The organism is Anoxybacillus sp. ST70, from assembly GCF_019553625.1.
GTDB lineage: Bacteria > Bacillota > Bacilli > Bacillales > Anoxybacillaceae > Anoxybacillus > Anoxybacillus gonensis.
This window is the reverse complement of record NZ_JAHZOF010000001.1, coordinates 573,402-616,724: the sequence shown is the minus strand read 5'-3', so window position 1 is coordinate 616,724 and position 43,323 is coordinate 573,402. Positions and strand designations below refer to the sequence as shown.

The following is a 43,323-nucleotide window of genomic DNA, read 5'->3' as shown; positions in this document are numbered from 1 at the left end:
ATCTATTCATGAGACATGAACCTCCTTGTGGATAGTTGTGGCACATCTATTTTAACCAAGGAATCGGGTTCATGTCTCCTTTTTTGTTTGGTTGTAAATTTATGTTAGCGAATTTGCTCATCTACAGACACATTTGGAATTTCTTCACGCGCTGCTCGTTCTCTTAAGGTGTAGATTGTCATTTCTATATGTTTGGATACGGCGTAACTTACTGCTAAATAAAATATCACGAAAGTAGGCAAAAAGGCGATTGATATGATGAAAAAAGAAACATGCTCGTTCAGATTGTTTTGAATAAACATACAATGAATCGTCAATACATACATAATTGATAAAGAAATGCCACTCACGCCATAATGGATGAACGTTTTGAAAGTTGATGTATGAGGAAAATCCGACGCTATGATAGCACTTCGGTATCCTAGACGAAAAAAATAATCTACATCGTATTGAATTACCTTTAGTAATGAACGATTGACGACATAAAAAAGAATGCTGTGAAACATGCCGTATAAACAGGCAGATAAAAGTAAATGCATGCTAGGTAGTGAAATGAAAAATAGTAGAACGAAAAAAAACGTAAAACAGAAAAAAACAAGATACATGACTTTTGTCGAGAATCGTTTTAAAGAGTAAACATATTGATAAATATGACCATCATTTTTTTTATTTTTTAGGGACTGCAGTTTTTGTTCTTTTTTTAAAAAAAATGCGAGAAAGAGAAGCACCGTAATAAACCATGCACTTGTGATGTGAAAAAATTTAGAATTATTTATGTATGCCAGCACGCATGCGATAAATGTGTAACAACACACTACTCCGATTATAATGGTCCGTTTTGCATGAGCATAAACGTCCATGAATCCACCGCCCTGTTATGATAACAAAAGATGAATAAAGGTTTATTCATGTCATATTATAGTTTCTTTTTAGGAATTTTTCAATAAAAAATCCAAAAAAAGAAACAAAAAATGAAGGGAATGGTAAATGTGGATGATGTAAAAGTAGTAATTAGTAAAAGAATTAAACAACGACTTAAGCAATTGAATTTAAAACAAAAAGATTTAGCCGAACAAACAGGACAGTCGAAAAGCACGATTAATAAAATAGTGAATGGAACGGTAACGCCAAGAGTAGATTTACTTATCCCAATTAGTAGAGTATTAGATGTTTCGATAGATTGGCTAGTAGCGAATGAGCGCAAAAACAGACATCAACATAAAAATAGAATAGAGGAGGAAATTATCGAGGCTCTACGTCAATTGGATGAAGCGAAACGAGTACATATTTATTTCATCGTTTCCTATATTTTAAAGGTGCTTGAAGAGAAAAAAAAGTAGATCAGCGACGTGCTGATCTACAAATTAAATTGTTGAATAAGTTGTTGTAATTTAGATGAAATGCTAGCTAGCTGTTTTGAAGATTCATCTAGTTGTTTTGAAATGCTTGTTTGTTCATCTACTGAATTTGTTGCTTGCTGAATGTCATGTTGCACATCTTTAGCGTTTTCAACAATATTTTCAATTGATGCTGTTACTTGTTCAACGCCTGCTGACATTTGTTCAGTTGCAGCAGATATTTCTTGAATTTCTTCCGATACGATATTTGTTTTTTGGACGATTCGTTCAAATGTTTGAGCCGTGTCCGTAATCACAATGCTTCCTTGTTTAATATCGTCCGCTCCTTGTTTTGTTACTTCTTCTACTTCTTTTACTTGGTGTTGAACGCGTCCAATCAGATCGCTCACTTGTTTTGCCGCATCGTCCGCTTGTTCAGCTAGCTTCCGTACTTCTTCTGCAACAACGGCGAATCCTCTTCCTGATTCTCCCGCACGGGCAGCTTCGATGGCAGCATTTAAAGCAAGCAAATTCGTTTGCGATGAAATTGTGCTAATTGTTGCCACGATATGTCCGATTTGTTCGGAGTAAGATGTCAGATCGCTGACTTGTTTAGAAATAAGAGAAAACGACTGTTCGATTTGATTCATTTGTTTCACTGTTTGTTCAAGGTGCTCTTTTCCTCGTTTTGCTTCATCTGACATTTCTTTTGCGGAATCCGCTACTTCAGACGTCGACTCTGCGAGTTTTTGAACGCCAATAGCCATTTCCTCCATCGCTTTCATGCTTTCTAGCAACGCTTCTGTTTGTGAAGTGGTGCGTTCCGTTATTTCGCTCATCACTTCATGTACGTATGCACTTGCTTCACTATTTTGTTCTGCGCTTGTTGCGATGCGCTCTGCTTCGTCTGTGAGCAGCTTGCTTTCATCAGTCAATGTTCCGATTTGTTCACGAAGTTTTTCAGTCATTGTTTTCATCGCGTTTGTCAACGTACCAATTTCATCATGGTAAGGTAATGCTTCAATTTGGACGTTCAACTGACCTTGAGCGATTTGTTCAGCTGTATAGGCAACTTGACGAACTGGCTGTAAAATACGACGTAAAGTAAATGTAATAAACGATGAGAGCAACAAAACAATAAACAAAATTCCTATTACTCCTTCTATTGCTAATGTTTTCACATGTTTAAACACTGTATCAGAAGGAACAGATAACACAAGTGCCCACGTTTTATTGAACTGCGAGAGTTCAATTGGAGCAAAAGCTCGCAACACATCGCTTTGAATGAGTTTAGAATAAATTTCATCGGAAAAATGTTCTTTGTTTTTTATACGTTGTAAAACCGTCTTTTTATCATCTAATGTAATAACTTTACCAATCGCCTTTTCTCCTAGACCACTCGCAATAATTTTTCCGTTATGATCAATAAAATTCAAATACCCACCTAAAGGCTTTTGTTTGCTGACGAGTTCTTGTAAAAAGGATACTTCAAAATCAACTCCGATAATTCCTAAAAATTCGTTTGTTTTTGGATCGAGAAGCGGTAAAATGAGGGAAGTGAGCAATACGTTTTCTCCATTGATTTCATAATTGTATGGTTCAAGCAAAAGAGGCTCTTTTGTATTTTTCGGGATCAAGTAATAGTCCCCAGCCCCCTCTTTATCATAGTCGCGGCTTGCTTCAACTATAATTGTTCCGTTGCTCCGAACAACATAAGGAACGAAACGTCCTGTTGGATCATGACCTTCTGTATTTGCGTAGTCTACGTCTTTTCTGTCAAATTGATTTGGTTCCCATAGCGTGTAAATTCCTAACAGTTGATCATTATCTGAAAGGAGCTTATGCATATGTTCCAACACTTGTTCGCGTGTTAAACGGTTTTCTTTAGCAAATAACATATATTGCCCAAACGTACGTGTAATCGTTTCTGCATTAGAGAAAAGTGACTCAATGTCATTTGCATAACTTTTCGTCTCTGAAACAGCATATTTTTTCGTTAATTGTTTTTCTTCTTCTAAAAATTGATTCAATAAAATAGAAATCGCAGCGAATGCAATGATAGAAACAGTTGCGGATAATAAAAAAGCTGTTCGGAAAATTAAACTGCGATCTTTCCACCTTTTCATCTTTCTGACCTCCTTGTATAGTTCGATAGTCCTGCCATACCATCATAAAAGAAATGGAGTGGTCTGACAAGGGAAAAAGAGACTATTTGGCCTCTTTTACAATTTCTTTATATACTTTCTCTTTATCGAAACCTTTTTCACCCATGCCGAATGTTTCGATGACGCGGTTGTTTTCGTCTAAAAAGTATGTGAGCGTCGTATGGATCAGCATGCCGTTTCCAGGATCGCGATATAAGAAGTCGAAGGCATCTGCTACTTTTTTCGTATCTTCTTCACTTCCTCGTAAAAAAATCCATCCTTCGTCATCGCTTTCCACTCCGAACATGTTCGCATACGTTTGCATCACTTGTTGTGTGTCGCGTGTTGGGTCAATGGTAATCGTAATAAATTCGACTTTGTTTTTAAATAGGCCGTCTTTTTCCAACCGTTCTTTTAGCTGTTTCATTTGAAATGACGTACTTGGACAAATGTCGGGACAGTTTGTGTACACGAACTCTAATAGGCGCACTTTCGGTTCCATGTTACGAAATGAATACGGTTTTCCCCATGCGGTTTCCATCGTCACGTCTTTTGGAAACTCCATTTTATCTTGTCGGTAAAAAGAAAAATAAAACATCCCAATGCCGATACAAATGGCAAGTAAGCTAAAAAAGCTAATGTATAGTTTTTTCAATGTGATCCCTCCCACTTTCATCATACATAATCAACGTGTCAATGAGGAGAATGGGACGTGACAATTATTTGAATTTTTTCGTTGTTCTAAATGGAGAATGAAAAACTAAACTAATAGTAACGATGGACAAGGGGGAAAGATCATGAGAAAAATTGCTTTTTGGACGTTGTTTTTGTATGGGATATATGCGCTGTTTTTCGCATTTTACTTATTTCAATGGACAGACTCTTCCATTCCAGCGCAATATAAAGGAACGAGTGCAGATCCGGCGACGTTTTTAACGAAAAAAGAACTCATGTTGACTGAACAGTTTTCCGAAGTGAAAAACTTTTTATTCTTTTTATCTATTCCGTATGAATGGGTCATTTATATATTTGTGCTACTGTTCGGCTTGTCGGCACGATTTCAGCAATGGGCGGAAGCGACGGTGAAACGGAAATGGATGCAAACAGCCATTTACGTATTTTGGCTATCGCTTCTTGTACAAGTTGTGACGTTTCCGCTTAGCTATATAAGCTATTCCGTTGCGAAAATGTATCACATTTCTACACAAACGTTTTCAAGCTGGATGCGCGATGAACTCATTGATTTTTGGGTAAATTACGCCATCATGGTCGTGATCGTTTATGTGTTATATGGGCTTATGAAAAAATTTGAAAAACGATGGTGGGTGTACGCATGGCTTTGTTCTATTCCGTTTACGCTTTTTTTAACGTTTATTCAACCTGTTTTTATCGATCCACTTTATAACGATTTTTATCCTTTAAAAAACAAACAGTTAGAAGCAAAAATTTTAGCGTTAGCAGAAAAAGCTAACATCCCTGCTGAACACGTATTTGAAGTAAATATGTCGGAAAAAACGAACGCGCTTAACGCGTACGTCACAGGCATCGGCAGCAACTCACGCATTGTGTTATGGGATACGACATTGGAGCGGTTAAGCGAAGATGAAATTTTATTTATTATGGCTCATGAGATGGCGCATTATGTGATGAAGCATATGTATTGGGGGATTGGTTTATATATTGTGGTGACATGGATCGGACTGTTGTTGACAAATCGATGGATGAAGCGGATAGTTGGGCGTTTTGGCACACTTTTCCGAATAAAAAAATGGAACGACCTTTCTTCCTTACCTGTTTTTTTACTTCTCATTTCGCTATTAAGTTTTGCAGCAAGTCCTGCGATGAATGCAATTTCCCGCTATGAAGAACATGCGGCAGACAAATATGCGATTGAGTTAACGAAAAATAAAGAGGCGGCCATCTCGACGTTTCAACAATTGACGCGTTCGAGTTTAAGTCAAGTACATCCACCGTATCTCGTCAAACTATTTCGTTACGGTCATCCAACGATTTTAGAACGAATTATTTTTTTAGAACAGCAGTAAACATATTTTTTTGAAAAAAATTCATAAAAATACTTTCTTTTCTGAAAATTGTGTTATATAATAAAGATGTCAAAAGGAAAATGTGTATTATAACAAAAGGGGTGAAACAAATCATAGCTCGTACATAGAGAAAAGAGCATTACAATCATTTGGGGGTCTTTTGTACGGAAACAGAGGGGTTACGATAAAAAATTAAGGGGGAGAAGGAAATGGCAACATTCGAAGAACGTGTGAAACAATTAGAAGAAAGTTGGCAATTAGATGAACGGTGGAAAGGGATTACGCGCCCGTATAGCGCAGCAGATGTCATTAAATTGCGCGGTTCGCTCGATATTGAATATACGCTTGCGCGTCGTGGGGCAGAGAAGCTTTGGCATTTATTAAATACAGAAGATTACGTTCATGCGCTCGGAGCATTAACAGGAAACCAAGCGGTACAACAAGCGAAAGCAGGCTTAAAAGCGATTTATTTAAGCGGATGGCAAGTTGCGGCGGATGCAAACTTAGCTGGGCATATGTATCCAGACCAAAGCTTATATCCGGCAAATAGCGTACCGCACGTTGTGAAACGCATTAACCAAGCGCTTCAACGCGCCGATCAAATTCAATATGTTGAAGGAAAAGAAGATGTTGATTATTTCTTGCCGATCGTAGCCGATGCGGAAGCTGGGTTTGGCGGCCAGTTGAACGTATTTGAATTAATGAAAGCGATGATTGAAGCAGGAGCAGCGGGCGTACACTTTGAAGACCAATTGTCTTCTGAGAAAAAATGCGGCCATTTAGGTGGAAAAGTGTTGCTTCCGACGCAAACAGCGATTCGCAACTTAATTGCGGCGCGACTTGCGGCAGATGTGATGGGAGTGCCGACAGTATTAATTGCGCGCACAGATGCAAACGCAGCGGATTTAATTACAAGCGACATCGATCCGCGCGACCAAGAGTTTATTACAGGCGAGCGGACACCAGAAGGGTTTTTCCGTACGCGTGCTGGATTAGATCAAGCAATTGCGCGCGGATTGGCGTATGCACCGTATGCTGATTTAATTTGGTGCGAGACGAGCGAACCGAACTTAGAAGAGGCGCGTCGTTTTGCGGAAGCGATTCATGAAAAATTCCCAGGTAAATTGCTTGCGTACAACTGCTCACCTTCATTCAACTGGAAGAAAAAGTTGGATGACGAAACGATTGCGAATTTCCAAGTGGAGCTCGGAAAAATGGGCTACAAGTTCCAGTTCGTTACATTGGCTGGCTTCCATGCCCTCAACTACAGCATGTTTATGTTAGCACACGGCTATCGCGATCGCGGCATGGCTGCTTACTCAGAGCTACAACAAGCAGAGTTTGAGGCAGAAAAATACGGTTACACAGCAACACGCCATCAACGTGAAGTCGGAACAGGATACTTTGATGAAGTATCGCTTGTCATTACAGGCGGTCAAGCATCAACTGTCGCCTTAAAAGGCTCAACAGAAGAAGAACAATTTACAAAAGCATAAAATGACATCCCCTCGAAAAAACGAGGGGATTTTTTCGTCTATTTATGGTATAATATTGTCGAAATGTGTATATAAGGGAGGGAGCAATATGCTTATCGTCGAGCATCTACATTTAACGCGCTATACGATGGGGCTTTTTCCGTTTTTTTATGACAAACATTTGTGGACGAAAGCGTTAGAGGAAGATGGAGAAGTAGTTGTGAAACAAAGTCCGATGGACATTATTGAACAAAGTTGTTTGTATTACGGCGCTAGTTTAAGAGGAAGGAAAGATGGATCAAAACATATTATTGGCACTTCGCATAAAGCACCCATTGCAGTCGAACCAACGAACGAAATTTTCTTTTTTCCAACGATCTCCCCAACGAATCCTCAATGTATATGGCTATCGCATTTACATATTCGTCATCATGAGCATGTTCAAGGTGGAAAAACGCGTATTACTTTTTCAAATGGGACGAGCGTAGGGATATGTATTTCCCATCATTCATTTGTGAACCAATTGCATCGCACAGCTCAGTTGCGGACAAAGATGAGCGAACGAATTGAAGCGCGCGAACGAAAAATGATGTATTTGTTATATTTGCGGGAAAGGGAATGGTCGTAATAGTTTTCTCTTTTCCTCTAAACTTGTACAATATAAACATGAGCACGTAGCAAAGGGGTTACTGTATGAGTTTAGAGGAATTAAAACAATGGTTTACGATCAAACATATGCTTCACATGTTAGCGGAATATCGTTCATTTGGCGTTATTCCGGGCATCATCTTGCCGATGGCAGAGGCGTTTTTACCGTTTTTGCCGCTTTTCGTTTTTGTCATGGCAAACGCAGCGGCATTCGGTCTTTGGAAAGGATTTTTCATCTCATGGATTGGAACGAGCGCAGGCTCACTGCTCGTCTTTTTTCTCGTTCGAAAAGTTGGAAGACAACGATTTTTCTCCTTTTTACATCGCCATCCGACCATTCGCCGCATGATGCATTGGATTGAGCGTCGCGGCTTTGGCCCGCTCTTTTTATTACTTTGTTTTCCGTTTACACCATCTGCGGCAGTAAATGTCGTGGCAGGATTATCAGGCATTGCGATGCAGCAATATATGCTTGCTGTGTTGCTCGGAAAAATGGTGATGGTGTTTACGATTAGTTTTATCGGCTATGACGTTGTCGCTTTAATTCGTCAACCGATGCGCACTGTATTTGTCGCGGCCGCTATTTTTCTTCTTTGGTACGTCGGAAAAAAAATCGAGCGACGTTTCGCATTGCACGATGGAAAATAAGAAAGGATGAATGATATGTCTGTACGCTTTATCATCGGGCGGTCGGGAAGCGGAAAAACGACGATGTGTTTAACGGAAATCATCGAACAACTTGTGCATGAACCCGATGGCGATCCGATTATATACCTTGTTCCTGAACAAATGACGTTTCAATCGGAATATGCTCTCATGAACGCAAACATGAAAGGAATGATTCGCGCACAAGTGTTTAGTTTCACGCGCCTCGCTTGGCGCGTCTTGCAAGAGACAGGCGGCATGAGCCGCCATCATTTAACGCAAACAGGCGTACATATGTTGCTAAGGAAAATTGTTGAACAACAAAAAGAACAGTTAAAGCTGTTTCGAAAAGCAGCCGACAAACGCGGCTTTATTGAACAACTTGAACAAATGTTGACGGAATATAAACGATATTGTGTGACGCCAGCCGCATTAAAACAAACGGAAGAAGAGCTGCGCCGTCATGCGACCGCAAACGAAATGGTGCTTGCTGATAAATTAAAAGATACAGCGATGATTTTTGAGCAATTTGAACAACAGATGGCTCATCATTATGTCGATTCAGAAGATTATTTGCGTTTGCTTGCGGAAAAAATTCGCCATTCTTCCTATATGAAACGTGCACGCATTTATATGGATGGATTTTATGAATTTACGCCGCAAGAATATATGGTGATTGAACAGTTGTTTATTCATTGCCCACATGTGACTGTTGCGCTTACGTTAGACGCTCCGTATGAACAACTACCAAACGATTTGCACGTATTTCGTAGCACGTGGCGAACGTATGCCCAACTGCGCGAAATGGCGCTACAAAATGGAGTGGCGATTGAAAAAGTAGAACAACTTCATGAAAACGTCCGCCACAAACATGAAGAACTTCGTCATCTTGAAGCACATTACGATGATCGTCCTGTATGTGTATGGCCAAAACAAACGGAAGCAATTGTCATTGGAGAAGCGACCACGCGCCGAGCAGAAATGGAAGGCATTGCTCGTGAAATCATTCGGCTTGTGCGAGATGAAGGATATCGCTATCGTGACATCGCTTTGCTCATTCGCAACGTTTCAGACTATCGTGATGTGTTAAAAACGGTATTTGCAGATTATCGCATTCCGTATTTTATTGATGAAAAAGAACCGATGCTTGATCATCCGTTCGTTGAATGTTTGCGCGCAAGCATCGAAGCGGTACGGACGAACTTTCGCTACGAAGCGGTATTTCGTGCTGTGAAAACCGACTTGTTTTTTTCGCTTGACGAGCCGATACATCAGATGCGCATGGCGATCGATCAACTTGAAAACTACGTGCTCGCTTCGGGCATACAAGGAGACAAATGGACAGAACATTGGACGTACCGCAAGTATAAAGGGCTCGAAGGGATCCATGCGCCACAAACAGATGAAGAAAAACGGTATGAGCAACAATTAAATGAATGGCGCAAGCTTGTCATTTCCCCGTTGTTGTTTTTACAAAAGCGATTAAAACAAGCAAAGACAGGGCGTGAACGATGCGAAGCGCTATATGCATACGCGGAACAACTTCACATTCCACAAAAGCTACAACGATGGCGCGATGAAGCGGAAGAGAGAGGCGACTTGACTGCTATGCGTCATCATGAGCAAGTATGGCAAGCATTTATTCATTTGCTTGATGAATATGTTGAAATATTAGGCGATGAATCCCTTTCGCTCGAAACGTTTTTCACCATTATTGAAACGGGATTAGAAAGTTTGCAGTTTTCTCTCGTGCCACCGGCAACCGATCAAGTGTTAATTGCTCATTTTGATCGTTCCCGCCTTTCCAACATTCGCTGTACGTTTCTTGCCGGAGTCAATGAAGGCATTATTCCGATGCGCAAAAACGATGATGGGATGTTGTCGGAAGTGGATCGGGAATTGTTGCATCATTATTCTGTACGCGTTGCCCCAGCAAGCCGCGATCGCTTGCTTGATGAGCCGTTTTTGCTTTATTTGGCGCTCGTTAGCCCGTCTGAACGTTTATATGTTACGTATGCGTTAGCGGACGAGCAAGAAAAAACGTTGTTGCCATCGATGTTTATGAAGCGGTTAACAGATATGTTTCCGCATGTGAAAAAAATGCAATGGGGAGCCGATCCGTTTTTCCTTCCGCTTCATGAACAATTGTCATATATGACAAACGATATTGCCACACTCGGTCCGTTAGTGCAGCAACTTGAAGCATGGAAGCGACAATACGCCATCGCTCCGATGTGGTGGGATGTATACAACACCTATGTGCAACATGAACAATGGAAAGAACGAATCGCGGTCGTTGTGCGTGCGTTATTTTATGAAAACCGCGCGAAACAGTTACGTAAGCAGTTGGCGAAAGAGCTATATGGGAAAAAAGTGAAGGCAAGCATTTCACGTATGGAGACATTTAACCGTTGTCCGTTCGCTCATTTTGCCGCGCACGGTTTAAAGTTAAAGGAACGAACGGTCTTTCAATTAAAGGCGCCAGATATGGGACAGTTGTTTCACGAAGCGTTAAAAGTGATTGCGAATCGCCTGCGAGAAGAACGGCTTCCATGGAGTGAATTATCAAAGCAACAATGTGAACAGTTGTCATATGAGGCGGTGGAGCAAATTGCTCCGTACATTCAACAAGAAGTGTTGTTAAGCACGCACCGTTATCGATATATGAAGAAAAAGTTACAGACGATTATGACGAAAGCCACCACCGTATTAAGCGAACATGCGAAAAGAAGCGGATTTGTACCGATTGGCGTTGAATTAGGGTTTGGTGAAGGGGAGTTGCTCCCGCCGCTTTCGTTTACATTATCGGACGGGACGGTGTTGCAGTTTGTCGGGCGCATTGACCGCGTCGATCAAGCAACGAGCGAACAAGGTGTACTTCTTCGCATTATTGATTATAAATCGAAACAAAAGACGCTTGATTTAACGGAAGTATATTACGGTTTAGCGTTACAAATGTTAGCGTATTTAGATGTCGTGCTTGAGTATGCGGAAAAGCTCGTTGGCACATCGGCGTTTCCAGCAGGGGTGTTGTACTTTCCGATTCATAACCCGACGATGAAACTGAATGAATGGCTTGAAGAGCACGAGCTAGAGAAAAAGTTTTTAGAACAGTTTAAAATGGGTGGCTACGTGTTAGCCGACAAACAAACGGTGCGGCTGATGGATGAACAAGTAGAGCCGGGGACGAGTTCTCTCGTTATTCCTGTTCGATTAAATAAAAATGGAACGTTTGCGCAACATTCGAAAGTGTTAACTGAGCAACAATTTACGATGTTGCGGCAACATGTCCGCCGTCTGATCGTCGATGTAGGTGAACAAATGGTTGACGGTGTGACGCATATTGCACCGTACAAACAAAAAAATAAAACCGCTTGTCAATATTGTGAGTTTCGCGATGTGTGCCAATTTGACGAAGGGGTCGATGCGGAACAATATCGCGTGTTCACACCGAAAAATATAGATGAATGGTTAAAGGGGTGATCGTGTGATTCCGCCAAAACCGCGAGAAAGCCAATGGACAGATGAACAATGGAAAGCGATTTATGCCACAGGTCAACATACGCTCGTTGCCGCCGCCGCAGGATCAGGAAAAACAGCGGTGCTTGTCGAGCGCATCATTCAAAAAATATTGCATAAAGAGCGGCCGATCGATGTCGATCGGTTGCTTGTCGTGACGTTTACGAACGCTGCGGCGGCAGAAATGCGCCAACGTATCGGAGAAGCGTTAGAGAGAGCGCTTGAAAATGAACCGCACTCGCTTCATTTACGCAGGCAGCTCAGTCTTTTGCAAAAAGCGTCCATTTCCACGATTCACTCGTTTTGTTTAGATGTCATTCGCAAATATTATTACATGATCGGCATTGATCCGGTGTTTCGCATCGCGGATGAAGGGGAAATGGCGCTGTTAAAAGAAGAAGTGTTAGAAACGTTATTTGAACAATATTATGCGGAAAACGATGAAGCATTTTTAGCTGTTGTTGACAAATATACGAGCGATCGGACAGATGCGGATTTACAAACGCTTATTCTACAGCTATATGAATTTTCTCGTTCCCATCCAAACCCGAACGAATGGTTACAACAAATCGTTCATATGTACGATGTCGAAGAAGGGGTGCGCGTCGACGATTTACCGTATGCCCATTACCTTTTTCAAGCGGTTGATTTGGCGCTTGAGGCGGCGGAACAACGTTTGGCGCAAGCGTTGCAAAAAACGAAAGAGCCAGGTGGACCGGATTATTTGTATGAGACGCTCGTTAGCGACCAACAAGTGATTGCGAAGCTGAAAGAGGCGCGTGCTGAATCGTGGCAAAAGCTACATGAAACGATCAAAAACGTATCGTTTGCGACGGCAAAAAGAAAGCCGAAAGATGGAGCATATGGCGAGCAATTAATTGATGAGGTAAAAAAGCTGCGCGAGCAAGTGAAAAAAGAAATAAGCAGCGTAACAGAAGAATTGTTTTCGTTTCAACCGGCGACATACGTGCGCCATTTGCGCGAGATGAAGCCGATGGTTGCCACGATCATACAAATGGTGCGCCGGTTTGCCGAGCAATTGCAAACGAAAAAAGACGAAAAAGGGATCGTTGACTTTTCAGACTTAGAACATTACTGTTTACACATTTTACGCGATCGTTCTGCGGAACATGAGTTCAAGCCGTCGGAAGCGGCTCTTTATTATCGAGCGCAATTTGTTGAAGTGCTCGTCGACGAATACCAAGATACAAATATGGTGCAAGAGTCTATTTTACGGCTCGTATGTAACGACGATGAAGCGACAGGCAATTTGTTTATGGTCGGCGATGTAAAGCAATCGATTTACGGCTTTCGTCTTGCGGAACCGTCGCTTTTTTTACAAAAATATGAGCGGTTTACGAAAGACGGCGAGGGTGGATTGCGCATTGATTTAGCGAAAAACTTTCGCAGCCGAGAAGAAATATTAGACGGAACGAACTTTATTTTCCGGCAACTCATGACGGAAACGGTCGGGGACATGCGCTATGACGATGATGCGGCGCTTCGCTTTGGCGCGCGTGATTATCCGGAAAAACAAGTGCCGGTCGAATGTGTGTGGATTAATGAAGCAAAAGAAGAAATCGATGAAGAGGAACAAGAAGATGTGACGGCCGTTCAGCTTGAAGCGCGGTGGATCGCGAAAAAAATCAAACAACTGCTTGCCGAGCCATTTTTCGTTTACGACCGTCGCTTAAAAGGAGAACGGCGTCTGATGTATCGCGACATCGTCATTTTATGTCGCTCGATGTCGGCTGCTTCAGCGATGTTAGAAGAATTTCGGAAGCAAAACGTTCCTGTCTATGCCGAGTTGTCGACAGGTTACTTTTCAGCGACCGAAGTGTCTATCATGTTATCGCTTTTGAAAGTGATTGATAATCCGTATCAAGACATTCCGCTGGCAGCGGTGCTTCGCTCACCCATTGTTGGATTGGACGAAAATGAGTTGGCGCGCATTCGTTTGGCGAAAAAAGACGGGGCATTTTATGAGGCGCTGCTTGCTTTTATCGAGCAGTCACAAGAGGATGAGCTTTATGCAAAAGTGAAACGTTGGCTTTCGTATTTATCGGAGTGGCGTACAGCGGCAAGACAAAAGCCGCTTGCTGATTTCATTTGGCAATTGTATCGTGACACAAACTTTTACGACTACGTCGGCGGAATGCCGGGAGGAAAACAGCGGCAAGCGAATTTGCGCGCGTTGTATGACCGCGCAAAACAATATGAAAAAACATCGTTTCGCGGCATTTTTCGTTTTTTACGTTTTATTGAGCGGCTAAAAGAGCGCGAAGACGATTTTGGAGCGGCCCGTTCGCTCACGGAACAAGAAGATGTGGTGCGCATGATGACGATTCATAAAAGTAAAGGGCTTGAGTTCCCGATCGTCTTTTTAGCAGGTGCCGCAAAACGATTTAATACGAAAGATTTGCGCGGCGACTACATATTAGATAAAGATTTCGGATTAGGGATGCGCTTTGTTCATCCGACGTGGCGCGCAAGTTATCCGACGATCGCGCAGCTAGCGATCAAGAAAAAAATGAAACTTCAAATGCTTGCGGAAGAAATGCGCATTTTATACGTTGCGCTGACGCGTGCAAAAGAAAAGTTATATATCGTATCGACGGTAAAGGATATCGAAGCGGAAAAGAAAAAATGGCAAGAAGTCACTTATACATCCACGTGGGAACTTCCTGCGTATGTCATTGAAAAAGCAAAAAGCTATGCGGATTGGCTCGGTTATGCCCTCATCCGTCATCCACAAAGCATTTGTCCGTCGAAAACGGTGCTTCCGCATACATCGCTATGGGAGATGCACGTTGTGTCAGCGCATTCACTTGAGCAAGAAGATGAGCAAGCGAATGAGCATCGTGACATCGTTGAAGCGATTCAACAACTGCAACCTGTGGCGATCAAAAGCGAATATGAAGAAGAAGTGAAGCGCCGCCTTTCTTGGAAGTATACGTATGCGAGCGCAACGACGTTAAGGGCGAAACAAAGTGTATCGGAATTAAAACGGCAGCGAGACATATACGGTGGACATGCAGAACAGCCGTTTCGAAAAGAAATCGTTGAACGGCCGCGCTTTTTACAAGCGAAAACGATGACGCCAGCCGAACGAGGAACGATTATGCATCTTGTGATGCAACATATTGACGTAACAAAAGAAGTGACCGTTCACGCAGTGCAGGAGCAAATCGCGCGCATGATAAACGGAGAATGGCTCACCGAAGAGCAAGCAAAAGCGGTTGATATAGAAAGCATCGTTGCCTTTTTTCACACTTCGGTCGGCAGGCGAATGCAACGGGCGAAGCGACTTGAACGGGAAGTGCCGTTTTATTTGGCGCAGGAGATGGAGGGGGAAACGGTGATCGTTCAAGGAGTCATTGATTGCATATTTGAAGATGAAGAAGGGCTCGTTTTAATTGACTATAAAACAGATCGCATATCGTGGATGAACGATCCTAAACAACAACTAAAGCGACGATACGAAGGACAATTGGCGTTATATCGTGAAGCGATTGAAGCGATTTGGAAAAAGAAAGTGACAGAAACGTACGTGTACGCTTTTGACGGTGCGCTACTTGTAGCGATGGGAGGGGATTAATTTGCGTATTTTGCATACAGCTGATTGGCATTTAGGGAAAACGCTTGAAGGGCGAAGCCGTTTACCCGAGCAAGAAGCGGTGATCGATGAAATAGTAGAAATTGTACAAAAAGAAAACATCGATGTCGTATTGCTTGCTGGCGATGCGTTTGATACAGTCAATCCACCTGCTGATGCGGAAAAGCTTTTTTATGAATCGCTTTCACGTTTGAGCGATCACGGAAAACGTCACGTTGTTGTCATTGCGGGAAACCACGATCATCCGGGGCGTTTAAGCGCGGCCGCTCCGATTGCAGCAAAACATGCGATTACGTTGTTAGGATTTCCAACGGATGTTGTGCAACGTTTGTATGTTCCAAAAACTAGTGAAACATTAATTGTTGCTGCCCTTCCGTATCCGTCAGAGTCGCGCTTGAACGAATTGCTTTCTGATGAATGTGATGAAACGTTGTTGCGCGCACGATATGATGAACGCATTCGCGCCATTTTTGCAAAAATGAATGCATCATTTCAAGAAGATGCCGTCAATATTGCAATGAGCCATTTATATGTTGCTGGAGGGGCAACGTGCGATTCCGAGCGCCCGATTGAGCTCGGCGGAGCGTATACGGTGTCGCCAACGAGCTTCCCTCAGCGCGCACAATATGTCGCACTCGGTCATTTGCACCGTCCTCAAGATGTGAAACATGCGGTCATGCCGGCGCGCTATTCCGGCTCACCGCTCGCCTACAGTTTTTCCGAAGCAGGATACAGCAAGTCGGTAACGATCGTTGACGTGCAGCCGCGCTGTGCTCCTGTCATTTCAGAATGTTGGCTTTCGAAAGGACGTCCGCTCGTGAAATGGAAAGCGACAGAAGGGTTAGCACAAGTGTATCGTTGGATCGAGGAAGGGCGCGACCGCGGGGCGTGGATTGATTTAGAAATTGATGTCGAGCAATCGTTAACGTTAGAGGAAACACATCGGTTGCGCAAATGTTATGACGGATTTGTTCATATTCGCCCGAATTACTTAAAAAAGGACGATGTTGTGCGTGAAGTGCGCACCGATGTCCCGATTGAAACGTTGTTTACGCGCTTTTATGAACGGCAAACAGGCGGAGGAAAGCCGTCGGAAGAGCTCGTTCAACTATTTTTGCAGCTCGTTGCTGAGGAGGATGAACGATGAAACCGATTCGTTTAACGATTGCAGGGTTGCATAGTTTTCGCCAGAAGGAAACGATTGATTTCGAACGGCTATGCGAAGGGGGATTGTTTGGCATTTTCGGTCCGACAGGAAGCGGAAAGTCGTCGATTTTAGATGCGATGACGCTCGCGTTATATGGAAATGTCGAACGCGCGGCAAATCAGACGAACGGAATTATGAACCATGCGGAAAATGAACTATTCGTTTCGTTTACATTTGAATTACAACATGCCGAAGGAGTAAAGCGATATACGGTTGAGCGCTCGTTTAAGCGCGCGGATGCGCTGCGCATTCGTTCTGTCGTCAGCCGCTTCATCGAAGAAGGAAACGAGCGCGTCGTCATCGCAGATAAGACGCGTCTTGTTGATGAACAAGTAAAACAACTGCTCGGTTTAGAAATGAAAGATTTTACAAGAGCTGTCGTTTTGCCGCAAGGAAAGTTTGCTGAATTTTTGTCGTTAAAAGGATCGGAGCGCCGTCAAATGTTGCAGCGGTTGTTTCATCTAGAACGGTATGGCGACGAATTAAATAAAAAACTAAAAAATAAATTGGCCGAAGCGTCTGCGAAGTTAGAGGCGATCAAAGGGGAGCAAGCTGGGCTTGGCGACGCTTCGAAAGAACAAGTCGAAAAACAAAAACAAGCGTTGACAGAAAGAAAAGAGGCGCTAGAGAGAGCGAAAAACGAGTTGCGTCACATGCATGAACGATATGAAAAAGAAAAACAATTATGGCAATGGCAATGCGAGAAAGAAAAAGTAGAACAACAGCTGAATGAATGGAGAAAGCAAGAAGAACGGATGAAACAGCTTGAGCAGACGTATGAACGAAGCAAAGAAGCTGAACGTCTTGCTCCGTATATTGAACAAGTAGAACGAAGCGAAAAAGAGGTTGCACATTGGCAACAAAAAGCAAGTGAACGATCTTTTCAATTACAGCAAGTGCGCACGATGTATGAACAAGCAAGCAAACAATATGAACAATGTCGTGCGAAAAAGAACGAAGAAGAGCCGAAAGCGTTGCAAAAGCAAGAGCAGCTGAAGCAAGCGCTACAAACGTTGGCGCTTATGCGGTCGCTTGAACAACAACAAGCAAAGCTACGCGCGAGTTTGCAAGAGATAGAGCAAAAAGAACAACAAGCGCGCCTTCAGGTTGACATATGCACGAAAGAATATACAACATGGAGTGCAAAACAAGCGGAATTAAAAAAACAATGGGAAGAGAAAAAAGTCGACGTGCATGTGAAAGAGCGTTTGGAACAAGCAGATGAAAAAAAGAAGCATATTCAATTGCAGTGGCAAGCGCTTGAAGAAATAGAAAAGGAAAAACAAGAAAAACAGAAAACATATGAAGCGATGAAACAAACATATGACCGAGAAATGAAACAAATGCAACAACTTGAAGCGCGTCTAGCTGAAGAGTTTCGCCATGTAGAATGGTTGTATCATCGCGTCTGTGAGCGGGAAAAGCAAGCGATGGTGCTTGTCTATCAATGGAAAGAAGAAAAAAAGCAAGTGGAAGCGGCACGATTACATGATTTAGCGGCTACGTTAGCCGAACGCTTGCGTGATGGGGAAGCTTGTCCGGTTTGTGGTTCGACGCATCATCCGAGTCGGGCAAAAAGAAAACAAGTGGCGCTCGATGAAGAAGCGCTCGAACGGATCGACCGTTCTATTCAAATCGGGGAACAGCTCGTTGCGGCGATACAGCAAATAAAAATGCAAGTCGAACAGCTGTCACAACTCATGTTACGCCACCCTTTGCCACAACGTGTCGATGCAGAAAAAGTGAAACGAGAAGTGGAAGAAGCACCGCTTTCTTCTTTAAAAGAAATCGAAACGGAAGGAAAGGCGCTGCAACAAGATTATATTGCATGCCGCGACCGGATGTATCGCTATATCGAGAAATGGAACGAACAAAAACAAAAAGAGCAACAATATGCATATCAAATGGAAACCGTTCGTCAACAAATCGCTGAATTAGAAGAAAAATGTGCGGAACGGCGCACGCGCATCGAACAAGAAAAAAAGATGTGGCATGAGACGTATCCCGATGTATCGTTTGAACAAGTCGATGACATCGTTCGCCACCTTCGTGAGCGCGAACGGGAAGCTCAACAGTTGCAACAGCGCATTGAAAAAAGCGTGACGGTACTAGATGATAAACGAGCTGAATTAGAGCGATGGAAAGAAACGTATCAAGAGGTCATAAAACAAAAAGCAGAATGGACAACTGAATGGAATATGCAACAGCAACAATATGAACAATATAAACAAACGCTGCCAGAAGGAATGGATGAGGAGTCCGTAAAACAACAGCTCATTCGTATAGAGGAAACGTTACAACGTGTCAAGCGTGAAGAAGAAGAGGCGTATGCCCGATGGATGTCATTACAACAACAACTGCATACGTTGCAAGCGGACAAACAAGCGGCAGATGTTGCTTTACAAGAAGGAATGAAGCGAAAACAAGAAGCGGAACGAATGTTGGCAGAACAATTTAAAACGACTGTTTTCAAAACGGTGGAAGATGTGCTTGACTGCTGCTTAGATGAACGAACGAAACAACAAATCGCTCATGACATTCAACAATATAAAGATGAACTGATGAAGTTGCAAAATGAATGGAAGCGACTAAATGAGGCGATGTGTGGCGTCGTCATGACGAAACAACAATGGGAAGAAACGATGCACACGTATGAACAAATGAAGCAACAAGTGGACGAACATATGCGGCAACTCGGTTCACTTGAAGCGATCGTTGCCGATTTAGAAGCGAAACATGCGCGCTTTGAACAATTGCAACAAGAGCGAATGCAACTAGAAAAGCTCGTCGGTCAGTACGAGGAGCTGCAAAAAGTGTTGCGCGGAAACAGCTTCGTTGAATTTATTGCGGAAGAACAGCTCGTTCATGTGACGCGCTATGCATCGGAACGGCTTGGCGAATTGACGAGACAGCGTTATGCGATTGAGCTAGATTCCGAAGGAGGTTTTGTCATTCGTGACGATGCAAACGGTGGTGTACGTCGTCCGGTGACAACGTTATCGGGAGGCGAAACGTTTTTAACATCCTTATCGTTAGCGTTAGCGCTATCGGCACAAATTCAGCTACGTGGGGAATATCCGTTGCAATTTTTCTTTTTAGATGAAGGATTCGGCACGCTTGACCAAGAGTTGTTAGATGTCGTCATGACCGCATTAGAACGATTGCGAGGAGAACATATGGCGATCGGGGTCATTAGCCACGTTCAAGAGTTGCATGCGCGCATGCCGAAACGGATCATTGTGAAACCAGCAGAACCGTCTGGAAAGGGAACGACGGTTCATCTTGAAGTGATGTAAAGGAGACGAGCGATGAAAGGGATGTGTGAACTGTGCGAGAGAGACGATGTCGTATTAACCGCTCATCATTTAACGCCGAAAGAGTATGGCGGAACAGAAACAGCCAAACTATGCCTTCCTTGCCATAAGCAAATTCATGCGCTATATACGAACGAAGAATTAGCGAGCCGGCTATATACGATTGAGCGGTTACAACATGACGAAAACATCGCGGCATTTATTCGATGGATTCGAAAACAGCCAGCCGATCGGTTGCCGAAAATAAAAAAGGCAAATCGGAAAAAGCGTTAAGCGTTGCCGACAACGTTTTGATCGAATGCATCCGCGTCGAGCGTATTTGTTAAGCTAATGCCGTTGTTGGCGATAATAAAATTGCCGGTGTTAAACGCTCCGGAACCGCCGAACGTTTTAGATGTGACTTTTGGTGACACATATAATGTATCCCCTACTTGCATGACGGCGCCGCTAGCGACGAGGTTAATTTTAATCGGACCGACGAGAGCGGGCATGTTGTTCTCTCCTTTCTGTCAGCTGACGAATATGTTTGACTCGTGATTCCGCTTCTATGTTTTTCGTTGAACCGATATGCACGACAGAGGTAGAAGAAACCCCGATGATGCGAATGGAATGAACAGCGATGAGCGGGCAATCGTGCAACGTATGGCGACAAACGTGTTCATGATCAACAGGTGGGAGCGGAATCGGTTTTGTAAAGATCGGAAAGGCGAGCGGAAATTCGTTGCTGTCGACATATTCAAATTGTCTTTGAACAGCAAGCGCTCGCCCAGAAAGACGAACGTGTTGGCTGTCTCCAATTTGCACGACGGAGCTAAAGGAGACGGCATTTGCTTTTAGTAAATGAACGACGGAAAGGCGGCTCATCGCTTTTCCTCATTTTTTTTATTGTTTTGTTTTTGTGGAAACGGACCGATAATTAACGATTCTGGCGGTGTGTCGAATGCGGAAGCTAATTGGATCGTTTCGCTATCGCCGATTAAGACGAGCGAGGCGCTCGCCACCCCCCCGATGGCGATATGACCGACCGATAGATGATGATTGACAACTGTCATATTCATTCGTTCGTCTCCTCTCGTGGTAAATGTTTTAAAAACGTTTCAATCGAATGTTCAATGTCTCGTTTTAAATAAGCGATAATGTTTTGTTGTAACTGTTCGTTTTCTTTTTCGTTTTCTCCATGCTGTCGTAAATAAAAATGAATGCGATCATCGATTTGACGTTCAATGTCTTGCAAAATAAATTGGCGGTATGTTGGATCGAGCGAACGGTTATACGTTTGTTCCATACGGGCGATAATATTTTCGCCTTCTTCTTGTAAATAAGCATGAACAGCTGCCTGAATGTTGCGGAAAATGGGTGTCGGTTGCGGAATGATCGTTGTGCTCTTTGGAACGGCAAAATCTTCAATTGTATCTTCATTGAATGTCGCAGGATTTAGCCCGATATTTAACGTTCCCTCTAACGTTTCCACTTTTAGTTGGTCAAAATGATATTCGATTTTTTCTATTGTTGTGCGCGGCTTTTTTTTTAATTCATCATATTGTTGTTGTAAATGATATACCGCTTTTTCGAGCGATTGCATTTTTTGTTGCTGCCATTTTAAGTACGCTTCTAGCTGTTTAAAGTAGTCTTGCCACATGTGTTTCGCCTCCTTCTTTGCCCACCTTGTTATTTATTAATGTATGGTCGGGCAAAAAGAAGTAGCACTGTTTTATACAGGAGATTGAAGGGGAACAAATGGCCCTTCTTCCCCTTGAATGTTTATTTTTGCTTCCGGAGCGGGTTCGGTAAATTGTCCCGTATTGCTTAATGTGGCGAGCGGTTGTACCTTTCCGGTCGTTCCGATTTGAAGGACAGATGAGTTCGTGAGCGAGCCGATTTTTAATTGATGAATGGAAATCGTTTGTTGAATATAAAAGTTCATTCTTCCACCCCGCTAGGCGTTTCCTGTAATATTGCTATCGGCAATATCGCGGTCATTCGTATTCGTGTTGCTATATTGGTTGTAAATATGCAAGCCGTCTCCTGTATTAAATGAACCAGCGCCAGCAAATGTTTTCGCTACGCTGTATGGAGAGATGGCAAATACATCGCCGATATGAAACACGCCGCCGCTTCCGATGCTGTTAATTTGGACTGCTCCAACAATGGCAGGCATCGGCTATCCCTTGCTTTTTACGTTGCTGTCAGATACATCTGGGTCGATGCTGTTCGTGAAGCTAACAAATGTGTTTGTTTGTAAAAAGTCCCCTGTATTTCCACCGCCAGCGCCCGAAAAAGACTTCGATGCGCTCTTTGGAGCAATTTGCAACGTATCACCGAAATTCACTGTCCCTTCGCTGCTGACGTTTGTAATTTTAATTGGTCCTGCGATATACGAAGGCATGCTCATCGTCCTTTCCTTCATTCTTTTCCTTGTTTAAATCATATGAAGAGAGAAAAAGAAATGTGCTTCGCTATGTATTAAAATATGATTAGTAGATAAACGGTAGTTTGCTTAAAATGCGACGAGCAATTCACTTTATTCTATGAGCTTTAGTCGCATTGCCACAGCAATTGCGCCAGCTCTTGAACTGACCTCTAGCTTTTCGAAACAAGATGAAAGGTGGCGCTCTACTGTACGTTTACTTATGCCAAGTTGCTCACTTATTTGCTTATTTGTGTAATCATTTGCAATCATTTGCAAGATGCATATTTCTATGTTGCTTAATTTTTGATTAAACGATTGGTGTTCAATTAGGAACAAAGCTTGTCCACTAGCTACTTGTTGCAAAATGGTTTTTAGTTTTGCTTGGAATATTTCGCTCGTTACGATAGCTGACGCCCCTGCTTCATGTGCCATAGAAGCAATAGCATGGTGATAACAAGGGCATATAAGTATGAAGTGAGCGAATGAGTATCGCTTTTTGATGTGTCTAATCCATTCAATAGTTTCTATATTAAGAAACGGAACATGTATGATGAGTATGTGAAACGAAATATGGTGTATGTGCATTTCTAAGTGATTGAATGTACAATCAACCACTTCTATGTTCTCTTCGTGTTCTAATAGTGATTTTAGACCGAGTAGATAGATGGGATCGTAGCTCGCGATTAATGTTCTGATGGAAGACATGGTATACGCTCCTTTCTGATACTAAATTCTACTTCTTGAAATTGGTATTTTCAATACTTTTTAGAAAAATGGCGGATTTTCGCCAAAAATTGACGTTAAATACGGATTTTCTATTTCTTTTTTTTTCTATAATCGGAAATGGGAGTTGGATTTGCTTTCTAGTTTTGTAGAAAAAGATACAGAAAGGAATGTGTGAGTGTGTTAGCATTAATCAAGAAAATTGCTCAATACCTAGTTAAAAATTGGGATAAGTTAGCAGAATGGATCAAGAAGGCTATCGTATCAATCGCAGGGAGCGCAATTGTGGATGCGATCATTCGGGGAGTGGAAGCAGTTGTCTCCTATTTGTCTAACTTGCCGTCATCAGTTATTGAATACATCGCAAAACTTTTAGGACTGTAAAATTTGTAATCGCTAAATCAATACCAGGTCAGAAAAACCTAGTGGCAAGTCCACTCCCCTTCTCCTGATTATACAAGAAAGAGAAGGTGAGTGCAATGAATATCGGATATGGGCTAATTGTAGAAAACTTCACAAAAGAAATTAAAAATGTAAAAATATTCGAAAATGCAAGATTATCTATTGAAAGTGGGAAAGTTGTTCATCTGGATGGAGAGAATGGAGTCGGAAAAACAACTTTTTTAAGATGTGTAGCTGGATACGAATCGTTTGAAGAAGGTAATATTTTGATTTTGGGTCACGATCTTAAAAAAATGAAAAGAGAATTATTGCGTAGACTCATTTATTTTGTACCTAGCAATGACTTCTCTTTCTGTGATTTACTGACTCCAAGAGAGTATTTTTTATTTGTAAGAAACTTTTTTAAGAAAGATCATTGTTTTGTTAAGGAGAGGGAATTGATCGAGAGGCTTTTCTTAGAAGTTCATTTAGACAAGCAAATATCCCGTTTGTCTTTCGGTACGAAAAAGAAAGTTGTATTTTTGGCATCTTTAGTAGCTGATCCTTATTTGTTGGTGTGCGATGAAATTTTTGAGGGGTTAGACTTCAATTCCGTAGAGGCAGTGAAAGAAATTATACTTGAGCGTAAGAAGACAGGGGCAATTACCTTGTTCACAACGCACATAAGAGGAGAAGCGAGTAAGGTAGCGGATCACTTTTGTGTCATAAAAAAAAGAAAAATACTAAATTTAGATAGAAAGTAGCACGGGCGTGAGTAAGATGCTAAAAGATTTTGTGATATACTACCGTTTACATAGTAGGATTGTAGAAAATGAAAATGGCAATCTGTATCCATGGCTATTTTCACTATTTTCCAATATGGTATTTGCATTTGCTCTATACGATAATCATGACAGAAACTTTGTACTAAAGATTGTCCCCTTGGTCTTATTATTTTTAAGTGTGGTAGTTGTTCTTGTTGAAAAAGGTAGTTCTAAAAGGCGTATTTTTGATATTATGTGCACTACCCCGATATCTGTATGTACAGTATCTTGCCTAAATATCGTCTGTAGAGTTTTTTCGAGAGATATGTTGAGGTGGTATATTCTAAATATTTTTGTTTTTATAACTTTGGGCATACCTTGGGAATTGATCGGTTTATATTTTTGTAGAATTTTTATTCTTTTGTCCTTTATTCCATTGCTAGAATACATGTTAATTTTAAAGGCCACAGTACGAATTAGTCATGTGTTGTTTATTGCTTTTTTTTACTTCACTTTGAAGCGGGGTTATTTTACGATTCCAGATAGCCATTTTGATAGCTTTATTTTTTTAATCTTTCCAGTGTCTTTGGTGTTTCATATGCTATTTGTTAATAAGTTGTTAGCTGTTAGCTACAATTCCAGAGGAAACTCAAACAGAGGAAGTAAGATATATGATATTTTATATGTGTTCCTTGTAGAAAAGGTGCATAGTCCTACTATTCGCACGATCATATCACTTTTTTTTAGGGACAGGAATAACCTCTATGATTTTATATATATGTCTTTATTTATTTTTTGTTACACATTTTACTTGTATAGCAACGGTGTATATCAATTAGAATTTATTATTTTTTACTTTGTGTTTTCGATACATTTGTTCATTTATCATCAGATAAAGATAAAGAGGAAAATAGGTAAAGTGAATTTGCTATTGGATTTTTACGAGATCGAGAACCGAGTAATAGAAAAGAGCTTGAATTATATAGTTTTATTTTTTAGCATAATATTTACTTTGTTGTTTGTTATTATTTGTACTTTTTTCATTGGTTTTCAATGGCTACTTTTTATGAAGATATACATCTGTTCTTTTTTGTTCCTAGTGTTAGCAATATTGATAAGGGTAGGCAAGAGGAGATATACTACTTTCCTTAAATACACATGTTGTTGTGTGCTGGTGGGATCTTTTGTTTTTATCTTATCGTAATTTTCTGAGGATAAGGGAGGAATATTTTGTGAACTATGTTCTTTTGTCTATTCTAATCGTGCTGTATCTTTCGTTTCGGGATCAGCAACCGTATAATTTCCTTTTCGCAACAATCATGTTTATGCAGTTAGCCTACATGTTAGTGAAAAAATTAAAAAAGAAAGAGTGATATGTGCATGTGGGGAATTTGTACTCAAGAGTTTAAATCTTTATTTAGAACATGGAAGTCTATATCAGTCATCATCTTGTTTCTACTGGTTAGTTTTTTATCAGGGAAGTTCTTTTCAAGCAATGAAGCATTGTTTATAAACAATAATGAAGACATCCCGATTTTCGTCTCAAGTATCCGAGCGATTGTATTATTTTTTGGAGTGCTTTTTGTAATGGCTTTATCACATGACTGCATGAATAAAGAGATTGAGTATCAGACGATTCGTTTACTAGTGACAAAGTGCGCACGTTTCGAGATCGTTTTCGGAAAGTTTTTTGGTATCTTATTTTTTTGGATAGTATGTTTATTTATATCCTTTTGTATTGTTTGCTTTTTTGCAAGGCAGTTTTACATTTTAGAATTTGTAAAGCTTCTATCTTTTTTGAGTTATGTCATTGCTGTAGCGATATTGCTATCTACATTTGTTAATAGGCCGAGCTATACAATGTTTCTTGGGGTAGTGATCGGTTTATTGTTCCCTATTATTGGAGTATGGTCCCTTTTTGATTACAAAATAAGTATGTTAAAATATGTTTTTCCTTATTATTACATTGTGGAAGGTAGTTGGTATACTATTGTTCCTCTTTTATATTCTTTCCTTTTCATATCAATTACAATATTACGATTGAGAGGAAGGGATTTATAAATGAATGTGATTGAAGTTCGTGGACTGAAGAAAAGGTATAAAGAGGTTTTTGTTGTGAAAGGGGTGACATTTGATGTTAAAGAAAGTGAGATCTTTGCTTTTTTAGGTAAGAACGGAGCCGGTAAAACAACTACAGTGAATATGCTAACAGGAATATGCATCCCGACTGAAGGGGAATTTTTTGTGAATGGAATAAGTAACAAGTACATGGAAGAAATTAAGAAGCATATCGGTGTTATGCCTGATGTAAGCAATTACTATCTTCATATGAATGCAGTCGAACATTTGAAGTTTTTTGCCCAGCTAAAACGAATAAAGATAAACAAGGAGAAGATATACCATCTGTTAGAACAAGTAGGATTAGAGAAACATGAGAAGAAAAAAGTTGGACATTATTCGTTTGGAATGAAAAAGAAGCTTGGTGTTGCTCAGGCGTTGATTGGGGAGCCGAAAGTGATATTTTTAGATGAGCCTACTTCTGGTTTAGATCCAGAATCTGCATTATCTATTCAAAGTTTAATTAAGGAGTTATCAAGCAAAGGTTTAACGATCTTTATGACATCTCACAATTTACATGAAGTTGAACGAATATGCAATAGATTAGCCATTATGGAAAATGGCTTGATTTCTAAAATTGGAACGATTGAAGAGTTGAAAAAGAGAGGTGGATCATATGTTGAAATAGAGATTAAAATAAAGGGGGACGATTATTACGCCGTTCAATGTTTAAAGAAAGCTATGCAAAATGACATTGTGGATGTGTACACGGATGGGGGATATATACATTGTTCTTTATACCACGAAGATACTATTCCATCATGCGTAAAAGTTCTATGTGAGAACGGGGTAAGCATATATCAACTAAGCGTCAAAACACGTTCAATAGAAGATGTGTTTTTTAGTCAGTAAGTGTTTTGCTAACGATAAAGCCGTTGTTACTGTCAATTGACAGTCGGCTTTTTTTCTTTTACGCTGAAATGGAAAAGGAGGGAGATTATGCGTATTTCGACGATTGATGCGGTGCGCGGTTTTGCGTTGTTTGGCATTTTGCTTGTAAACGTTCTTGATTTTTCGCTTCCGACGATGTATGTCGACGCTTCGATGTTTGCGAAAGATACGCTTGATCGCTTGTTGCTTGCATGCGTTGATTTGTTTGCTCAAGCAAGTTTTTATCCGCTTTTTTCGATGTTGTTCGGCTGGGGAGCATTTATGATGCTTGACAAAGGTGGGGAGCAGTTCCGATTGATTTTTTTGCGGCGGCTACTTGCATTGTTGCTTTTTGGATGTGTACATGCATTTTTCATTTGGCATGGCGATATTTTAATTGGCTATGCGGTCGTTGGCTTTTTCCTTTTTTTATTTGTGCGAGCGAGCGCAAAAACGTTGCGTCGTTGGGCGCTTTCCCTTTGGATTGGATGGGCAGGCGGGTCAACCGTTCTTATGTGGCTGATGTGGAAAGTAAGCGGCGATGTCGATTTTTCAGAGCCGGCGCTAGCAAAGCAGGCGATCGCAAATTATCAACAAGGCACGTGGGAACAAGTTTTTATGCAACGGGCAGCTGATTGGCTATACGTCAATTCTTTTACACAAGCATTTATTTTTATTTTAACGATTTTGCCGTTTTTTTTGTTCGGAGCGTATATCGCGAAAGAAAAATGGTTTTATGACGTAAAAACGCATCGTGCAACGATACAAAAGTGGTGCATCGGCTCATTGCTCGTTGGCATCGTTTTTAAATCATTGCCGTATGTACAAAAAAATATTGTAACCGAGTATGCTCAAGATATGATTGGAGGTCCTGCGCTCGCTTTGTTTTATTTTACTGCGTTTTCTCTTATGGCATCGCAAGTCGTTCATGTTTTTGCTCCTGTCGGCAAAATGGCGTTGACGAATTATGTGATGCAATCGATCATTTGTACGACATTGTTTTATTCATATGGCTTCGGATGGTATGGAAAAGTAGCACCGAAACAAGCGCTCGCTGTCGCATGTATCGTGTATGTCATTCAAGTCGTATGGAGCCATTGGTGGTTCAAAAAACATACGATCGGCCCGCTGGAGCGTATGTGGCGATGGATGACGTATGGACAAAAGAAAACGACATAAACAGGTCATGTCGTACAAGGCTTGTCCTCTTTTTCTTTATGGAAAAGCACGGCTTCTTTTAAATGTTTGTTTAACAATTCATCGAGCTCTTGACTGCATTGGATCGTTTCTTTCGCAGAAAAACCGTACGTTTGCGCCAATTCAATTAATTGTCGTCTTTTCTTTTCGATGAGGGAAAGAGACATAAAATTCACCAACATTTTTCATTTTCGTTAACAGTCTGTAAACAACTGTATGTATAAACTATTATACATATTCTGAAGAAAAAGGAAATAGTATAATATGCTGAAAAATAATTTTTTTACAAAGGAGTTTACACGTGAAAAAGAGAAAATAGTGATGTTCGATCATACGAAAGAGGGGATGAAAAATGAAATTTGTAACAGCATACGCGCGATCGGATGTGTTTGTCGGGGTTGTACACGAGCAAAAGGTCGTTCATTTATCAAAAGCGGATGAAACGATACCGAATACGATGATCGAATGTCTCGAACTTGGCGAATCGTTTATTGAAAAAGTGCAGCGTGTGCTTGAGCGCGCACAGCCAGAGTGGACGTATGATCTTCACGATGTGCAGTTGCTTGCGCCGATTCCACGTCCGACAAAAAACATTTTTTGCATCGGAAAAAATTATGCCGATCATGCGCAAGAAATGGGAGGCGTAGCGGATCGCGAAAATATGATTGTATTTTCGAAAGCGCCAACGACAGTGATCGGGCATGGGGCACCGATTTTACGCCATGCGGATGTGACCGATCAGCTAGATTATGAAGGAGAACTTGCGATTGTGATTGGAAAAAAAGGAAAAGCTATTCCGAAAGAACAGGCGCTTGATTACGTGTTTGGTTATACGATCGTAAACGATGTGACTGCGCGCGATTTACAAGAAAGGCATAAACAATATTTGCTTGGCAAAAGTTTAGATACGTCATGTCCGATGGGACCGTGGATCGTTCATCGGTCAGCGATCGCTCATCCGCATGCGTTACATATTGAAACGAAAGTAAATGGCGAAGTGAGACAATCGGCAACGACAGCGCAATTTATTTTCGACATTCCAACAATTATTGCGACGTTGTCGAAAGGGATGACGTTAGAGCCGGGAGATGTGATTGCGACAGGAACGCCAGCAGGAGTCGGAAAAGGCATGAATCCGCCACGCTTTTTACAGTCGGGGGATGTCATTGAAATTACAATTGAACAAATTGGAACGTTGCGAAATGTCGTGAAATAAAAGCTGGGATGCCCCAGCTTTTATTGTTCAAATACTTTTTTCACTTTTTCAATCGCCCAGTCGAGCTCTTCTTTTGTAATGACGAGCGGTGGAGCGAAGCGGATGACTGTATCATGCGTCTCTTTACATAATAGCCCTTCTTGTTGTAGTTTTTCACAATATGGGCGTGCCGCAACGTGCAGTTCAACGCCGATAAATAGTCCTCTTCCGCGCACTTCTTTAATGTGTGGATGATGAATTTCGCGCAATTTTTCTTGGAAATATTGACCGAGCTCAAATGAGCGCTCTGGCAATTTTTCTTCAACGATGACATCAAGCGCAGCGATCGAAACAGCGCAAGCGAGCGGATTGCCCCCGAACGTCGATCCGTGTGATCCCGGATTAAATACGCCGAGAATATCTTTGTTTGCAGCGACGCATGAAATTGGGAATACGCCACCGCCGAGCGCTTTACCGAGAATGTACATATCTGGCTCGACTTCTTCCCAATCGCACGCAAACATTTTACCAGAACGGCCAAGACCCGATTGAATTTCGTCAGCAATATATAATACGTTATGTTGTTTACATACGTCATATGCCGCTTTTAAAAATCCTTCTGGCGGAATGTTAATGCCTGCCTCCCCTTGAATTGGTTCAAAAATAAACGCTGCTGTATTTGGTGTAATCGCTTGCTTAAGCGCTTCTACATCGCCGAACGGAATGACTTTAATGCCCGGAAGCATCGGACCGAATCCGCGTTTGTACTCTGGGTTTGACGACATCGATACAGCTGTCATCGTTCGACCGTGGAAGTTATCTTCACAAACGATAATTTCCGCTTGATCGGCAGGAACGCCTTTGACGTCATACGCCCAGCGGCGCGCCGCTTTGACGGCTGTTTCTACCGCTTCTGCCCCTGTGTTCATCGGTAAAACCATCTCTTTTTTCGTTAATTTCGCTACTTTTTCATACCATGGACCGAGTTGGTCGTTATGAAATGCTCGTGATGTTAATGTAATTTTATTTGCTTGTTCAATGAGCGCTTGGACGATGCGCGGATGGCGATGTCCTTGGTTTACCGCGGAGTAAGCGCTTAACATATCCATATAACGATTTCCTTCTGGATCTTCTACCCATACACCTTCGCCTTTCGATAAAACGACTGGAAGAGGATGATAGTTGTTTGCGCCGTACTTTTCTGTTAGTTCGATGATTTGTGCTGTTTTCACGTCAATCCCTCCTATTTCGGTAGTCACATATATAACATACTTGAAGTGAATATAGAAAGTAAATAGAAAAGGTGAGCGTTTTCTTTTTCAAATGTCATACAGACATGTTATGATTGGCATATATAAGTTTGATAGAAAGGAGCATATTTATGACACATGCACATATTACGACGTGGGTTGTTGCGCTCATTTTATTTGTCGTTGCGATTGCGTTTCAAGCAAAAGGACATGAAAAAACAAAAATGGTACACATGTTATTGCGCTTATTTTACATTTTCATTATTGCGACAGGCGCTTGGATTTTACATAGCATGTCCTCATTCCCGTTCCTTTATATCGTGAAAGTGATTGTCGGTCTATGGGTGATCGGAACGATGGAAATGATTCTCGTTCGGACGGCAAAAGGAAAAAACACGAACGTTCTTTGGCTTCAGTTCATTGTTGCGTTTGTGGTCGTGTTATATCTCGGATTTAAATTACCGTTTGGCTTTTCTTTCTTTTCGTAAAGTTGGCATATTCGCCAACTTTTATCTTTTTCTACCATATGGAAATGTGCTATAATAAAATTGATTGATAATTCTAAAAATATAAAGAGAAAGAAAGAGTGGGAAAAAGGGGATGAAATTATTTCAAACCGTTTGCAACACGTTTGCGGATTGGGAACGATGGGTGAGCGACTATCGTTTATATGAGTACGACCAGCTAACGATTTTCGTTTCCTCGCTTTCCCCTTCGTTTCGGATGCAAATGGAACAGTACGTGCAGCATCATTTGCCTCAAGCGCAGCTTTTTCCGATGATTGGGGATGCATCGGAACAAGCCGTCATTTGTGCGCTCGTTTTTGACGATTGTCGGGCGGATATGGACGAAATGCGTAAAAAAATGAAAATATCTGAACAATATTACCGCTCTTTATTTGAACATAATCCAGACATTGTATATTCCACCGATTTAGAAGGCAATTTCACAAGCGTCAATCCTGCGTTTGAACGAGTATTTGGGTATAAGGCACAGGAGATTTTGCATTCAAACTCGCTTCATTACATTAAAAAAGAAGATATTCCGCGCGTGCGCCGCTATTTTTATCGCGCGTTAAAAGGGAAAGTGCAACAATACAATTTAGAAATTCCATCGAAATCAGGAAAAGTGTATTTGTTCCAAATTAAAAACGTTCCGATTATCGTTGACGGAAAAAAGGTGGGCATTTATGGGATCGGTCGCGACATTACTGAACAAAAGCGCGTGGAAGAGCATATAAAATATATCGCCTATCACGATGTCGATACGGGGCTCCCGAACCGATTGAATTTTACAAACATCGTAAAACAAGCGATCGATCAAGCGAAAGAAACAGGCAACACGCTTGCAGTATTGTTTGTGGATATGGATCGTTTTAAAATCGTGAACGATACGATCGGCCATTACGGTGGGGATGAAATATTAAAACAAATAGCGGAACGAATCAAAAACGTATTGCCCCAAGGGGCCCATTTAGGTCGTTTCGGTGGCGATAAGTTTAGCCTGTTGTTTACTGAGCAAGTGGATATGCATACGGTCGTTGAATGGACGAAAAAGTTGCTTCAACATATTGCCGTGCCGATTATATATGAAGAAAAAGAGTTTTTTTTAACCGCAAGCGTCGGGATTAGTTTTTACCCAGCGGACGGTGTCGATGCCCAATCGCTATTAAAAAATGCAGATACAGCGGTGAATCGCGCGAAACAAACAGGCGGCAACGGCGTGAAATTGTATGCGACGAAAATGAACGAGCAAGTGATGTATCGCGTCGAGCTTGAGCGATATTTGCGAAAGGCGCTTGAAAAAAACGAATGTTTTCTCGTTTATCAACCGATTGTGGACTTAGTGACCGGAAAAATCATTGGCAGTGAAGCGTTGTTGCGCTGGAAACATCCGAAAATCGGCCTTGTTTCCCCGCTTGAGTTTATTCCAATCGCAGAAGAAATTGGCTTCATCCACGATCTTGGGCGCTGGGTGCTTACTGAAGCGTGCATGCAAACGAAAACGTGGCACGAGCTCGGATTTGATTCGTTAATGGTTTCTGTCAATGTTTCAGCGACGCAATTTCAACATCCGACGTTTTTTGAAGATGTGCAACAAGCACTGAAACAGTCACAGCTTCCTGCGCATTGTTTACATTTGGAATTAACAGAAAGCTCGATGTTGCGCAACATGTATTACAGCATTCACGTCATGAAGCAGCTTCAACAGCTTGGTGTACATGTGTCGATTGATGATTTTGGCACAGGCTATTCGTCGCTTAGCTATTTAAAACATTTGCCAATTCATACGTTAAAAATTGACCGATCGTTCATTTACCAACTTCATAAAGATCGTTCGGACATTGCGATCGTCAAATCGATTATTACGATGGGGCATGGCTTGCGCCTAAAAGTTGTTGCAGAAGGTGTAGAAACGGCTGAACAAATGAAATTGTTGAAACGATTAAAATGTCATTATGCGCAAGGGTATGCGATTTTCAAACCGCTTCCTGCGGAACAATTTGAAAAACAAGTGTTACAAGGAAGCGAATCTACCATTCAATGATCGAGTTGAACGCCAATGACTTTTTTCCCTGTTTGCAACGTAAGCTCGAATCGATGTTGTTTGTCGTCAAAATAATGTTGCACGTTGCACATATCGAGTGCGTTATCAAACATTAAAAAATTCACCCCTTTTTCAGCAAATAACATATAGTTGTAGCAATACAAACAATCGTATACGGAAAAGTTCCATTCGTTAATTAAATGAATAAAATGGAAAAACGCGTGATCGGGTAGCTGTGACAGCCATTGTTCGTATGCATGCGACAACGGTTTGATGTAGCGAAGACGATCACCGTTTTTTAATGTGTACCGTTCTGTCACATATATGTCCCCATCTTCACCAAGCCATCCTTTTACCCATTGCCCGAAGCGAAAAAGTTCGACTTCCTCAGGTAAACTCGTTAATTCATGTGCTTCATCTTCGTCATCGAAAAATATCCATTCTCCGTTTACTTGTTCAACAACACCGTACACGTAAGCCCGTTTTTGTGTGCGCAATGATGCAAGGCGATCCATGATTATTTCCTCCTTCATGTCAATTCCTTCCGTACGCCATTATAGACAACTCATCATTTATATAAACGATGCATAAAATAAAAGCATGCTTCATACTTGTTCACAACAGAAGGGAATGATGAATGTGTGCGGAATTACCGGATGGGTTCATTTTGGGCGACATATACGCCAAGAGAAAGACACGGTGCTTGCGATGGCCAATACGCTTTCGTTGCGGGGACCTGATGATACGAACGTATGGCTTGACGATCATGTCGCATTTGGACATAAGCGGCTTGTTGTCGTTGACCCAGCAGGTGGCGTACAGCCGATGACGCGAATGAAAAATGGTCATCGTTATACGATTTGTTATAATGGAGAGCTATATAATACAGGAGATATTCGAAAACAGTTATTGAAAAACGGATATACGTTTCAAGGGCATTCCGATACGGAAGTGTTGCTTACCGCATACATGGAATGGCGTGAACAATGTGTCGATCATCTGAACGGCATTTTTGCGTTTGCGGTGTGGGACGATGAACGAAAGCAACTCTTTTTAGCGCGCGATCGTTTAGGAGTGAAGCCGTTGTTTTATCGCTATGAACAAGGGGAGTTTTTATTCGCTTCAGAAATAAAAGCGATTTTGGCTCATCCAAACGTTCGTGCCGAAATTGATCGCGAAAGTTTATGTGAAATTTTAGCGCTCGGCCCTTCGCGCACACCGGGGCATGGCGTGTTTCGAACGATTTATGAATTGCGCCCGGCTCATGCGATGATCGTTCAGCAAAGCGGCGTACGTCAATGGCGATATTGGAACGTAAAAAGCGCACCGCATGAGCATTCCTTTCATGAAACGGTAGAACATATTCGGACGTTGTTGATCGATGCGATTACGCGACAACTCGTTTCCGATGTACCTGTTTGTACGTTTTTATCGGGTGGGGTCGATTCGAGCGCGATTACGGCGATTGCAGCGAAGGCGTTTGAACGTGAAGGGAAAGCTCCTCTTCATACGTATTCCATTGATTATGAAGAAAATGAACAATATTTTACAGCGAACGCATTTCAACCGAACAGTGACGGACCGTGGATTAAACAAATGTCGGATGCATTCCAAACCGTTCATCATACGTGCATCATTTCCCAACAACAATTAGCTGATGATTTAAAAGAAGCAGTCATTGCCCGTGATTTGCCGGGAATGGCGGATATTGATTCGTCGCTTCTTTGGTTTTGCCGTCAAATAAAGCAACAGTTTGTCGTTAGTTTATCAGGTGAATGTGCAGACGAAATTTTCGGAGGCTATCCGTGGTTCCATAGAAAAGAAGATTTTGAGCGAGACGGATTTCCGTGGATGCGCTCGTTAGATGAGCGATTCGATCTTCTCAATGAAACGTGGCGTGAAAAACTTCCGCTTCATGAGTATGCCGATATGCGTTATAAAGAAACGCTTCGTGAAGTTCCTCACGCAGACGGAGAAAGCGCAGAAGAAGCGCGCCGCCGCGAATTGTTTTATTTAAATATGATTTGGTTTATGACGACGTTGTTAGATCGGAAAGACCGCATGAGCATGGCGGCAAGTTTAGAAGTGCGCGTACCGTTTGCCGATCATCGCCTCGTTGAGTATGTATGGAACATTCCGTGGGAGATGAAAATGTACAACAATCGTGAAAAAGGAATTTTACGCAAAGCGCTTGAAGGAATTTTACCAGATGACGTGTTGTATCGGAAAAAAAGCCCATATCCGAAAACACATCATCCGCGTTATACGGACATCGTTGCTGAACGGCTAGAGACGATTTTAACGAATCGCTCGTCCGTTTTATATGAATTGTTTGATCGAAAGAAGTTAAAGGAATTAGTGGAAACGAAAGGGCAGTCGTTTCGCATCCCGTGGTTCGGTCAACTCATGTCCGGTCCGCAGCTGTTAGCGTATTTCGTTCAATTTCATGAGTGGTTTGAGCATTACAACATTCATTTAAAAGACAGCTAAAAAACGGCTGTCTTTTTTCTTTCCTGTTTTTAATTTATCTTGTATAATGTTTGTATAACTTTTGTTCAATAGGAGTGGATAGTGTGAAAAAAATTGTTGTCGTCGGAGCGGGACCAGGTGGGCTTGCTGCCGCGATGTTGCTTGCTGCGAAAGGATATGATGTGTCTGTATTTGAGAAAAAACCGTACGTAGGAGGACGAAATGGACGATTTGAGCTCGGTGAATACCGTTTTGATATCGGTCCGACGTTTTTAAGCATGCCTCATATCATTGAAGAGTTATTTGCAGCAGCAGGAAGAAACATACACGACTATGTCCAACTTGTCGAATTAGATCCGATGTATGAACTCGTTTTTCGTGATGTCAAGTTAGCGATGACGATGAATCGGAAAAAAATGAAAGAACAAATCGCTGCGCTATTTCCTGGGAACGAAGACGGTTATGAGCGGTTTATCAATGAAAATGAGCGGAAGTTGCAGGCGCTCGCGCCGATTTTGCAAAGTAAAATGGATCGATTGTACCACTATTTGCGTCCGGCCGTGTTAAAAGCGTTGCCGCAGTTGACGTTGTCACAATCGCTATACGATGTATTAAGCCGATATTTTGATGATGAGCGCCTTCGGTTAGCGTTTACGTTTCAAGCGAAATATTTAGGGATGTCCCCATGGGAATGTCCCGGTGCGTTTTCCATTTTATCTTACATGGAGCATGCGTACGGCATTTATCACGTCATCGGCGGGTTAAATGAAATTCCAAAAGCGATGGCGCGCATCGTTGAAGAATATGGAGGGCGCGTGCATGTGAGCGCAGGGGTGCGAAAGCTTTGGCTTGACGGAACGGCTGTGAAAGGGGTCATATTAGAAAACGGTGAAAAAGTAATGGCGGATGAAGTCATTATAAATGCTGATTTTGCCCATGCGATGACGAACCTCGTCGATGACGGTGTATTAAAAAAATATCGCAAAGAAAAGTTGCAAAAAAAGAAATATTCATGTTCGACATTTATGATGTACGTCGGGATAAACAAGCCGGTTGATCTTGCTCATCATACGATTATATTTGCGGACGATTACAAGCGAAACGTCGATGAAATTACGAAAGAAAAAACGATTCCACACGATCCGTCCATTTACGTGCAACATGCTGCCGCAACGGATGCGACGGTCGCTCCGAAAGGAAAAAGTGCGCTTTACATTTTAGCGCCTGTGCCGAACAATACGAGCGGTATTGATTGGGAAAAAGAGAAAGAGCCGTTTCGTCGAAAACTATGGGATACGCTATGTAAAAAATTAGGGTGGAAACAGATGGAGCGACATATTGAATGCGAAAAAATCATTACACCGCATGATTGGGAGCATGATGTATTCGTTTATGAAGGAGCGACGTTTAATTTAGGCCATCAGTTGTCGCAAATGATGGTGTTTCGTCCACATAACGAATTTGAAGAACTAAATCACTGTTGGCTCGTCGGTGGCGGGACGCATCCGGGAAGCGGTTTGCCGACTATTTTTGAATCAGCCCGTATTACAGCAAACGGCATACTACAAGCACATCGTCAACCGCTTATTCCAGTTGGCGACTTGCCGAAGCGGAGGGAAGCATAATGAACATTGCAGTCGTCGGCGGAGGCATTGGCGGCATGATGACGGCGCTATCGCTTGCAAAGCGCGGGGCACATGTGACAGTTTTTGAGAAAAATGATCGGCTTGGCGGGCGGCTTTCGTTTATTGAGCGAGACGAGTTCCGCATTGACGCCGGTCCAACGATCGTATTGTTGCCAGAAAAATTGCGTGCCTTTCTTTCCGACGTTGGCGTAACGGAAGATGAATACGAGCTTGTTCGGTGCGATCCGATGTATACAATTCATTTTGCAGACGGTATATCGTACACAAAGTATGCGGATGAGGACAGACAAAGAGAAGAAATTGCTCGTCTGTTTCCAGGGGAAGAAAAAGGATTTCAACGTTTTATGAATGAGATGAAGGAAAATTTTAAAAAGGGCGATGAGCTCATTTTAAAAAAAACATTCTTAAAGAAACGAACGTTTTTCACGAAAGAAACGATGGCGCTTTTTTCACGTATGCGCGCCTATCAATCTGTGAAAACGAGCATGAGCCGTTATTTTCACGATGAACGGTTGCAGCTTGCTTATTCGTTACAGACGTTATATATCGGCGGCAATCCGTATACGACGCCATCTCTTTATTCGCTCGTTTCGTTTAGCGAGCATGCACACGGGGTGTATTACGTGAAAGGTGGATATGCTAGTCTCGTTTCTTTGCTTGCAAGAAAGCTAGCAGAAGCAGGTGTAACGGTTCGATTGCAAACAGAAGTGGAACGGTACGAAGTGAACGGTTCAAAAATCGAAGCGCTTTATGTTCGAGGAGAAATGCACCGTTTCGATGCAGTTGTTATGAATACAGATGAACCGAGGATGACGAAAAAACGAACGTGGACCCCTTCATCGAGCTGCGTGCTACTTTATATCGGACTTGGGCGCACGTACGATGCACCGATTCATCAATTTTTTTTACCGCCGGATTTTCAACAACATATGGATGACGTCTTTGTTCGAAAAGTTGTCCCGAAAGATCCGTCATTTTATACGTTTTATCCGTCAGCGGTCGATCGTTCGTTAGCGCCTGACGGGAAAAGCGTGTTATATGTATTAATTCCTGTGCCGGCTGGGCGCCATATCGATTGGACAACACAACAACATTGGATTTCTCGCATCGTTGATGAAGTGGAGAAACGGGCGTTTCCGAACTTGAAGAAGGAAATGGAGTGGATGCATGTTCGTACGCCGCTTGATGCGCACAAAGAAGGATTGTATGATAGCGGGATGTTCGGGATCGCGCCGACATTATTTCAATCTGGTCCATTTCGTCCACAAGTAAAGTCGACACGTTACGAAAACGTGTATCGTGTTGGAGCATCTGTTCATCCGGGTGGAGGGGTTCCGATTGTCATGCAAGGGGCGAAATTATGTACGGAACAATTACTTCGTGATTGGAGTGAATACGAGTGAATGTAAAGCAAGCGTATGCACAATGTGAAGCGGTGACAGCATATCATTCGAAAACGTTTTATCGCGCGTTTTCCCTTCTTCCGTATGATGATCGTCAGGCCATTTGGGCGATTTATGCGTTTTGTCGCCGCGTGGACGACATCGTGGATGAAGGAGAACAACCAGATGAACAGTTGCAACAATTCGCAAAACAATGGGAAGCGTTTGTAGCGGGGCATACAGAGGATGATTTTATGTGGATCGCGCTTCGCGATGTCTTTTCGCGCTATGATATGGACGTTGAACCGTTTTGGCATATGATCGAAGGGCAAAAAATGGATTTAACCGTCCATCGTTATGATACGTTTCCACAGTTGCTTCGCTATTGTTATTGTGTGGCAAGTACCGTCGGGCTCATGTTATTACCGATTTTAGCCCCGCATCACCGCGAACAATTAAAAGAGAGCGCGATCGCGCTCGGGGAAGCGATGCAGTTGACGAACATTTTGCGCGATGTCGGCGAAGATATGATGCGCGGTCGCGTGTATTTGCCGCGCGAATGGATGAACATGTATGGAGTGAGTGAACAACAGATTGCTTTCGGTCAAGTGACGAGCTCATTTATTGATTTATGGGAGCATATCGCACAAGAGGCGGAAAATAGATATGCGGAGGCAGAAAAAATGTTTTCTCTTTATCCACTGTCTGCCCGTTTTGCCGTAAAAGGAGCAGCGCTTATGTATAAAAGCATTTTACATGCTGTTCGTGAACAACAATATGACGTATTTACGAAGCGAGCGTTCGTATCGGAAGAACGGAAAAAAGCGTTATTGCAACAAATGGGAGGCGAAAATGTTGAAGTCGGGTGATCGGTTATACCGCCTCTTTCTCATTTGGTATGCATGCGGGATTGTGCTCGTCGGTTTTCGTCTTCTTCCGCCGTGGTTAGAGTGGGCGAATGTTGTCTTTTTAATGCTTGCTGGGGGGATTGGCGCCTCTTTTTTAATCGAAACATACGGTCGACGCGGCGTCATCGCAACGGTTGCTATTTTCATCGGTACGATGGCGGTCGAATACGTCGGAGCAACGTATAATCTCATTTTCGGTTCATATGATTATACGAATCAATTTGGCATGACGGTGTTTGGGGTACCGATTGCGATCGGTTTTGCTTGGCTTGCGGTCATCGGTTGTACGCATGCGCTCGCATTCCGTTTCGTTTCAACAAAGCGCCCGCTATTTTCTGCTGTTGTCGGTGCAGTGTTGGCGGTCGTATTAGATTTAGCCATTGACCCAGTAGCATATGTGGCAAAACAGTATTGGATTTGGGAAGAAACGAGCATATATTACAACGTTCCACTCCAAAATTTTGTCGGCTGGTTTGTCGTCGCGTTCGTTATTCATTTTACGCTTTTTCTTTTTCCAGCGCGCAAAGCAAGTTCCGAACAGCGAGCCATTTCTCTTTTTTTCCTTCTTGAAGCGATGTTTTTATTTCTTGCGTTCATGGAACAGTTATATGCCGCTTTTGTCCTCGGACTATTGCTTACGTCGGTTATTTTTTGGAAATGGAGACGATCGACATGATTGAGGCGAAAAAAAGCCGCGCATTTGAATGGATGTTTTCGCTTTATAACACATGGTTGTTGCGCACGTCGTTTCATCGGTTGTATATACGTGGACATGTCGTCCGAACGCCTGCGCTATATGTGGCAAATCATAGTTCGTGGTGGGATGGACTGATCGCATTTCAATTAAGCCGTTTTGTTTTTCAACAAAATAGTTATGCGATGATGTCAGAAGAAGGATTAAAACAATATCCGTTTTTCCGTAAGCTCGGCGGATTTTCGGTGAATCGTGCGCAACGAAAAGATATCATGAATTCGCTTGACTATGCGGTTTCGTTATTGCGTGACGGGAAAAGCGTTTGGATGTTTCCACAAGGGGAAGAACAACATATTGAAAAGCGCCCGCTTCAATTTTTTACAGGCTCTGTATATGTAGCGGAACGGGCGAACGTGCCCATCGTGCCGCTTGCGTTTCACCATAGTTTTCGTCATCATCGCAAGCCGGAATGGTTTATTCATATTGGCGAACCGTTATATATTTGTGATATTTCAGGCAGCAACCGAAAAGAAAAAACGGCTGAACTTGAGCGTATGTGTACCGCACAGCTCGATGATGTTCGGAGGTTAGTGATCGCTGAACAAATTCAATCGTTTCGCCGTTGGGATGGAGGAAAGGGATGAGCGTCATTTTGGCATGTTTTTTCATTTGGACGGTTGTCAACTCTTTGTTTCTTGTTCCTCTTCCGAAATGTTCGGTGTTTACTGATCGTCCGCTTGTGAGCGTGCTCGTTCCGTTGCGCAATGAAGAAAGGAATGTCAAGCGTCTCGTTCGCTCGCTAAAACAGCTAACATATGAGCCGATCGAGTTTTTGCTTCTTGATGATCAATCAACGGATCGAACGTATGAGTTTTTGCTGCAAGAAACGAAAGGGGACGATCGTTTTACGCTTTTGCAAGGAAAGGCGCTTCCTGACGGATGGGCAGGAAAGGTGCATGCGTGTCATCAACTCGCTCAGCAAGCGAACGGAGCATATTTATTTTTTATTGATGCGGATGTTGAGTTAAAGCCAACGGTCATTGAAGCATTGTTGACGGTCGCAACGACATATCATGCAAAACTTGTCACTGGTTTTCCGTCGTTTCATCCAAAGTCGCTGCCGCTCGTTGGAAAATGGCTCGTTCCGTTGCAACATTTTTTTATTTTCTTTCATTTGCCGCTCGTTTTCGCCAACTATACGAACATGCGGGCAACAACGGCGGCGCATGGAGCTTGTTTATTTTTCGAGCGCACCGCTTATGAAGCGATCGGTGGCCATGCGTCCGTCAAGCAAGAGCTTGTTGAAGATGTGATGATTGCCCGAAAAATGAAAGAACATCGTTATCGCGTCATTTTGGCGAACGTGAGCACACATGTTGTTTGTTATATGTATGAAACGAATAAAGAAGTATGGGCAGGTTTTTTGAAAAATGTATATATCGGATTAAATCGTTCCCCGTTTTTTGTTTTGTTACTTACGATGTTTTACGGCATATGTTATGTCGCGCCGCTTATTTTCGCTCCGTTGTCGCTCATATATGGGGCAGCGTACGCCTTGCCGCTTGCGATCATCATTGCGCAAAAGGCGTATGTCGAGTGGAAGACGGAGCGCTCGATTTCGACATGTTATTGGATGCCGATCAGTGCCGCGGCGTTTATCGTATTAATGTATGCGTCGATGCGCGCAAAACGGTATGAATGGAAGGGGAGGACGTACACGTGAAAAAAGTAGTCATTATCGGCGGTGGGCTCGGTGGATTGTCTGCCGCGGTGACGCTTGCACAGCGAGGTGTTGATGTGCAGTTGTTTGAAAAAAATAGTCATTTCGGCGGAAAGTTAATGCCCGTTCAACTCGGCGATTATTATTTCGATTTTGGGCCGAATACGATTACGATGCCGTTTGTATTTCGCCATGTGATTGAGCAAACAGGGGCGCGTACAGAAGATTACATCACGTTTCGAAAATTGTCTGTGCATACGAAAAACGTATATGAAGACAAAACGACGTTTTTTCTTTCGAGCGATCGCGATTACATGAAAGAGCAGCTTGCGGCGATTGATCGCGTTGGGGCGTTGCGATACGACGATTTTTTGCGCGAAGTGGAACGGTTGTATCGGCTGGCGAAAACGTACTTTTTTCCGCGCATGTTTCGCTCTTTTGTTGATTATATGTCGCCGTCGCTTGCGTTTGCTTTATTGAATGCGCGCCCGTTTGAAACGTTACATCATTTTTTTCAACGTTATTTTACAAACGAACATGTCATTCAAGCGTACGACCGTTATGCAACGTACATTGGCTCATCCCCGTATATGGCGCCAGCGACGTTTGCCATGATCGCTTATTTAGAAATGGTCGATGGCGTATATTACGTAGAAGGGGGAAATGCTCGTATTGCCGATACGTTTGCGATGCTTGCAAAACGAGCGGGGGCAACGTTACATACAAACCGAGCGGTCAAGCGTGTCATTGTGCATAACGGAGCGGTGAAAGGAGTGGAGCTTGAAGACGGGGAAAAGGTAGAAGCGGATGTCGTGATTATGAATGCCGATTTGTTACAGGCGTATCGCGAGCTCGTTGATCCTCACGATCGCTCGTATGAACGAGCCGAGCCGTCCATTTCCGCCTTTGTCATGTTAGTTGGAACGAAAGAAAAATGGGATGATTTAGCTCATCACAACGTGTTTTTCTCCCCTAATTATAAACAAGAGTTTGAACATATACTTGCTGGACGGTATAGTGAACATCCGACGATATACGTTTGCGCGCCACCATTTACGAAAGAAGGGTCATCGTTGTTTGTGTTAGTGAATGCTCCGCC

40 protein-coding genes (1 of these 40 cut by a window edge) are annotated in these 43,323 nt (G+C 42.3%); 27 read left to right on the top strand and 13 right to left on the bottom strand.

The window, feature by feature from the left end:
- Positions 1 to 980: 980 nt before the first annotated feature.
- Positions 981 to 1,340: a helix-turn-helix domain-containing protein gene (locus K1I43_RS03175; RefSeq protein WP_238148435.1), complete on the top strand. Its 360-nt coding sequence runs from the start codon at positions 981 to 983 to the stop codon at positions 1,338 to 1,340.
- Between the two features lie 17 nt (positions 1,341 to 1,357).
- On the opposite strand, the gene K1I43_RS03170 is transcribed toward K1I43_RS03175, so the two are convergent.
- Together K1I43_RS03170 and K1I43_RS03165 are read right to left on the bottom strand one after the other, a co-directional pair.
- Positions 1,358 to 3,463, bottom strand: coding sequence for a methyl-accepting chemotaxis protein (locus K1I43_RS03170; protein WP_019417026.1), 2,106 nt, complete (start codon positions 3,461 to 3,463; stop codon positions 1,358 to 1,360).
- 82 nt (positions 3,464 to 3,545) lie between these two features.
- Positions 3,546 to 4,136 carry an SCO family protein gene (locus tag K1I43_RS03165; RefSeq protein ID WP_019417025.1) on the bottom strand — a complete coding sequence of 197 codons (591 nt, stop codon included), beginning with the start codon at positions 4,134 to 4,136 and terminating at the stop codon, positions 3,546 to 3,548.
- 142 nt (positions 4,137 to 4,278) lie between these two features.
- Here K1I43_RS03165 and K1I43_RS03160 point away from each other — a divergent pair, with 142 nt between their 5' ends.
- The 9 genes from K1I43_RS03160 to K1I43_RS03120 all read left to right on the top strand — a co-directional run bounded on the left by K1I43_RS03160 (position 4,279) and on the right by K1I43_RS03120 (position 20,223).
- Positions 4,279 to 5,526, top strand: coding sequence for a M48 family metallopeptidase (locus K1I43_RS03160; RefSeq protein ID WP_035064797.1), 1,248 nt, complete (start codon positions 4,279 to 4,281; stop codon positions 5,524 to 5,526).
- Positions 5,527 to 5,735: 209 nt separating this feature from the next.
- Positions 5,736 to 7,022: an isocitrate lyase gene (aceA, locus tag K1I43_RS03155; RefSeq protein ID WP_019417023.1), complete on the top strand. Its 1,287-nt coding sequence runs from the start codon at positions 5,736 to 5,738 to the stop codon at positions 7,020 to 7,022.
- Between the two features lie 88 nt (positions 7,023 to 7,110).
- The gene (locus tag K1I43_RS03150; protein WP_220382613.1) at positions 7,111 to 7,629 is read left to right on the top strand and encodes a competence protein ComK; all 519 of its coding nucleotides are present in this window, start codon (positions 7,111 to 7,113) and stop codon (positions 7,627 to 7,629) included.
- Between the two features lie 65 nt (positions 7,630 to 7,694).
- Positions 7,695 to 8,297: a TVP38/TMEM64 family protein gene (locus K1I43_RS03145; protein WP_220382612.1), complete on the top strand. Its 603-nt coding sequence runs from the start codon at positions 7,695 to 7,697 to the stop codon at positions 8,295 to 8,297.
- A 15-nt stretch (positions 8,298 to 8,312) separates the two neighbouring features.
- Positions 8,313 to 11,777 (top strand): helicase-exonuclease AddAB subunit AddB, encoded by a 3,465-nt coding sequence (gene addB, locus K1I43_RS03140; RefSeq protein ID WP_136260256.1) that lies wholly within the window; start codon positions 8,313 to 8,315, stop codon positions 11,775 to 11,777.
- Positions 11,778 to 11,781: 4 nt separating this feature from the next.
- Positions 11,782 to 15,411 carry a helicase-exonuclease AddAB subunit AddA gene (gene addA, locus K1I43_RS03135; protein WP_136260257.1) on the top strand — a complete coding sequence of 1,210 codons (3,630 nt, stop codon included), beginning with the start codon at positions 11,782 to 11,784 and terminating at the stop codon, positions 15,409 to 15,411.
- Position 15,412: 1 nt separating this feature from the next.
- Positions 15,413 to 16,576, top strand: a complete 1,164-nt coding sequence (locus tag K1I43_RS03130) for an exonuclease SbcCD subunit D (protein ID WP_019417020.1) — start codon at positions 15,413 to 15,415, stop codon at positions 16,574 to 16,576.
- Positions 16,573 to 19,932 carry an SbcC/MukB-like Walker B domain-containing protein gene (locus K1I43_RS03125; protein ID WP_019417019.1) on the top strand — a complete coding sequence of 1,120 codons (3,360 nt, stop codon included), beginning with the start codon at positions 16,573 to 16,575 and terminating at the stop codon, positions 19,930 to 19,932. Before K1I43_RS03130 ends, K1I43_RS03125 begins: the two co-directional genes overlap by 4 nt.
- Positions 19,933 to 19,944: 12 nt before the next feature.
- Positions 19,945 to 20,223 carry a restriction endonuclease gene (locus K1I43_RS03120; RefSeq protein WP_009361963.1) on the top strand — a complete coding sequence of 93 codons (279 nt, stop codon included), beginning with the start codon at positions 19,945 to 19,947 and terminating at the stop codon, positions 20,221 to 20,223.
- On the opposite strand, the gene K1I43_RS03115 is transcribed toward K1I43_RS03120, so the two are convergent.
- The 8 genes from K1I43_RS03115 to K1I43_RS03080 all read right to left on the bottom strand — a co-directional run bounded on the left by K1I43_RS03115 (position 20,220) and on the right by K1I43_RS03080 (position 23,065).
- Entirely contained in the window at positions 20,220 to 20,441 is a 222-nt protein-coding gene (locus K1I43_RS03115; protein ID WP_220382611.1) for a spore germination protein, read from the bottom strand. The genes K1I43_RS03120 and K1I43_RS03115 overlap by 4 nt on opposite strands.
- Positions 20,416 to 20,814 (bottom strand): spore germination protein GerPE, encoded by a 399-nt coding sequence (locus K1I43_RS03110; protein WP_009361961.1) that lies wholly within the window; start codon positions 20,812 to 20,814, stop codon positions 20,416 to 20,418. Before K1I43_RS03110 ends, K1I43_RS03115 begins: the two co-directional genes overlap by 26 nt.
- A complete protein-coding gene (locus K1I43_RS03105; protein WP_009361960.1) occupies positions 20,811 to 21,008 on the bottom strand; it encodes a hypothetical protein in 198 nt (65 codons plus the stop codon). Before K1I43_RS03105 ends, K1I43_RS03110 begins: the two co-directional genes overlap by 4 nt.
- Positions 21,005 to 21,589, bottom strand: a complete 585-nt coding sequence (gerPC, locus tag K1I43_RS03100; RefSeq protein WP_220382610.1) for a spore germination protein GerPC — start codon at positions 21,587 to 21,589, stop codon at positions 21,005 to 21,007. The genes K1I43_RS03105 and gerPC overlap by 4 nt, the downstream gene beginning before the upstream one ends.
- 72 nt (positions 21,590 to 21,661) lie before the next feature.
- Positions 21,662 to 21,874: a spore germination protein GerPB gene (locus K1I43_RS03095; protein WP_035064814.1), complete on the bottom strand. Its 213-nt coding sequence runs from the start codon at positions 21,872 to 21,874 to the stop codon at positions 21,662 to 21,664.
- 12 nt (positions 21,875 to 21,886) lie between these two features.
- Positions 21,887 to 22,108, bottom strand: coding sequence for a spore germination protein (locus K1I43_RS03090; protein ID WP_009361957.1), 222 nt, complete (start codon positions 22,106 to 22,108; stop codon positions 21,887 to 21,889).
- A 3-nt stretch (positions 22,109 to 22,111) separates the two neighbouring features.
- On the bottom strand, positions 22,112 to 22,336 hold the full coding sequence (locus tag K1I43_RS03085; protein WP_003395540.1) for a spore germination protein: 225 nt from the start codon (positions 22,334 to 22,336) through the stop codon (positions 22,112 to 22,114).
- Positions 22,337 to 22,471: 135 nt separating this feature from the next.
- A complete protein-coding gene (locus tag K1I43_RS03080) occupies positions 22,472 to 23,065 on the bottom strand; it encodes a helix-turn-helix transcriptional regulator (protein ID WP_192948839.1) in 594 nt (197 codons plus the stop codon).
- Positions 23,066 to 23,263: 198 nt separating this feature from the next.
- Here K1I43_RS03080 and K1I43_RS03075 point away from each other — a divergent pair, with 198 nt between their 5' ends.
- The 6 genes from K1I43_RS03075 to K1I43_RS03050 all read left to right on the top strand — a co-directional run bounded on the left by K1I43_RS03075 (position 23,264) and on the right by K1I43_RS03050 (position 28,395).
- On the top strand, positions 23,264 to 23,467 hold the full coding sequence (locus K1I43_RS03075) for a hypothetical protein (protein WP_192949212.1): 204 nt from the start codon (positions 23,264 to 23,266) through the stop codon (positions 23,465 to 23,467).
- Positions 23,468 to 23,562: 95 nt separating this feature from the next.
- Entirely contained in the window at positions 23,563 to 24,228 is a 666-nt protein-coding gene (locus K1I43_RS03070) for an ATP-binding cassette domain-containing protein (RefSeq protein WP_220382609.1), read from the top strand.
- A gap of 1,232 nt (positions 24,229 to 25,460) precedes the next feature.
- Positions 25,461 to 25,601, top strand: coding sequence for a hypothetical protein (locus K1I43_RS03065; protein WP_220382608.1), 141 nt, complete (start codon positions 25,461 to 25,463; stop codon positions 25,599 to 25,601).
- A 1-nt stretch (position 25,602) separates the two neighbouring features.
- Entirely contained in the window at positions 25,603 to 26,289 is a 687-nt protein-coding gene (locus tag K1I43_RS15850; RefSeq protein ID WP_081253707.1) for an ABC transporter permease, read from the top strand.
- A complete protein-coding gene (locus tag K1I43_RS03055; RefSeq protein WP_192948838.1) occupies positions 26,290 to 27,198 on the top strand; it encodes an ABC transporter ATP-binding protein in 909 nt (302 codons plus the stop codon).
- Positions 27,199 to 27,285: 87 nt separating this feature from the next.
- Positions 27,286 to 28,395 (top strand): DUF418 domain-containing protein, encoded by a 1,110-nt coding sequence (locus K1I43_RS03050; RefSeq protein ID WP_220382607.1) that lies wholly within the window; start codon positions 27,286 to 27,288, stop codon positions 28,393 to 28,395.
- 5 nt (positions 28,396 to 28,400) lie between these two features.
- Here K1I43_RS03050 and K1I43_RS03045 read toward each other — a convergent pair whose 3' ends face one another.
- Entirely contained in the window at positions 28,401 to 28,580 is a 180-nt protein-coding gene (locus K1I43_RS03045; protein WP_020424565.1) for an aspartyl-phosphate phosphatase Spo0E family protein, read from the bottom strand.
- Positions 28,581 to 28,765: 185 nt separating this feature from the next.
- On the opposite strand from K1I43_RS03045, the gene K1I43_RS03040 reads away from it, so the two are divergent.
- Positions 28,766 to 29,629 carry a fumarylacetoacetate hydrolase family protein gene (locus tag K1I43_RS03040; RefSeq protein ID WP_220382606.1) on the top strand — a complete coding sequence of 288 codons (864 nt, stop codon included), beginning with the start codon at positions 28,766 to 28,768 and terminating at the stop codon, positions 29,627 to 29,629.
- Positions 29,630 to 29,649: 20 nt separating this feature from the next.
- Here K1I43_RS03040 and K1I43_RS03035 read toward each other — a convergent pair whose 3' ends face one another.
- Complete coding sequence (locus K1I43_RS03035; RefSeq protein ID WP_009361952.1) at positions 29,650 to 30,840, bottom strand: ornithine--oxo-acid transaminase; 1,191 nt, start codon at positions 30,838 to 30,840, stop codon at positions 29,650 to 29,652.
- A gap of 149 nt (positions 30,841 to 30,989) precedes the next feature.
- Here K1I43_RS03035 and K1I43_RS03030 point away from each other — a divergent pair, with 149 nt between their 5' ends.
- The gene (locus tag K1I43_RS03030) at positions 30,990 to 31,346 is read left to right on the top strand and encodes a YisL family protein (protein ID WP_019417927.1); all 357 of its coding nucleotides are present in this window, start codon (positions 30,990 to 30,992) and stop codon (positions 31,344 to 31,346) included.
- Between the two features lie 112 nt (positions 31,347 to 31,458).
- Positions 31,459 to 33,405, top strand: a complete 1,947-nt coding sequence (locus tag K1I43_RS03025; protein WP_019417926.1) for an EAL domain-containing protein — start codon at positions 31,459 to 31,461, stop codon at positions 33,403 to 33,405.
- Here the strand turns inward: K1I43_RS03025 and K1I43_RS03020 are convergent.
- Entirely contained in the window at positions 33,399 to 33,920 is a 522-nt protein-coding gene (locus tag K1I43_RS03020; protein ID WP_019417925.1) for a DUF2777 family protein, read from the bottom strand. The genes K1I43_RS03025 and K1I43_RS03020 overlap by 7 nt on opposite strands.
- A gap of 124 nt (positions 33,921 to 34,044) precedes the next feature.
- Between K1I43_RS03020 and asnB the strand changes: the two genes are divergently transcribed.
- The 8 genes from asnB to K1I43_RS02980 all read left to right on the top strand — a co-directional run.
- A complete protein-coding gene (asnB, locus tag K1I43_RS03015) occupies positions 34,045 to 35,895 on the top strand; it encodes an asparagine synthase (glutamine-hydrolyzing) (protein WP_026011734.1) in 1,851 nt (616 codons plus the stop codon).
- Between the two features lie 134 nt (positions 35,896 to 36,029).
- Positions 36,030 to 37,499: a phytoene desaturase family protein gene (locus K1I43_RS03010; RefSeq protein WP_238148434.1), complete on the top strand. Its 1,470-nt coding sequence runs from the start codon at positions 36,030 to 36,032 to the stop codon at positions 37,497 to 37,499.
- Complete coding sequence (locus K1I43_RS03005) at positions 37,499 to 38,923, top strand: phytoene desaturase family protein (protein WP_019417923.1); 1,425 nt, start codon at positions 37,499 to 37,501, stop codon at positions 38,921 to 38,923. The genes K1I43_RS03010 and K1I43_RS03005 overlap by 1 nt, the downstream gene beginning before the upstream one ends.
- Entirely contained in the window at positions 38,920 to 39,771 is an 852-nt protein-coding gene (locus tag K1I43_RS03000) for a phytoene/squalene synthase family protein (RefSeq protein WP_019417922.1), read from the top strand. Before K1I43_RS03005 ends, K1I43_RS03000 begins: the two co-directional genes overlap by 4 nt.
- Positions 39,755 to 40,486 (top strand): carotenoid biosynthesis protein, encoded by a 732-nt coding sequence (locus K1I43_RS02995; RefSeq protein ID WP_019417921.1) that lies wholly within the window; start codon positions 39,755 to 39,757, stop codon positions 40,484 to 40,486. Before K1I43_RS03000 ends, K1I43_RS02995 begins: the two co-directional genes overlap by 17 nt.
- Positions 40,483 to 41,148 (top strand): lysophospholipid acyltransferase family protein, encoded by a 666-nt coding sequence (locus K1I43_RS02990; RefSeq protein ID WP_019417920.1) that lies wholly within the window; start codon positions 40,483 to 40,485, stop codon positions 41,146 to 41,148. Before K1I43_RS02995 ends, K1I43_RS02990 begins: the two co-directional genes overlap by 4 nt.
- A complete protein-coding gene (locus K1I43_RS02985) occupies positions 41,145 to 42,227 on the top strand; it encodes a glycosyltransferase family 2 protein (protein WP_019417919.1) in 1,083 nt (360 codons plus the stop codon). Before K1I43_RS02990 ends, K1I43_RS02985 begins: the two co-directional genes overlap by 4 nt.
- Positions 42,203 to 43,323, top strand: partial view of a phytoene desaturase family protein gene (locus K1I43_RS02980; RefSeq protein WP_019417918.1) — the 5' portion only. 346 nt of this gene lie beyond the right edge of the window; the window shows 1,121 of its 1,467 coding nt (coding positions 1-1,121); the start codon lies at positions 42,203 to 42,205; its stop codon lies beyond the right edge, outside the window. The genes K1I43_RS02985 and K1I43_RS02980 overlap by 25 nt, the downstream gene beginning before the upstream one ends.

Bases quoted from the DNA above. Each gene is read 5' to 3' on its own strand.
- K1I43_RS03085 (WP_003395540.1), bottom strand. From the start codon at position 22,336: ATGCCTTCGTATATCGCAGGACCAATTAAAATTACAAACGTCAGCAGC.
- K1I43_RS03095 (WP_035064814.1), bottom strand. From the start codon at position 21,874: ATGAACTTTTATATTCAACAAACGATTTCCATTCATCAATTAAAAATC.
- gerPC (WP_220382610.1), bottom strand. From the start codon at position 21,589: ATGTGGCAAGACTACTTTAAACAGCTAGAAGCGTACTTAAAATGGCAG.
- aceA (WP_019417023.1), top strand. From the start codon at position 5,736: ATGGCAACATTCGAAGAACGTGTGAAACAATTAGAAGAAAGTTGGCAA.
- K1I43_RS03175 (WP_238148435.1), top strand. From the start codon at position 981: ATGGTAAATGTGGATGATGTAAAAGTAGTAATTAGTAAAAGAATTAAA.
- K1I43_RS03045 (WP_020424565.1), bottom strand. From the start codon at position 28,580: ATGTCTCTTTCCCTCATCGAAAAGAAAAGACGACAATTAATTGAATTG.
- K1I43_RS02990 (WP_019417920.1), top strand. From the start codon at position 40,483: ATGATTGAGGCGAAAAAAAGCCGCGCATTTGAATGGATGTTTTCGCTT.
- K1I43_RS03080 (WP_192948839.1), bottom strand. From the start codon at position 23,065: ATGTCTTCCATCAGAACATTAATCGCGAGCTACGATCCCATCTATCTA.
- K1I43_RS03160 (WP_035064797.1), top strand. From the start codon at position 4,279: ATGAGAAAAATTGCTTTTTGGACGTTGTTTTTGTATGGGATATATGCG.
- K1I43_RS03005 (WP_019417923.1), top strand. From the start codon at position 37,499: ATGAACATTGCAGTCGTCGGCGGAGGCATTGGCGGCATGATGACGGCG.
- K1I43_RS03115 (WP_220382611.1), bottom strand. From the start codon at position 20,441: ATGCCCGCTCTCGTCGGTCCGATTAAAATTAACCTCGTCGCTAGCGGC.
- K1I43_RS03120 (WP_009361963.1), top strand. From the start codon at position 19,945: ATGAAAGGGATGTGTGAACTGTGCGAGAGAGACGATGTCGTATTAACC.
- K1I43_RS03050 (WP_220382607.1), top strand. From the start codon at position 27,286: ATGCGTATTTCGACGATTGATGCGGTGCGCGGTTTTGCGTTGTTTGGC.
- K1I43_RS03090 (WP_009361957.1), bottom strand. From the start codon at position 22,108: ATGCCTGCCATTGTTGGAGCAGTCCAAATTAACAGCATCGGAAGCGGC.
- K1I43_RS15850 (WP_081253707.1), top strand. From the start codon at position 25,603: ATGTGCATGTGGGGAATTTGTACTCAAGAGTTTAAATCTTTATTTAGA.
- K1I43_RS03030 (WP_019417927.1), top strand. From the start codon at position 30,990: ATGACACATGCACATATTACGACGTGGGTTGTTGCGCTCATTTTATTT.
- K1I43_RS03125 (WP_019417019.1), top strand. From the start codon at position 16,573: ATGAAACCGATTCGTTTAACGATTGCAGGGTTGCATAGTTTTCGCCAG.
- K1I43_RS03105 (WP_009361960.1), bottom strand. From the start codon at position 21,008: ATGAATATGACAGTTGTCAATCATCATCTATCGGTCGGTCATATCGCC.
- addB (WP_136260256.1), top strand. From the start codon at position 8,313: ATGTCTGTACGCTTTATCATCGGGCGGTCGGGAAGCGGAAAAACGACG.
- K1I43_RS02985 (WP_019417919.1), top strand. From the start codon at position 41,145: ATGAGCGTCATTTTGGCATGTTTTTTCATTTGGACGGTTGTCAACTCT.
- K1I43_RS03020 (WP_019417925.1), bottom strand. From the start codon at position 33,920: ATGGATCGCCTTGCATCATTGCGCACACAAAAACGGGCTTACGTGTAC.
- K1I43_RS03070 (WP_220382609.1), top strand. From the start codon at position 23,563: ATGAATATCGGATATGGGCTAATTGTAGAAAACTTCACAAAAGAAATT.
- K1I43_RS03025 (WP_019417926.1), top strand. From the start codon at position 31,459: ATGAAATTATTTCAAACCGTTTGCAACACGTTTGCGGATTGGGAACGA.
- K1I43_RS03055 (WP_192948838.1), top strand. From the start codon at position 26,290: ATGAATGTGATTGAAGTTCGTGGACTGAAGAAAAGGTATAAAGAGGTT.
- K1I43_RS03040 (WP_220382606.1), top strand. From the start codon at position 28,766: ATGAAATTTGTAACAGCATACGCGCGATCGGATGTGTTTGTCGGGGTT.
- K1I43_RS03110 (WP_009361961.1), bottom strand. From the start codon at position 20,814: ATGAGCCGCCTTTCCGTCGTTCATTTACTAAAAGCAAATGCCGTCTCC.
- K1I43_RS02995 (WP_019417921.1), top strand. From the start codon at position 39,755: ATGTTGAAGTCGGGTGATCGGTTATACCGCCTCTTTCTCATTTGGTAT.
- K1I43_RS03010 (WP_238148434.1), top strand. From the start codon at position 36,030: ATGTTGCTTGCTGCGAAAGGATATGATGTGTCTGTATTTGAGAAAAAA.
- K1I43_RS03170 (WP_019417026.1), bottom strand. From the start codon at position 3,463: ATGAAAAGGTGGAAAGATCGCAGTTTAATTTTCCGAACAGCTTTTTTA.
- K1I43_RS03145 (WP_220382612.1), top strand. From the start codon at position 7,695: ATGAGTTTAGAGGAATTAAAACAATGGTTTACGATCAAACATATGCTT.
- K1I43_RS03150 (WP_220382613.1), top strand. From the start codon at position 7,111: ATGCTTATCGTCGAGCATCTACATTTAACGCGCTATACGATGGGGCTT.